General features: G+C 69.9%; 29 protein-coding genes (2 of these 29 only partly in view). 12 read left to right on the forward strand and 17 right to left on the reverse strand.

What is annotated here, in order from left to right; genetic code table 11:
- From WMF46_RS40450 to WMF46_RS40480, 7 genes are all read left to right on the forward strand, one after another.
- A protein-coding gene (locus tag WMF46_RS40450; protein ID WP_437982101.1) for an AAA family ATPase crosses the window boundary here: on the forward strand, positions 1 to 2016 show its final stretch. It extends 4275 nt beyond the left edge of the window; only the last 2016 of its 6291 coding nucleotides appear in the window; its start codon lies beyond the left edge, outside the window; the stop codon is at positions 2014 to 2016.
- A complete protein-coding gene (locus tag WMF46_RS40455; RefSeq protein WP_437982102.1) occupies positions 2013 to 2225 on the forward strand; it encodes a hypothetical protein in 213 nt (70 codons plus the stop codon). The genes WMF46_RS40450 and WMF46_RS40455 overlap by 4 nt, the downstream gene beginning before the upstream one ends.
- A gap of 587 nt (positions 2226 to 2812) precedes the next feature.
- On the forward strand, positions 2813 to 9097 hold the full coding sequence (locus WMF46_RS40460) for an AAA family ATPase (protein ID WP_437982103.1): 6285 nt from the start codon (positions 2813 to 2815) through the stop codon (positions 9095 to 9097).
- Between the two features lie 53 nt (positions 9098 to 9150).
- The gene (locus WMF46_RS40465; protein ID WP_437982104.1) at positions 9151 to 11115 is read left to right on the forward strand and encodes an ATP-binding protein; all 1965 of its coding nucleotides are present in this window, start codon (positions 9151 to 9153) and stop codon (positions 11113 to 11115) included.
- A gap of 585 nt (positions 11116 to 11700) precedes the next feature.
- On the forward strand, positions 11701 to 17988 hold the full coding sequence (locus WMF46_RS40470) for an AAA family ATPase (RefSeq protein ID WP_437982105.1): 6288 nt from the start codon (positions 11701 to 11703) through the stop codon (positions 17986 to 17988).
- Positions 17985 to 20006 (forward strand): ATP-binding protein, encoded by a 2022-nt coding sequence (locus WMF46_RS40475; RefSeq protein WP_437982106.1) that lies wholly within the window; start codon positions 17985 to 17987, stop codon positions 20004 to 20006. The genes WMF46_RS40470 and WMF46_RS40475 overlap by 4 nt, the downstream gene beginning before the upstream one ends.
- Positions 20007 to 20289: 283 nt before the next feature.
- Positions 20290 to 26580 (forward strand): AAA family ATPase, encoded by a 6291-nt coding sequence (locus tag WMF46_RS40480; RefSeq protein WP_437982107.1) that lies wholly within the window; start codon positions 20290 to 20292, stop codon positions 26578 to 26580.
- Between the two features lie 95 nt (positions 26581 to 26675).
- Here WMF46_RS40480 and WMF46_RS40485 read toward each other — a convergent pair whose 3' ends face one another.
- From WMF46_RS40485 to ppdK, 6 genes are all read right to left on the reverse strand, one after another.
- On the reverse strand, positions 26676 to 27872 hold the full coding sequence (locus tag WMF46_RS40485) for a PAS domain-containing protein (RefSeq protein WP_437982108.1): 1197 nt from the start codon (positions 27870 to 27872) through the stop codon (positions 26676 to 26678).
- A gap of 402 nt (positions 27873 to 28274) precedes the next feature.
- A complete protein-coding gene (locus WMF46_RS40490) occupies positions 28275 to 30932 on the reverse strand; it encodes a DEAD/DEAH box helicase (RefSeq protein ID WP_437982109.1) in 2658 nt (885 codons plus the stop codon).
- Positions 30933 to 31271: 339 nt separating this feature from the next.
- Positions 31272 to 31979: a hypothetical protein gene (locus tag WMF46_RS40495; RefSeq protein ID WP_437982110.1), complete on the reverse strand. Its 708-nt coding sequence runs from the start codon at positions 31977 to 31979 to the stop codon at positions 31272 to 31274.
- 286 nt (positions 31980 to 32265) lie between these two features.
- Positions 32266 to 32997, reverse strand: a complete 732-nt coding sequence (locus tag WMF46_RS40500) for a PspA/IM30 family protein (protein WP_437545761.1) — start codon at positions 32995 to 32997, stop codon at positions 32266 to 32268.
- A gap of 88 nt (positions 32998 to 33085) precedes the next feature.
- The gene (locus WMF46_RS40505) at positions 33086 to 34630 is read right to left on the reverse strand and encodes a hypothetical protein (protein ID WP_437982111.1); all 1545 of its coding nucleotides are present in this window, start codon (positions 34628 to 34630) and stop codon (positions 33086 to 33088) included.
- Between the two features lie 202 nt (positions 34631 to 34832).
- Positions 34833 to 37637 carry a pyruvate, phosphate dikinase gene (ppdK, locus tag WMF46_RS40510; protein WP_437982112.1) on the reverse strand — a complete coding sequence of 935 codons (2805 nt, stop codon included), beginning with the start codon at positions 37635 to 37637 and terminating at the stop codon, positions 34833 to 34835.
- Positions 37638 to 37827: 190 nt separating this feature from the next.
- On the opposite strand from ppdK, the gene WMF46_RS40515 reads away from it, so the two are divergent.
- From WMF46_RS40515 to WMF46_RS40525, 3 genes are all read left to right on the forward strand, one after another.
- Complete coding sequence (locus tag WMF46_RS40515) at positions 37828 to 38766, forward strand: FKBP-type peptidyl-prolyl cis-trans isomerase (RefSeq protein ID WP_437982113.1); 939 nt, start codon at positions 37828 to 37830, stop codon at positions 38764 to 38766.
- Between the two features lie 65 nt (positions 38767 to 38831).
- Entirely contained in the window at positions 38832 to 40061 is a 1230-nt protein-coding gene (locus WMF46_RS40520; protein WP_437982114.1) for an AAA family ATPase, read from the forward strand.
- A 182-nt stretch (positions 40062 to 40243) separates the two neighbouring features.
- Positions 40244 to 40918 carry a c-type cytochrome domain-containing protein gene (locus tag WMF46_RS40525; protein ID WP_437982115.1) on the forward strand — a complete coding sequence of 225 codons (675 nt, stop codon included), beginning with the start codon at positions 40244 to 40246 and terminating at the stop codon, positions 40916 to 40918.
- Positions 40919 to 40961: 43 nt separating this feature from the next.
- Here WMF46_RS40525 and WMF46_RS40530 read toward each other — a convergent pair whose 3' ends face one another.
- The 5 genes from WMF46_RS40530 to WMF46_RS40550 form a co-directional block, all read right to left on the reverse strand.
- The gene (locus WMF46_RS40530) at positions 40962 to 41609 is read right to left on the reverse strand and encodes a hypothetical protein (RefSeq protein WP_437982116.1); all 648 of its coding nucleotides are present in this window, start codon (positions 41607 to 41609) and stop codon (positions 40962 to 40964) included.
- A 142-nt stretch (positions 41610 to 41751) separates the two neighbouring features.
- A complete protein-coding gene (locus WMF46_RS40535) occupies positions 41752 to 43473 on the reverse strand; it encodes an ABC transporter substrate-binding protein (RefSeq protein WP_437982117.1) in 1722 nt (573 codons plus the stop codon).
- A 318-nt stretch (positions 43474 to 43791) separates the two neighbouring features.
- Positions 43792 to 45582, reverse strand: a complete 1791-nt coding sequence (locus WMF46_RS40540) for an acyl-CoA mutase large subunit family protein (protein WP_437982118.1) — start codon at positions 45580 to 45582, stop codon at positions 43792 to 43794.
- A gap of 81 nt (positions 45583 to 45663) precedes the next feature.
- The gene (locus WMF46_RS40545) at positions 45664 to 46203 is read right to left on the reverse strand and encodes a hypothetical protein (RefSeq protein WP_437982119.1); all 540 of its coding nucleotides are present in this window, start codon (positions 46201 to 46203) and stop codon (positions 45664 to 45666) included.
- Positions 46204 to 46285: 82 nt separating this feature from the next.
- Positions 46286 to 48352 carry an OmpA family protein gene (locus tag WMF46_RS40550; RefSeq protein ID WP_437982120.1) on the reverse strand — a complete coding sequence of 689 codons (2067 nt, stop codon included), beginning with the start codon at positions 48350 to 48352 and terminating at the stop codon, positions 46286 to 46288.
- Positions 48353 to 48784: 432 nt separating this feature from the next.
- Here WMF46_RS40550 and WMF46_RS40555 point away from each other — a divergent pair, with 432 nt between their 5' ends.
- Complete coding sequence (locus WMF46_RS40555; protein ID WP_437982121.1) at positions 48785 to 49579, forward strand: DUF4215 domain-containing protein; 795 nt, start codon at positions 48785 to 48787, stop codon at positions 49577 to 49579.
- 33 nt (positions 49580 to 49612) lie between these two features.
- On the opposite strand, the gene WMF46_RS40560 is transcribed toward WMF46_RS40555, so the two are convergent.
- The 6 genes from WMF46_RS40560 to WMF46_RS40585 all read right to left on the reverse strand — a co-directional run bounded on the left by WMF46_RS40560 (position 49613) and on the right by WMF46_RS40585 (position 56013).
- Positions 49613 to 49870 carry a BolA/IbaG family iron-sulfur metabolism protein gene (locus WMF46_RS40560; protein WP_272102490.1) on the reverse strand — a complete coding sequence of 86 codons (258 nt, stop codon included), beginning with the start codon at positions 49868 to 49870 and terminating at the stop codon, positions 49613 to 49615.
- A 114-nt stretch (positions 49871 to 49984) separates the two neighbouring features.
- Complete coding sequence (locus tag WMF46_RS40565) at positions 49985 to 51166, reverse strand: thiolase family protein (RefSeq protein ID WP_437982122.1); 1182 nt, start codon at positions 51164 to 51166, stop codon at positions 49985 to 49987.
- Between the two features lie 9 nt (positions 51167 to 51175).
- Entirely contained in the window at positions 51176 to 53557 is a 2382-nt protein-coding gene (locus tag WMF46_RS40570; RefSeq protein ID WP_437982123.1) for a 3-hydroxyacyl-CoA dehydrogenase/enoyl-CoA hydratase family protein, read from the reverse strand.
- A gap of 555 nt (positions 53558 to 54112) precedes the next feature.
- The gene (locus WMF46_RS40575; protein ID WP_437325399.1) at positions 54113 to 54388 is read right to left on the reverse strand and encodes a hypothetical protein; all 276 of its coding nucleotides are present in this window, start codon (positions 54386 to 54388) and stop codon (positions 54113 to 54115) included.
- Between the two features lie 449 nt (positions 54389 to 54837).
- A complete protein-coding gene (locus tag WMF46_RS40580; RefSeq protein ID WP_437982124.1) occupies positions 54838 to 55152 on the reverse strand; it encodes a hypothetical protein in 315 nt (104 codons plus the stop codon).
- A gap of 609 nt (positions 55153 to 55761) precedes the next feature.
- Entirely contained in the window at positions 55762 to 56013 is a 252-nt protein-coding gene (locus tag WMF46_RS40585) for a hypothetical protein (protein WP_437982125.1), read from the reverse strand.
- A gap of 684 nt (positions 56014 to 56697) precedes the next feature.
- Here WMF46_RS40585 and WMF46_RS40590 point away from each other — a divergent pair.
- Positions 56698 to 57671, forward strand: partial view of an IS4 family transposase gene (locus tag WMF46_RS40590; protein ID WP_437979672.1) — the 5' portion only. It continues 511 nt past the right edge of the window; the window shows 974 of its 1485 coding nt (coding positions 1-974); its start codon is at positions 56698 to 56700; its stop codon lies off the right edge, out of view.

Raw genomic sequence — 57671 nt, forward strand, 5'->3', positions numbered from 1 at the left:
GAAAACGACCTCATCGCAGGCGCGTTCACCCCGGAGCGGCTGTCGGTGCTGGAGCTGCTCTCGGCCCAGGCCGCCATCTCGATCGCCAATGCCACGCTCTACGCCGACCTCCTCCAGGAGAACAGCGAACGCCGGCGAGCCGAGCAGGCCGTGCGGGACAGCAAAGAGTTGCTGCAGTCGATCGTCGACAACTCGACAGCGGTCATCTACCTCAAGGATCTCGAGGGTCGTTACCTGATGATCAACCGGCGCTACGCCGAGCTGTTCCACGTCAGTGAGCAAGCGATCGTCGGCCGAACCGACTACGATGTCTTTCCCAGGGAGCGCGCCGATGCCTACCGCGCCGTCGACCAAGAGGTGCTGGCCACCGGAACGGCGCTGCAAGCCGAGGAAGAGGCTCCCCAGGACGATGGGTTGCACACCTACATCTCCCTCAAATACCCCCTGTGCAATGCGGCGGGGCAGCCCTATGCCCTCTGCGGCATTTCCACCGACATCACCGAGCGCAAGCAGGCCGAAGCGGAACGCCAGGCCCGCAAGACGGCCGAAGCCGAGAGCCGTGCGAAGACCGAGTTCCTGAGGAACATGAGCCACGAGCTGCGCACGCCGCTCAACGCCATCCTCGGCTACGCCCAGATCCTCAAGCGCCCCCCGGGGCTCGAAGACCGCCAGGCGGCGGGACTGAACACCATCCAGCAGAGCGGCCAGCACCTCTTGACCCTCATCAACGACCTTCTGGACCTGGCCAAGATCGAGGCGGGTAAGCTCGAGCTCTACCCCGAACCGATCCATCTCTCGACCTTCCTGACGGTCGTCGCCGACATCATCCGCGTCAGGGCGGAGCGGAAGAGCCTTCACTTCGTCTATGAGGTCACGCCCCACCTGCCCCAGGCGGTGCTGGCCGACGAGAAGCGCCTGCGCCAGGTGCTGCTCAACCTCCTGGGCAACGCGGTGAAATTCACCGATCGGGGGCGGGTGCGCTTCGGGGTGCAGGTGCTGGCGCAGGACGAGACCGACGGGACCGGGGCGCGCCTGCGCTTCGAGGTCGAGGATACCGGCGTCGGACTGACGCCGGAGCAGCTGGGAAAGCTCTTCCAGCCTTTCGGGCGGGTGGGGGAGGTGCGGCGCCGCGCGGGCACCGGCCTCGGGCTCATGATAAGCCGCCAGCTGGTGCACCTCATGGGCAGCGAGATCCACGTGGAGAGCCGGCCCGACGAAGGCAGCCGCTTCTGGTTCGATGCAACCTTGCCGGTGACCGAGATCGCGACGCCCCTCCGGCCTTCGGAGCGGGTCGCCGTCGGCTACGAGGGGCCGCGCCGGAAGGTGCTGGTCGCCGACGATGTGGTGGGCAATCGGGCGGTGCTTCTGGACCTGATGAGCGGCCTGGGCTTCGAGGTCTACGAGGCGGCCAATGGCCAGGAGGCCCTCGAGCAGGCGATCGCGGCGTCGCCGGATCTGGTGGTGATGGATCTGGTCATGCCGGTGATGGGCGGCCTCGACTCCATGCATTGCATTCGTCGCCATCGCCAGGCTCGTGGGCTCGCGCGGCTGCCGTTCATCGTCGTCTCCGCGATCGCCAACGAGGAAGACCAGGCGGAGAGCGTCGCCGCCGGCGCCGACGCCTTCCTCAGCAAGCCGATCGACCAGGAAAGCCTGCTGCGGGTCATCGGCGCCCAGCTCGGGCTCACCTGGGTCTATGCCAGACCGGACGAGGAGCAAGCCGGAGACAGGGGCGCCGCGGAGCTCGTGGCGCCTCCCCGGGAGGAGATGGAAGTCCTCCATGCCCTGGCCCTGGAGGGCAACATGCGTGACATCCGAGAGCGGGCCGCCTACCTGATCACCCTGGGCGAGCGCTACCGCCCCTTCGCCGACCGCCTCGATCGCCTCGCGCAGGACTACCAGTCCCAGGCGCTCCTCAACCTGGTCGAGGAGCGCCTGCTGGGGGTCGAGCCGATGCCGATGGCGATGGTGGGGCCGGAGCTGCCGCGGTGCATGGAGGGCGGTCAGCGACCATGAGCCGAGCCACGGCACCCGGTCCGCGCACCCGCGATTCGCAGCCCCAGCGCCTCGGTGGGCGCGTGGTCGGGCGGGTCTGGAGCTTCCGCGACATCACCGCGCGCGTGCACGGCGGACGAATTCGCCTGTCGAGCGAGGTCGGCCAGGGCTCGACCTTCTGCGTCGAGCTGCCGCTCTCGACCGAGAGCGCAGCGAGCCACTCCACATAGCCATCGCCACGCGCCGACCGCGAGCAGGCGCAGGGCGGCGCGAGCGAGGCGCGCGGCGGGCGCTCGCCGGAGGACGACCTGGTCGAGGGCGCGCGCACGCCCTCGGGCACCGCGGCGAGCTCGGGCAGGTGCTCCAGGCGTTCCTCACCGACGTCGCGGGCCGCTGGGGCTGTGCGCATCGATCCCCGGAACGACCCGGTTCCCGAGGTCGACCGGCGGCTCCCCTCGGGACGCCCCTGGTTGGCCCGGTTCCGCTGATTGCGCATCAGTACACCGCAGTTCAGACAACCATCGCGCTCCCCTCCTTCGTCCGTCCTGGGTCGATTCGACGGACTCGATCTCCCGCAGGCTCCCGCAGGGCGGCGCGCAGGTGGTTGTTGTTGGTGTCGTCCGCCGAGCCGCACCTGGCTCTGGGGAGCTCGTTCCGCCGCTCGTACTCGTCATCGAACGTTCGCTATGATGCTGGCGGGCTGGGGGCGTGGGCGGCGCCAACCCCCTGGCGGCACAGCTCGGTGCCAGACCTCCCCCTCCGGAGATATAACTGGTTGAATGCGCCACCTTTCACGGGCAGGCGAGCAAGGTTGTCGATGATCGTCGAAAGAGGCTACGCGCGCCTCGAGAAGCTCGAGGAACACGCTGATTTCAGCTTGTTCCGCGCGTGCCGCGAGGACGACGGTGTCCCGGTCTTGCTGAAAGTCCTGCGCGCCGAAAGGGCGACTCGCGCCGAGGTCGCGCGCTTCAAGCACCAGTGCGAGCGCATCGCGCAGCTCACCTCACCCCGCCTCGTCGCCCTGCACGCCGTCGAGGAGCTCGCCGGCGCCCTGATGGTCGTTCTCGAGGACTTCCCGGGCCCCGATCTCGCTCGGATCCTCGCCGCGCGCCCGTCGCGCACAATGCCTCTCTGCGAGGCGCTCGATCTCGCGGCCGCCCTCGCCGAAGGCCTCGCCGCCGTCCACGCCGCGGGGCTCATCCACCGCGATCTGCGCCCTCACAACGTGCTCGTCGGCGCATCCGGCGCGGTCAAGATCACGAGCTTCGGCGTCGACGCCGAGATCACCCGCGCCCACGAGCGGCTCTACGCGCCCGCGGTGCTCGCCGACGTGCTGCCCTACGTCTCCCCCGAGCAGACAGGCCGCATGAACCGCGGTGTCGACCACCGGACCGACCTCTACGCGCTCGGCGTCCTCCTTTACCAGATGCTCACGGGCCGGCGCCCCTTCGAGGCCCTGGACCCGATGGAGCTCATCCACGCGCACCTCGCCCTCGCTCCCGCGCCGCCGTCCCGCCTCGACCCGACCATCCCCGAGGCCATCTCCGGCGTCGTGCTCAAGCTGCTCGCGAAGAACGCCGAGGACCGCTACCAGAGCGCCGAGGGTTTGCTCGCCGACCTCGATCGCTGCCGCGAGGCCCTGCGCCGCACGGGCACGATCGAGCCCTTCGCCGCGGGCCAGCGCGATCGCCAGGACCTGTTCCGGATCCACCAGAAGCTCTACGGCCGCGAGCACGACATCGAGGCGCTGACCGCCGCCTTCGAGCGCGCCCTCGAGGGCAGCCGCGAGAGCGTCCTCGTCTCCGGCTACTCCGGCATCGGCAAGTCCTCGCTCGTGCAGGAGATCTTGAAGCCGCTCGCGCGGCAGAGGGGCTATTTCACGAGCGGCAAGTACGACCAGTACAACCGCGACGCGCCCTACAGCGCGGTGATCCAGGCCTTCGACGGCCTCGTGCGGCAGATCCTTACCGAGAGCGATGCGCGCATCCAGCGCTGGCGCAGCGCGCTCCTCGAGGCGCTCGGGCCGAACGCGCAGGTCGTCTGCGACGTCATCCCCTCGCTCGGCCATGTGATCGGCCCGCAGCCGCCCGTGCCGGCGCTCGGCCCGCTCGAGGCGCAGAACCGCCTGAACCGGTGCTTTTTGCTGTTCGTCTCGGTGTTCGCGCGCGGCGCGCACCCGCTCGTCCTGTTCCTCGACGATCTCCAGTGGATCGACCCCGCGAGCCTGGGGCTGCTCCGCTCTTTGCTCGCCGACGACTCGCTCGAAGCGCTCTTCTTCTGCGGCGCCTACCGCGACAACGAGGTGTCGCCCGGGCACCCGTTCGTCCGGGCCATCGAGGAGCTCGAGCACGCCGGGCTCGTCGTGCGCGACATCGTCCTCGCCCCCCTCGCGCGCCCCCACCTCCTCGAGATGCTCTCGGACTGCCTCAAGCGCGACGACTGCGGGCCGCTCGTCGGTGCGGTGCAGAAGAAGACCGGCGGCAACCCGTTCTTCGTCAAGCAGTTCGTCCGGTCCCTGTACGACCACGGCGCGCTCACGTTCGCAGCCGGGTCAGGCTGGCGCTGGGACCTCGCCAGGATCGGCGCGCTCGCGTACACGGACAACATCGTCGACCTCATGGTGCGCACCATCACGCGGCTACCAGCGACGACCCAGGCGGCCCTGAAGCTCGCCGCGGCGATCGGCAACCGGTTCGAGCTCGACGTGCTCGCCACGGTGAGCCAGTGCTCGCCGGAAGAAGCCTACAGCCGCCTCGATGCCGCCGTGAGCGAGGGGCTCTTGATCGCCGGGCGCGACGGCTACCGCTTCGCCCATGACAAGATCCAGGAGGGCGCCTACGCCATGATCCCGGCGGCGGACCGGCCCACCTTTCACCTCCTTATCGGCCGGCTGCTCGCGGGCAAGCTCGACCTGTCCGAGAGCCAGAGCCTCTTCGACGTCGTCGGCCACCTGAGCAGCGCGGGCGACCTCGTGTCGGACCCCGCGGAGCGCCTTTCCCTCGCCCGCATGAGCCTTGATGCGGCCTGCCGCGCCGAGGACGCGGCCGCCTTCGGCGCCGCCCTGCGCTACCTGGAGCTCGGCCTCCTGCGCCTCCCGGAGGACGCCTGGGCGTCGCAGTACCCGCTCCGCCTCGAGTACGCGAGGAAGACCGCCCTCATGCTCTCGCTCTCGGGCCGGCACGACGAGGCCCTCGCGATCCTCTCCGATTGCCTGGAACGCGCCGTGGGCCGGCTCGATCGCACCGAGGTGCGGCGGCTCAAGATGAACGTGCAGGTGCTCAAGAACGACCTGCCCGCCGCGCTCGCGGAGGGGCTCGCGGCCCTGCGCCCGTTCGGGATCGACCTGCCCCCCTTCCCTGACGAAGCGATGGTCGACGCCCAGATCCGCGCGACGATGGACCTCGTCCGGCAAAAGACGCTCGAAGCGCTGCCCGACCTGCCGCCGCTCGCGGATCCGGAGATCCGCGCCATGCAGGACGTGCTCCAGGAGCTCTCCTCTTCCTGCTGGTTCTTGAGCCCCAACAACCTTGGCATCACGGTCGCGAAGATCCTCGAGAACACGCTGCGCCACGGGCTGTCGAAGCACGCGATCTACGGCTGCATCAACTTCGGGGCGTTCCTCTGCCTCCGCGGCGACATCGCGCTCGGCTATCGCTTCGGCCGCGCCGCCATCGACCTTTCGGAGCGCTACCCGGACAAGAAGTCCGAGGCGATGCTCTGGAACATGTGGGGCGCCTTCGTGCAGCACTGGAGAGAGGGTTACCCCGCTTGCAAGGAGTCGCAGCTCGTCGCCATGCACGCCGGGCTCGAGACGGGCCAGTACATCTGGGCGTTTTACAGCGCGAGCACCAGCATCATGACCAGCCTCCTGCGCGGCCTCCCGCTCTCCGACCTCCTCGCCGAGGCGCAGAGCTACCAGCCGATATGCAAGCTCGACCAGTTCAACGCGATGTCCTGGATAGTCGGCGCGGTCGGACAGCTCGCACACCAGCTCTCGGTCGAGACCGCGCACCCGGCCAAGCTCAAGGGCACGTGGATCGACATCGACGCGGTGATCGAGGAGAACCGCCGGATAGACAACCTGGTCTCGGTCGCCATCGCCCAGATGTACGTCGTGATCCTCGGCGTCTTCCAGGGCGCGTTCGAGGAAGCGGCGCGCATCGCGCTCTCGCTGGACATCGAGCTCCCGAACCTGGCGGCCTGGTGCGGCGGCCCCGCGTCCCGTTTCTACGCCGGCGTCGCGCTCACGCAGGCGGCGGACGTGGTCTCCCCGGACGAGCGCGCGCTCTTCCTCGAACGCGCGGAGGTCTTTGCCGAAAAACTCTCGCGCTGGGCGGGCCTCTGCCCGGAGAACCTCGCGCACCGCAGCGCCCTGCTCCGCGCCGAGATCGAGCGCGCCCGCGGCAATGCGCACGCCGCGGCGGATCGCTACCACGAGGCGATCGCCCTCGCGCAGCGCGGCGGCTACCTCCACGACGAGGCGCTCGCCAACGAGCTCGCCGGCCTCTCCTTCCGCGCGGTCGGCAAGACCACCATCGCCCGCGCCTACCTCACCGAGGCGCACAGGGCCTACGGCCGATGGGGCGCTCCCTGTGCGATGCGCCGCCTCGAGCGCGCGTACCCCGACCTCGTCCCCAGCGAGATCCTCCGCGACGCGACGTGTCCGGAGGCCGACGCGCCCGCCAGCACCGCCCTCGACCTCGGCTCGGTGCTCAGGGCCTCGCAGGCCATCTCCGGAGAGATCGTCCTCGACCGCCTGCTCGACGCGCTCATGCGCATCCTGGTCAAGAACGCCGGCGCGCAGCGGGGCTGCCTGCTCCTCGCCCGCGGCGAGACCCTGCTCCTGGCCGCCGAGGCGAGGGCGGAGGGGCCCCGGATCGAGGTGCGTATTCCCCACGAGCCCGAAGCCTCCCCGTCGGACCTGCCGGCCCCTCTCCTCAACTACGTCCGGCGCAGCCGGGAAAAGGTGATCCTGGACGACGGGACGGCACGGAATCCCGTCGTCGCCAGCGACGACCTCTATCGTTACCCCAGATCCGCCCTCTGCCTGCCCATCCTGCGGCAGGCGGAGCTCGTGGGGCTGCTCTACATGGAAAACGACCTCATCGCAGGCGCGTTCACCCCGGAGCGGCTCTCCGTGCTGGAGCTGCTCTCCGCCCAGGCCGCCATCTCGATCGCCAATGCCACGCTCTACGCCGACCTCCTCCAGGAGAACAGCGAACGACGGCGCGCCGAGCAGGCCGTGCGCGACAGCAAAGAGCTGCTGCAGTCGATCGTCGACAACTCGACAGCCGTCATCTACCTCAAAGATCTCGAGGGCCGTTACCTGATGATCAACCAGCGCTACGCCGAGCTGCTCCACGCCAGCGAGCAGGCGATACTCGGCCGGACCGACTACGATGTCTTTCCCAGGGAGCGGGCCGATGCCTTCCGCGCCGTCGACCAGGAGGTGGTGGCCACCGTGACCGCGCTTCAAGCAGAGGAAGAGGTCCCCCAGGACGATGGACTGCACACCTACATCGCTCTCAAGTATCCCCTGTGCAACGCGGCGGGGCAGCCTTATGCCGTCTGCGGCATCTCCACCGACATCACCGAGCGCAAGCAGGCCGAGGCCGAGCGCCAGGCCCGCAAGACGGCCGAAGCCGCGAGCCGAGCGAAGACCGAGTTCCTGGCGAACATGAGCCACGAGCTGCGCACGCCGCTCAACGCCATCCTCGGCTACGCACAGATCCTCAAGCGCTCCCCGGGGCTCGACAACCGCCAGACGACGGGGCTGGAGACCATCCAGCAGAGCGGCCAGCACCTCTTGACCCTCATCAACGACCTTCTGGACCTCGCCAAGATCGAGGCCGGCAAGATCGAGCTCTACCCCGAACCGATCCACCTCTCGGCCTTCCTGACGGTCGTCGCCGACATCATCCGCGTCAGGGCGGAGCAGAAGAGCCTTTACTTCGTCTACGAGGTCACGCCCCTCCTGCCTCAGGCGGTGCTGGCCGACAAGAAGCGCCTGCGCCAGGTCCTGCTCAACCTCCTCGGCAACGCGGTGAAGTTCACCGATCGGGGGCGGGTGCGCTTCGGGGTGCAGGTGCTGGCCCAGGACGAGACCGACGAGACCGGGGCGCGCCTGCGCTTCGAGGTCGAGGATACCGGCGTCGGAATGGCGCCGGAGCAGCTGGCCAAGCTCTTCCAGCCTTTCGGGCGCGTAGGGGATGTGCGGCGCCGCCCGGGCACCGGCCTCGGGCTCATGATAAGCCGCCAGCTGGTGCACCTCATGGGCAGCGAGATCCACGTCGAGAGCCGACCCGATGAAGGCAGCCGCTTCTGGTTTGACGCGGTCCTGCCGGTGGCCGAGATCGCAGCGCCCCTCGGGCCTTCCGAGCGGCTCGCCATCGGCTACGAGGGGCAGCGCCGGAAGGTGCTGGTCGCCGACGACGTGGTGAGCAATCGGGCGGTGCTCCTGGACCTGCTGAGCAGCCGGGGCTTCGAGGTCTGCGAGGCGGCCAATGGCCAGGAGGCCATCGAGCAGGCGATGGCGACGTCGCCGGATCTGGTGGTGATGGATCTGGTCATGCCCGTGATGGGCGGCCTGGAAGCCATTCATTGCATTCGTCGCGACCGCCAGGCTCGTGGGCTCGCGCGGCTGCCGTTCATCGTCGTCTCCGCGATCGCCAACGAGGAGGACCAGGCGGAGAGCGTCGCCGCCGGCGCCGACGCCTTCCTCAGCAAGCCGATCGACCAGGAAAGCCTGCTGCGGATCATCGGCGCCCAGCTCGGGCTCACCTGGGTCTATGCCAGACCGGACGAGGAGCAGGCCGGGGACAGGGGCGCCGCGGCGCTCGTGGCGCCTCCCCGGGAGGAGATGGAAGTCCTCCATGCCCTGGTTCTGGAGGGCAACATGCGTGACATCCGAAAGCGGGCCGCCTACCTGATCACCCTGGGCGAGCGCTACCGCCCCTTCGCCGACCGCCTCGATCGCCTCGCGCAGGACTACCAGTCCCAGGCGCTCCTCACCCTGGTCGAGGAGCGCCTGCAGGGGGCCGAGCCGATGGCGATGGTGGGGCCGGAGCTGCCGCGGAGCACGGAGGGCGGGCAGCGATCATGAGCAGCGCCTCGACACCCGGTCCGCGCACCCGCGTTGTCCTGATCGTGGATGACGTGCCCGCCAATCTCGGCGTGCTGGTGGATAGCCTGGAATGCATAGGTCATCGCGTGCTCGTCGCGCAGGGCGGTGAAGAGGCCTTGAAGCGGGCCAGCCTCATGAGGCCCGACCTGATCCTGCTGGACGTGTTGATGCCTGGCATCGACGGCTTCGAGACGTGCCGGCGCCTGAAAGAGGCTGAAAGAACTCGAGACATCCCGGTGCTCTTCATGACCTGCCTGACCGACGCGGCTGACAAGCTCGTGGGGTTCAGGGCCGGGGGCGTCGATTACATCACCAGACCATTCGAGATCGGAGAGGTGATAGCACGGATCACGACGCACATGAGCCTGCGCGAGGCGCAGAAGCAGCTCGAAGAGAAGAACGCCGAGCTGCAGCGTGTCCATCAAGAGCTGGAGCAGCGGGTGCGAGAGCGCACGGCCGAGCTGGCCAGCTCGAACGCCGCTCTCCGCGAGAGCCAGCATCTGCTCCAGGCCATCGTCGACAACACGGCCTCCGTCGTCTTCGCCAAGGACATCGAGGGCCGCTACATGCTCGTCAACCGCGGGTTCGAAGAGCTCTTCCAGATGCCCCGCGAGCAGGTCATCGGCAAGACCGACCACGACGTCTTCCCACCCGAGCAGGCCGAGGCGTATCGCGCCAACGACTTGCTCGTCCTGCAGCAGAATCGGGCCATGGAGCTCGACGAGGTGGCCCCCCAGCGCGACGGCGCACGCACGTACATCTCTCTCAAGTTCCCGCTCTGCGGCCCCGCCGGCGAACCTGATGGCATTTGCGGTATCTCGACCGAGATCACGAGCCGCAAGCACGCCGAGGACGTGCTGCGCCATTCCTACTCACTCCTCGAGGCCACGCTCGAGTCGACGGCGGACGGCATCCTGGTCGTCGATGGCGCGAGGCGCGTCGTGCGCCATAACCACAGGCTCGCGCAGATGTGGAGCATCCCCGACGGCGTTCTTGCCAACGGATCGGCCGACGTGTGCCTCGCCTTCGCCTGCGGCCAGCTCCGCGAGCCCGAGCTCTTCGTGAAGAGCGTCCATGCCCTCTGTGCCGAGCCCGAGGTGAGCGCCGTCGACACGTTCGCGCTTCTGGACGGGCGGGTCTTCGAGCGCTATTCGCAGCCCCAGCGCCTCGGTGGGCGCGTGGTCGGGCGGGTCTGGAGCTTCCGCGACATCACAGCGCGCGTGCACGCCGAACAGCAGCGCGATCGGCTCCTGCTGGAGGAGCGGCGCACGCGCGCGGCGGCGGAGGAGGCCACCCGCCTGCGGGACGAGTTCCTCCTCATCGCCTCGCACGAGCTCCGCACCCCGGTCACCTCCCTTCAGCTCTCCATTCAATCGCTCGGGCAAAGGCTCTCGCGGGGCATGGACGTCGAGCGCGTGCGATCGGCGGTCGCCCTCTCCGGCCGCCAGATCAAGCGCCTCTCCAACCTCGTCGACATGCTCCTCGATGTCTCCCGCATCCAGGCGGGAAGGCTCGATCTGGACCGGGCGCCCGTCGATCTGCGCGAGCTGGTCGCCGAGATCGTCGCCCAGCTCGGCGACCAGCTCGCGCAGTCGGGCAGCACCCTCGCCGTGCGCGCTGAGCAGCCGATCACCGGCTGGTGGGACCGGTACCGCCTCGAACAGGTCGTGACCAACCTCCTGATCAACGCCATCAAGTTCGGGGAACGCGCGCCGATCGAGATCACCATCACCGCGGAGGATCGGGTCGCGCGGCTCTCGGTGGCCGACCACGGGCTCGGGATCCCGGCCGAGGTGCGGACGCAGCTCTTCGAGCGATTTCGCCGCGGCGTCTCGTCGCGGAATTATGGGGGGCTCGGGCTCGGCCTCTATATCACGCGCACCATCGTCGAGGCCCACGGCGGACGAATTCGCCTGTCGAGCGAGGTCGGCCAGGGCTCGACCTTCTGCGTCGAGCTGCCGCTCTCGACCGAGAGCGCAGCGAGCCACTCCACATAGCCGGAGCCGGTCACCCCAGCACACCGGCTTCGGGGCCACTCCCGAGCCCGGCGGCGGGCGCTCGGCGGAGGACGACCTGGTCGAGGGCGCGCGCACGCCCTCGGGCACCGCGGCGAGCTCGGGCAGGTGCTCGAGGCGTTCCTCACCGACGTCGCGGGCCGCTGGGGCTGTGCGCATCGATCCCCGGAACGAGCCGGTTCCCGAGGTCGACCGGCGGCTCGCCTCGGGACGCCCCTGGTTGGCCCGGTTCCGCTGATTGCGCATCAGTACACCGCAGTTCAGACATACATCGCGCTCCCCTCCTTCGTCCGTCCTGGGTCGATTCGACGGACTCGATCTCCCGCAGGCTCCCGCAGGGCGGCGCGCAGGTGGTTGTTGTTGGTGTCGTCCGCCGATCCGCACCTGGCTCTGGGGAGCTCGTTCCGCCGCTCGTACTCGTCATCGAACGTTCGCTAGGATGCTGGCGGGCTGGGGAGCGTGAGCAGCGCCAGCCCCCTGGCGGCACAGCTCGGTGCCAGACCTCCCCTCCGGAGATATAACTGGTTGAATGCGCCACCTTTCACGGGCAGGCGAGCAAGGCTATTGATGATCGTCGAAAGAGGGTATGCGCGCCTCGAGAAGATCGAGGAACACGCTGATTTCAGCTTGTTCCGCGCGTGCCGCGAGAGCGACGGTGTCCCGGTCTTGCTGAAAGTCCTGCGCGCGGAGAGAGCGACTCGCGCCGAGGTCGCGCGCTTCAAGCACCAGTGCGAGCGCATCGCGCAGCTCGCCTCACCCCGCCTCGTCGCCCTGCACGCCGTCGAGGAGCTCGCAGGCGCCCTGATGGTCGTTCTCGAGGACTTCCCGGGCCGCGATCTCGCGCGGATCCTCGCCGCGCGCCCTTCGCGCACAATGCCTCTCTGCGAGGCGCTCGATCTCGCGGCCGCGCTCGCCGAAGGCCTCGCCGCCGTGCACGCGGCGGGGCTCATCCACCGCGATCTGCGCCCTCACAACGTGCTCGTCGGCGCATCCGGCGCGGTCAAGATCACGAGCTTCGGCGTCGACGCCGAGATCACCCGCGCCCACGAGCGGCTCTACGCGCCCGCGGTGCTCGCCGACGTGCTGCCCTATGTCTCCCCCGAGCAGACAGGCCGCATGAACCGCGGCGTCGACCACCGCACGGACCTCTACGCGCTCGGCGTGATCCTTTACCAGATGCTCGCGGGCCAGCGCCCCTTCGAGGCCCTGGACCCGATGGAGCTCATCCACGCGCACCTCGCCCTCGCTCCCGGGCCGCCGTCCCGCGTCGACCCGACGATCCCCGAGGCCATCTCCGGCGTCGTGCTCAAGCTGCTCGCGAAGAACGCCGAGGACCGCTACCAGAGCGCCGAGGGCCTGCTCGCCGACCTCGAGCGCTGCCGCGAGGCCCTGCGCCGCACGGGCACGATCGAGCCCTTCGTCGCGGGCCAGCGCGATCGCCAGGACCTGTTCCGGATTCACCAGAAGCTCTACGGCCGCGAGCAGGACATCGAGGCGCTGACCGCCGCGTTCGAGCGCGCCCTCGAGGGCAGCCGCGAGAGCGTCCTCGTCTCCGGCTACTCGGGCATCGGTAAGTCCTCGCTCGTGCAGGAGATCTTGAAGCCTCTCGCCCGGCAGAGGGGCTATTTCACGAGCGGCAAGTACGACCAGTACAACCGCGACGCGCCCTACAGCGCGGTGATCCAGGCCTTCGACGGCCTGGTGCGACAGATCCTCACCGAGAGCGAGGCGCGCATCCAGCGCTGGCGGAGCGCGATCCTCGAGGCGCTCGGGCCGAACGCGCAGGTCGTCTGCGACGTCATCCCCTCGCTCTACCATGTGGTCGGCGCGCAGCCGCCCGTGCCGGCGCTCGGCCCGATCGAGGCGCAGAACCGCCTGAACCGGTGCTTCTTGCTGTTCGTCTCGGTGTTCGCGCGCAGCGCGCACCCGCTCGTCCTGTTCCTCGACGATCTCCAGTGGATCGACGCCGCGAGCCTCGGGCTGCTCCGCTCTCTGCTCGCCGACGACTCGCTCGAGGCGCTCTTTTTCTGCGGCGCCTACCGCGACAACGAGGTTTCGCCCGGGCACCCGTTCGTCCGGGCCATCGAGGAGCTCGAGCACGCCGGGCTCGTCGTGCGCGACATCGTCCTCGCCCCCCTCGCGCGCCCCCACCTCCTCGAGATGCTCTCGGACTGCCTCAAGCGCGACGACTGCGGGCCGCTCGTCGATGCGGTGCAGAAGAAGACCGGCGGCAACCCGTTCTTCGTCAAGCAGTTCGTCCGGTCGCTGCACGTTCACGACGTGCTCATGTTCGCTGCCGGGTCAGGCTGGCGCTGGGACCTCGCACGGATCGAGGCGCTCGCGTACACGGACAATGTCGTCGACCTCATGGTGCGCACCATCGCGCGCCTGCCGCCGGAGGCGGTGGAGGCGCTCAAGCTCGCCGCGGCGATCGGCAGCCGGTTCGAGCTCGACATGCTCGCCACGGTGAGCGAGTGCTCGCCGGAAGAGGTGTACGGCCGCCTCGATCCCGCCGTCAGCGAGGGGCTCGTGCTGGCCGGGCGCGAGGGCTACCGCTTCGCCCATGACAAGGTCCGGGAGGGCGCCTACGCCATGATCCCGGAGGCGGACCGGCCCGCCTTCCACCTCCGGATCGGCCGGCTGCTCGCTGGCAAGCTGGACCTCTCCGAGAGCCAGAGCCTCTTCGATGTCGTCGGCCACCTGAACAGCGCGGGCGACCTCGTGTCGGACCCCGCGGAGCGCCTTTCCCTCGCCCGCATGAGCCTCGAGGCCGCCCGCCGCGCCGAGGACGCGTCCGCCTTCGGCGCCGCCCTGCGCTACCTGAAGCTCGGTTTTCTGCGCCTTCCGGAGGACGCCTGGACGTCGCAGTACCCGCTCCGCCTGAAGTACGCGATGAAGACGGGCCTCTTGCTCTCGCTCTCGGGCCAGCACGACGACGCCCTCGCGATCCTCTCCGATTGCCTGGAGCGCGCCGCGAGCCGTCTCGATCGCACCGAGGTGCTGCGGCTCAAGATGAACGTGCAGGCGCTCAAGGCTGACCTGCCCGCTGCGCTCGCGGAGGGGCTCGCGGCTCTGCGCCCGTTCGGGATCGACCTGCCTCCGTTCCCCGACGAAGCCATGGTCGATGCCCAAATCCGGACGACGATGGCGCTCGTCCGGGAAAAGACGCTCGAGGCGCTACCGGACCTGCCGCCGCTCGCGGATCCTGAGATCCAGGCCATGCAGGCTGTGCTCGAGGAGCTCTGCGATTCGACTTGGTTCTTGAGCCCCAACAACCTTGGCATCACAACCGCGAAAATCCTCGAGAACACGCTACGCCACGGCCTGTCGCAGCACACGATCTACGGCTGCGTCATGTTCGGGGCATTCCTCGCCGGCCGTGGCGACATCGAACTCGGCTACCGCTTCGGCCGCTCCGCCATCAACCTTTCGGAACGCTACCCGGACAAGAAGTCCGAACCGAGGCTCCTGGCCCTCTGGGGCGCCTTCGTGCAGCACATTCGAGAGGGCTACGCCGCCTGCCATGAGTCGCTGCTCGCGGGGATGCACGTCGGGCTCGAGACGGGCCAGTACATCCGGTCGTTCTACAACGCGATCAACGCCATCATGATCAGCGTCCTGCGCGGCATCCCGCTCTCCGACCTCCTCGCCGAGGCGCAGAGCTACCAGCCGATACGCAAGCTCGACGTGAGCAACACCATCACCTGGGTTGTCGGCGCGGCCGGACAGCTCGCGCATCAGCTCTCAGTCGAGACCGCGCACCCGACCCAGCTCAAGGGCGAGTGGGTCGACATCGACGAGGTGATCGAGGAGGCCCGCCGTACGGGCAACCAGGGCTCGCTATTCCTCGCCCAATTCCACATCGTGCTCCTCGGCGTCTTCCAGGGCGCGTTCGAGGAAGCGGCGCGGACCGCCCTCTCGCTGGACCTCGAGGTCCCCACCTTGGCAGCCTGGGAAGGCAGCCCCGCGCTCTATTGCTACCTCGGCGTCGCATTCACGCAGGCGGCGGATGGGGTCTCCCCGGACGAGCGCGCGCTCTTCCTCGCCCGCGCGGAGCTCTTTGCTGAAAAACTCTCGCGCTGGGCGGATCTCTGCCCGCAGAACATGGCGCACCGCAGCGCCCTGCTCGGCGCCGAGATCGAGCGCGTCCACGGCGACGCGCGCGCGGCGTGGGAGCGCTACGACGAGGCGATCGCCCTCGCGCAGCGCGGCGGCTACCTCCACGACGAGGCGCTCGCCAACGAGCTCGCCGGCCTCTCCTTCCGCGCGCTCGGCAAGACCACCATCGCCCGCGCCTACCTCACCGAGGCGCACAGGGCCTACGGCCGATGGGGCGCGACCGAGGCGATGCGCCGCCTCGAGCGCGCGTACCCCGACCTCGTCCCCAGCGAGATCCTCCGCGGCGCGACGTGTCCAGAGGCCGACGCGCCCGCCAGCACCGCCCTCGACCTCGGCTCGGTGCTCAAGGCCTCCCAGGCCATCTCGGGAGAGATCGTCCTCGACCGCCTGCTCGACGCGCTCATGCGCATCCTGGTCAAGAACGCCGGCGCGAGGCGGGGCTGCCTGCTTCTCGCCCGCGGCGAGACCCTGTTCTTGACGGCCGAGGCGAGGGCGGAGGGCACCCAGATCGAGGTGCGTATTCCCCACGAGCCCAAAACCTCCCCTTCGGATCTTCCGGCCCCCCTCCTCAACTACGTCCGGCGCAGCCGGGAGAAGGTGATCCTGGACGACGGGGCCGCACGGAATCCCCTCATTGCCAGCGACGACCTCCACCAGCAATACCCCAGATCCGTCCTTTGCTTGCCCATCCTGCGGCAGGCGGAGCTCGTGGGGTTGCTCTACATGGAAAACGACCTCATCGCCGGCGCGTTCACCCCGGAGCGGCTCTCGGTGCTGGAGCTGCTCTCGGCCCAGGCCGCCATCTCGATCGCCAATGCCACGCTCTACGCCGACCTGCTCCAGGAGAACAGCGAACGCCGGCGGGCCGAGCAGGCCGTGCGGGACAGCAAAGAGCTCCTCCAGTCGATCGTCGACAACTCGACAGCGGTCATCTCCCTCAAAGATCTCGAGGGTCGCTACCTGATGATCAACCGGCGCTACGCCGAGCTGTTCCACGTCAGTGAGCAAGCGATACTCGGCCGGACCGACTACGATGTCTTTCCCAGGGAGCGGGCCGATGCCTACCGCGCCGTCGACCAGGAGGTGCTGGCCACCGGAACCGCGCTTCAAGCCGAGGAAGAGGCCCTCCAGGACGATGGGCTGCACACCTACATCTCTCTCAAGTACCCCCTGTGCAACGCGGCGGGGCACCCTTATGCCATCTGCGGCATTTCCACCGACATCACCGAGCGCAAGCAGGCCGAGGCCGAGCGCCAGGCCCGCAAGACGGCCGAAGCCGCGAGCCACGCGAAGACCGAGTTCCTGAGGAACATGAGCCACGAGCTGCGCACGCCGCTCAACGCCATCCTCGGCTACGCACAGATCCTCAAGCGCCCCCCGGATCTCGAAGACCGCCAGGCGGTGGGACTGAATACCATCCAGCAGAGCGGCCAGCACCTCTTGACCCTCATCAACGATCTTCTGGATCTGGCCAAGATCGAGGCCGGCAAGCTCGAGCTCTACCCCGAACCGATCCACCTCTCGGCCTTCCTGACGGTCGTCGCCGACATCATCCGCGTCAGGGCGGAGCAGAAGAGCCTTCACTTCGTCTACGAGGTCACGCCCCACCTGCCCCGGGCAGTGCTGGCCGACGAGAAGCGCCTGCGTCAGGTGCTGCTCAACCTCCTGGGCAACGCGGTGAAATTCACCGATCGGGGGCGGGTGCGCTTCGGGGTGCAGGTGCTGGCGCAGGACGAGACCGACGAGACCGGGGCGCGCCTGCGCTTCGAGGTCGAGGATACCGGCGTCGGAATGACGCCGGAGCAGCTGGCCAAGCTCTTCCAGCCTTTCGGGCGCGTGGGGGATGTGCGACGCCGTCCGGGTACCGGCCTCGGGCTCATGATCAGCCGCCAGCTGGTGCACCTCATGGACAGCGAGATCCACGTCGAGAGCCGGCCCGACGAAGGCAGCCGCTTCTGGTTTGACGCGGCCCTGCCGGTGACCGAGATCGCAACGCCCCTCCGGCCTTCCGAGCGGGTCGCCGTCGGCTACGAGGGGCCGCGCCGGAAGGTGCTTGTCGCCGATGACGTGGTGGGCAATCGGGCGGTGCTTCTGGACCTGATGAGCGGCCTGGGCTTCGAGGTCTGCGAGGCGGCCAATGGCCAGGAGGCCATCGAGCAGGCGATCGCGGCGTCGCCGGATCTGGTGGTGATGGATCTGGTCATGCCCGTGATGGGCGGCCTCGAGACCATCCATTGCATTCGCCGCAATCGCGAGGCTCGGGGGCTCCCGCGGCTGCCGTTCATCGTCGTCTCCGCAAGCGCCAACGAGGAGGACCAGGCGGAGAGCGTCGCCGCCGGCGCCGACGCCTTCCTCAGCAAGCCGATCGACCAGGAAAGCCTGCTGCGGATCATCGGCGCCCAGCTCGGGCTCACCTGGGTCTATGCCAGACCGGCCGAGGAGCAGGCCGGGGACAGGGGCGCCGCGGAGCTCGTGGCGCCTCCCCGGGAGGAGATGGAAGTCCTCCATGCCCTGGTTCTGGAGGGCAACATGCGTGACATCCGAAAGCGGGCCGCCTACCTGATCACCCTGGGCGAGCGCTACCGCCCCTTCGCCGACCGCCTCGATCGCCTCGCGCAGGACTACCAGTCCCAGGCGCTCCTCACCCTGGTCGAGGAGCGCCTGCAGGGGGCCGAGCCGATGCCGATGGTGGGGCCGGAGCTGCCGCGGTGCACGGAGGGCGGGCAGCGACCATGAGCAGCACCTCGGCACCCGGTCCGCGCACCCGCGTCATCCTCATCGTCGATGACGTGCCCGCCAATCTCGGCGTGCTGGTGGATAGCCTGGAATGCATAGGTCATCGCGTGCTCGTCGCGCAGGGCGGTGAAGAGGCCTTGAAGCGGGCCAGCCTCATGAGACCCGACCTGATCCTGCTGGACGTGTTGATGCCTGGCATCGACGGCTTCGAGACCTGCCGGCGCCTGAAAGAGGCTGAAAGAACTCGAGACATCCCGGTGCTCTTCATGACCTGCCTGACCGACGCGGCTGACAAGCTCGTGGGGTTCAGGGCCGGGGGCGTCGATTACATCACCAGACCATTCGAGATCGGAGAGGTGATAGCACGGATCACGACGCACATGAGCCTGCGCGAGGCGCAGAAGCAGCTCGAAGAGAAGAACGCCGAGCTGCAGCGTGTCCATCAAGAGCTGGAGCAGCGGGTGCGAGAGCGCACGGCCGAGCTGGCCAGCTCGAACGCCGCTCTCCGCGAGAGCCAGCATCTGCTCCAGGCCATCGTCGACAACACGGCCTCCGTCGTCTTCGCCAAGGACATCGAGGGCCGCTACATGCTCGTCAACCGCGGGTGGGAAGAGCTCTTCCAGATGCGCCGCGAGCAGGTCATCGGCAAGACCGACCACGACGTCTTCCCACCCGAGCAGGCCGAGGCGTATCGCGCCAACGACCTGCTCGTCCTGCAGCAGAATCGGGCCATGGAGCTCGACGAGGTGGCCCCCCAGCGCGACGGCGCACGCACGTACATCTCTCTCAAGTTCCCCCTTTGCGGCCCCGCCGGCGAACCTGATGGCATTTGCGGTATCGCCACCGAGATCACGGGCCGCAAGCACGCCGAGGACGTGCTGCGCCATTCCTACTCACTCCTCGAGGCCACGCTCGAGTCGACGGCGGACGGCATCCTGGTCGTCGACGGCGCGAGGCGCGTCGTGCGCCATAACCACAGGCTCGCGCAGATGTGGAGCATTCCCACCGATGTCCTCGACGGCGGATCGGCCGATGTGCTCCTCGCTTTCGTCGGCGGCCAGCTCCGCGAGCCCGAGCTGTTCCTGCGAAGCGTCCGTGACCTCTATGCCGATCCCGAGGCCAGCGCCTTCGATACGTTCCCGCTTGGGAACGAGCGGGTCTTCGAGTGTTATACGCAGCCCCAGCGCCTCGGAGCGCGCGTGGCCGGGCGGGTCTGGAGCTTCCGCGACATCACCGCGCGCGTGCACGCCGAGCAGCAGCGCGATCGGCTCCTCCTGGACGAGCGCCGCGCGCGCGCGGCGGCGGAGGAGGCCACCCGTCTGCGGGACGAGTTCCTCCTCATCGCCTCGCACGAGCTCCGCACCCCGGTCACCTCCCTGCAGCTCTCCATCCAATCGCTGGGGCAAAGGCTCTCGCGGGGCATGGACGCCGAGCGCGTGCGATCGGCGGTCGCCCTCTCCGGCCGCCAGATCAAGCGCCTCTCCAACCTCGTCGACATGCTCCTCGATGTCTCCCGCATCCAGGCGGGGAGGCTCGAGCTGGACCGGGCGCCCGTCGATCTGCGCGAGCTGGTCGCCGAGATCGTCGCCCAGCTCGGCGACCAGCTCACGCAGTCGGGCAGCACGCTCGCCGTGCGCGCCGAGCAGCCGATCACCGGCTGGTGGGACCGGTACCGCCTCGAACAGGTCGTGACCAACCTCCTGACCAACGCCATCAAGTTCGGGGAACGCGCGCCGATCGAGATCACCATCACCGCGGAAGGCGGGGTCGCGCGGCTCTCGGTGGCCGACCACGGGCTCGGGATCCCGGCCGAGGTGAGGACGCAGCTCTTCGAGCGATTTCGCCGCGGCGTCTCGTCGCGGAATTATGGCGGGCTCGGGCTCGGCCTCTATATCACGCGCACCATCGTCGAGGCGCACGGCGGACGAATTCGCCTGTCGAGCGAGGTCGGCCAGGGCTCGACCTTCTGCGTCGAGCTGCCGCTCTCGACCGAGAGCGCGGCGAGCCACTCCACATAGCCGGAGCTGGTCACCCCAGCGTACCGGCTTCGGGGCCACTCCCGAGCCCGGCGCGTCGGACTCGGAGCGGTTGGCCGGGTGCCGCGTCCCCTGCGGGGACTCCCGGTGGGTCACCCCGTTCGGCGGCTGCGCCTGAACCTGGTTCGCTAGGATGTTCGCGGGCCGGGGGCGTGGGCACGGCCAACCCCCTGGCGGCACAGCTCGGTGCCAGATGTCCCCTTCGGAGATATAACTGGTTGAATGCACCACCTTTCACGGGCAGGCGAGCGAGGTTAGGCCATCGATGTTCGTCGAAAGAGGCTACGCGCTCCGCGAGAAGATCGAGGAACACGCTGATTTCAGCTTGATCCGCGCGTGCCGCGAGGGCGACGGTGTCCCCGTCTTGCTGAAAGTCCTGCGCGCCGAAAGGGCGACTCGCGCCGAGGTCGCGCGCTTCAAGCACCAGTGCGAGCGCATCGCGCAGCTCGCCTCACCCCGCCTCGTCGCCCTGCACGCCGTCGAGGAGCTCGCCGGCGCCCTGATGGTCGTTCTCGAGGACTTCCCGGGCCCCGATCTCGCGCGGCTCCTCGCCGCGCGCCCGTCGCGCAGAATGCCTCTCTGCGAGGCGCTCGATCTCGCGGCCGCCCTCGCCGAAGGCCTCGCCGCCGTCCACGCCGCGGGGCTCATCCACCGCGATCTGCGCCCTCACAACGTGCTCGTCGGCGCATCCGGCGCGGTCAAGATCACCAGCTTCGGCGTCGACGCCGAGATCACCCGCGCCCACGAGCGGCTCTACGCGCCCGCGGTGCTCGCCGACGTGCTGCCCTACGTCTCCCCCGAGCAGACGGGCCGCATGAACCGCGGTGTCGACTACCGGACGGACTTCTACGCGCTCGGCGTGATCCTTTACCAGATGCTCACGGGCCAGCGCCCCTTCGAGGCCCTGGACCCGATGGAGCTCATCCACGCGCACCTCGCCCTCGCTCCCGCGCCGCCGTCCCGCCTCGACCCGGCCATCCCCGACGCTGTCTCCGGCGTCGTGCTCAAGCTGCTCGCGAAGAACGCCGAGGACCGCTACCAGAGCGCCGAGGGCCTGCTCGCCGACCTCGAACGCTGCCGCGAGGCCCTGCGCCGCACGGGCACGATCGAGCCCTTCGCCGCGGGCCAGCGCGATCGCCAGGACCTGTTCCGGATCCACCAGAAGCTCTACGGCCGCGAGCACGACATCGAGGCGCTGACCGCCGCCTTCGAGCGCGCCCTCGAGGGCAGCCGCGAGAGCGTCCTCGTCTCCGGCTACTCCGGCATCGGCAAGTCCTCGCTCGTTCAGGAGATCTTGAAGCCGCTCGCGCGGCAGAGGGGCTATTTCACCAGCGGCAAGTACGACCAGTACAACCGCGACGCGCCCTACAGCGCGGTGATCCAGGCCTTCGACGGCCTGGTGCGGCAGATCCTCACCGAGAGCGATACGCGCATCCAGCGCTGGCGGAGCGCGGTCCTCGAGGCGCTCGGGCCGAACGCGCAGGTCGTCTGCGACGTCATCCCCTCGCTCTACCATGTGGTCGGCCCGCAGCCGCCCGTGCCGGCGCTCGACCCGCTCGAGGCGCAGAACCGCCTGAACCGGTGCTTCTTGCTGTTCGTCTCGGTGTTCGCGCGCGGTGCGCACCCGCTCGTCCTGTTCCTCGACGATCTGCAATGGATCGACGCCGCGAGCCTCGGGCTGCTCCGCTCTCTGCTCGCCGACGACTCGCTCGAGGCGCTCTTCTTCTGCGGCGCCTACCGCGACAACGAGGTGTCGCCCGGGCACCCGTTCGTCCGGACCATCGAGGAGCTCGAGCACGCCGGGCTCGTCGTGCGCGACATCGTCCTCGCACCGCTCGCGCGCCCCCACCTGCTCCAGATGCTCTCGGACAGCCTCACGTGCGACGACTGCGGGCCGCTCGTCGATGCGGTGCAGAAGAAGACGGGCGGCAACCCCTTCTTCGTCAAGCAGTTCGTCCGGTCGCTGCACGACCACGGCGTGCTCACGTTCGCGGCCGGGTCAGGCTGGAGATGGGACCTCGCCCGGATCGACGCGCTCGCGTACACGGACAACGTCGTCGACCTCATGGCGCGCACCATCGCGCGCCTGCGGCCGGAGGCGGTCGAGGCGCTCAAGCTGGCCGCGGCGATCGGCAACCGGTTCGAGCTCGGCATGCTCGCCACGGTGAGCGAGTGCTCGCCGGAAGAGGCGTACGGCCGCCTCGATCCCGCCGTGAGCGAGGGGCTCGTGACGCCCGGGCGCGAGGGATACCACTTCACTCATGACAAGATCCAGGAGGGCGCCTACGCGATGATCCCGGTGGCGGACCGGCCCGCCTTCCACCTCCGGATCGGCCGTCTGCTCGCGGGCAAGCTGGACCTCTCCGAGAGCCAGAGCCTCTTCGACGTCGTCGGCCACCTGAACAGCGCTGGCGACCTCGTGTCGGACCCCGCGGAGCGCCTTTCCCTCGCCCGCATGAGCCTCGATGCCGCCTGCCGCGCCGAGGACTCGGCCGCCTTCGGCGCCGCCCTGCGCTACCTGGAGCTCGGCCTCCTGCGCCTTCCAGAGGACGCGTGGACGTCTCAGTACCCGCTCCGCCTCAGGTACGCGATGAAGACAGCACTCATGCTCTCGCTCTGCGGTCGGCACGACGACGCCCTCGCGCTCCTCTCCGGGTGCCTGGAGCGGGCCGCGAGCCGGCTCGATCGCACCGAGGTGCGGCGGCTCAAGATGAACGTGCAGGTGCTCAAGAACGACCTGCCCGCCGCGCTCGCAGAAGGGCTCGCGGCCCTGCGCCCGCTCGGGCTCGACCTGCCCGCGCTCCCCGATCAGGCCATGGTCGATGCCCAGATCCGGGCAACGCTGGATGTCGTCCGGGAAAAGACGCTCGAGGCGCTGCCCGACCTGCCGCCGCTCGCGGACCCGGAGATCCGCGCCATGCAGGACGTGCTCGAGGAGCTCTCCTCTCCCTGCTGGTTCTTGAGCCCCAACCACCTCGGCATCGTCGTCGCGAAGGTCCTCGAAAACGCGTTCCGCCACGGGCTGTCGAAGCACGCGCTCTTCGGCTGCCTTAACTTCGGGATGTTCCTCTGCGGCCGTGGCGACATCGCGCTCGGCTACTGCTTCGGCCGCGCCGCCGTCGACCTCTGGGAGCGCTACCCGGACAAGAAGTCCGAGGCGATGCTCCGCGACATGTGGGGCGGCTTCGTGCAGCACTGGAGAGAAGGCTATGCCGCCTGCAAAGAGTCGCTGTTCGCAGGGGTGCACGCCGGGCTGGAGACGGGCCAGTACATCTGGGCGTTCTACAGCTCGGCGAACTGCGTCACGAACAGCCTCCTCCGCGGCCTGCCGCTCGCCGACCTCCTCGCCGAGGTGCAGAGCTATCAGCCGATACGCAAGCTCGACCAGTTCAACGCCATCACCTGGATGGTCGGCGCGGTCGGACAGCTCGCGCATCAGCTCTCGAACGAGACCGCGTGCCCGGCCAAGCTCAAAGGCGCATGGGTCGACATCGACGAGGTGATCGAGGAGGCCCGCCGGATCGACAGCCAGGGCATGCTCTTCTTCGCCACCTTCTATGTCATTCTCCTCGGCGTCTTCCAGGGCGCGTTCGAGGAAGCGGCGCGCACCGCGCTCCCGCTGAACATCGAGATCCCGAACGGGGTGGCCTGGCACGGCACCTCCGCGTTCCATTTCTACGCCGGCGTCGCGTTCACGCAGGCGGCGGACGTGGTCTCCCCGGAAGAGCGCGCGCTCTTCCTCGCCCGCGCGGAGGTCTTTGCCGAAAAACTCTCGCGCTGGGCGGAGCTCTGCCCGGAGAACCTGGCGCACCGCAGCGCCCTGCTCCGCGCCGAGATGGCGCGCGTCCGCGGTGACGCGCGCGCCGCGGCAGGGGATCGTTACGACGAGGCGATCGCCCTCGCGCAGCGCGGCGGCTACCTCCACGACGAGGCGCTCGCCAACGAGCTCGCCGGCCTCTTCTTCCGCGCGCTCGGCAAGACCACCATCGCCCGCGCCTACCTCACCGAGGCGCACAGGGCCTACGGCCGGTGGGGCGCTCCCTGTGCGATGCGCCGCCTCGAGCGCGCGTACCCCGACCTCGTCCCCAGCGAGATCCTCCGCGTCGCGACGGGCCCGGAGGCCGACGCGCCCACCGGCGCCGCCCTCGACATCAGCTCGGTGCTCAAGGCTTCTCAGGCCATCTCGGGAGAGATCGTCCTCGACCGCCTGCTCGACACCCTGATGCGCATCCTGGTGAAGAACGCCGGCGCGAGGCGGGGCTGCCTGCTCCTCGCCCGCGGCGAGACCCTGTTCTTGACGGCCGAGGCGAGGGCGGAGGGGCCCCGGATCGAGGTGCGTATTCCCCACGAGCCCGAAGCCTCCCCGTCGGACCTGCCGGCGTCCCTGCTCAACTACGTCCGGCGCAGCCGGGAAAAGGTGATCCTGGACGACGGGACGGCACGGAATCCCATCGTCGCCAGCGACGACCTCCACCAGCAATACCCCAGATCCGTCCTTTGCCTGCCCATCCTGCGGCAGGCGGAGCTCGTGGGGCTGCTCTACATGGAAAACGACCTCATCGCAGGCGCGTTCACCCCGGAGCGGCTCTCCGTGCTGGAGCTGCTCTCCGCCCAGGCCGCCATCTCGATCGCCAATGCCACGCTCTACGCCGACCTCCTCCAGGAGAACAGCGAACGACGGCGCGCCGAGCAGGCCGTGCGCGACAGCAAAGAGCTCCTCCAGTCGATCGTCGACAACTCGACAGCCGTCATCTCCCTCAAGAATCTCGAGGGTCGCTACCTGATGATCAACCGGCGCTACGCCGAGCTGTTCCACGTCAGTGAGCAAGCGATCGTCGGCCGAACCGACTACGATGTCTTTCCCAGGGAGCGCGCCGATGCCTACCGCGCTGTCGACCAGGAGGTGGTGGCCACCGGAACGGCGCTGCAGGCCGAGGAAGAGGCTTCACAGGACGATGGGCTGCACACCTACATCTCGCTCAAGTATCCCCTGTGCAACGCGGCGGGGCAGCCCTATGCCATCTGCGGCATTTCCACCGACGTCACCGAGCGCAAGCAGGCCGAGGCCGAGCGCCAGGCCCGCAAGACGGCCGAAGCCGCGAGCCGAGCGAAGACCGAGTTCCTGGCGAACATGAGCCACGAGCTGCGCACGCCGCTCAACGCCATCCTCGGCTACGCACAGATCCTCAAGCGCTCCCCGGGGCTCGACGACCGCCAGACGACGGGGCTGGAGACCATCCAGCAGAGCGGACAGCACCTCTTGACCCTCATCAACGATCTTCTGGACCTCGCCAAGATCGAGGCCGGCAAGATCGAGCTCTACCCCGAACCGATCCATCTCTCGGCCTTCCTGACGGTCGTCGCCGACATCATCCGCGTCAGGGCGGAGCAGAAGAGCCTTCACTTCGTCTACGAGGTCACGCCCCTCCTGCCCCAGGCGGTGCTGGCCGACGAGAAGCGCCTGCGCCAGGTCCTGCTCAACCTCCTCGGCAACGCGGTGAAGTTCACCGATCGGGGGCGGGTGCGCTTCGGGGTGCAGGTGCTGGCCCAGGACGAGACCGACGAGACCGGGGCGCGCCTGCGCTTCGAGGTCGAGGATACCGGCGTCGGAATGACGCCGGAGCAGCTGGCCAGGCTCTTCCAGCCTTTCGGGCGCGTGGGGGATGTGCGGCGCCGCCCGGGCACCGGCCTCGGGCTCATGATCAGCCGCCAGCTGGTGCACCTCATGGGCAGCGAGATCCACGTCGAGAGCCGGCCCGACGAAGGCAGCCGCTTCTGGTTCGATGCAACCTTGCCGGTGGCCGAGATCGCAGCGTCCCTCCGGCCTTCGGAGCGGGTCGCCGTCGACTACGAGGGGCCGCGCCGGAAGGTGCTTGTCGCCGACGATATGGTGGGCAATCGGGCAGTGCTCTCGGACCTGCTGAGCAGCTTGGGCTTCGAGGTCTGCGAGGCGGCCAATGGCCAGGAGGCCATCGAGCAGGCGATGGCGGCGTCGCCGGATCTGGTGGTGATGGATCTGGTCATGCCCGTGATGGGCGGCCTGAAAGCCATTCATTGCATTCGTCGCGACCGCCAGGCTCGTGGGCTCGCGCGGCTGCCGTTCATCGTCGTCTCCGCGAGCGCCAACGAGGAAGACCAGGCGGAGAGCGTCGCCGCCGGCGCCGACGCCTTCCTCAGCAAGCCGATCGACCAGGAAAGCCTGCTGCGGATCATCGGCGCCCAGCTCGGGCTCACCTGGGTCTATGCCAGACCGGCCGAGGAGCAGGCCGGGGACAGGGGCGCCGCGGCGCTCGTGGCGCCTCCCCGGGAGGAGATGGAAGTCCTCCATGCCCTGGCCCTGGAGGGCAACATGCGCGACATCCGAAAGCGGGCCGCCTACCTGATCACCCTGGGCGAGCGCTACCGCCCCTTCGCCGACCGCCTCGATCGCCTCGCGCAGGACTACCAGTCTCAGGCGCTCCTCACCCTGGTCGAGGAGCTCCTGCTGGGGGTCGAGCCGATGGCGATGGTGGGGCTGGAGCTGCCGCCGTACACGGAGGGCGGGCAGCGACCATGAGCAGCACCTCGGCACCCGGTCCGCGCACCCGCGTTATCCTCATCGTGGATGACGTGCCCGCCCATCTCGGCGTGCACGCTGGGCCAGGTTCTTGGTCAACGCCGATGCGGTCCTATCCTCTGCGCCGACGTGCCCTTTCGATCGAGCGCATAGGCCACGCCGGCCCGGAGATCGCCGCGCGTGATCAGCGCTCCGAAATCGACCCCGAGCTGCACCAGCGTCTGGGCGATCGACGGCGCGATCCCGACCAGCACACACTCGGCGCCGAGCAGCGCCGCGGCCCGCGTCGCCTGGATCAAGCGGCTCGCCACGGACGTGTCGACCGTCATCACGCCCGTGATGTCGATGATGACGATCTCCGCCTGGTGTCGCTGGATGCCGTCGAGCAAGGTCTCCGTGAGCCGCTCCCCCCGCTCGCTGTCCATCTGCCCTATCAAGGGCACGACGAGCACGCCGTGGTGGATCGGCAGCACGGGCGTGGACAGCTGCCGGATCGTGTCGAGGAGGCTCTCCCGCGCCCTCGCCAGGTCCAGCTCGACCTCTTTTTGACGGGTCACGTCCCGCACGAGGCCCACGATGTAAAGGGGCTTGTCGTCCCTGTCGCGGACAGGCACCTTCGTCGTCTGAAAGCTCCGCGTCCGCTTGTCCTCGAGCGGCAGCTCCTCCTCGAAGAGGGCTCGCTCGTGCCCGGCGGCGATGCGCTCGTCCATCTCGGTGAGGTGCCTGGCGACCTCCGGCGGGAAGAGATCGTCGTTGCGTTTCCCGACGATGGTCTCGGTCGTCAGACCGACGCCCTCCGCGCCGGCCTTGTTGCTGAAGACATAGCGTTGCCCGTCGGCGCTCTTGACGAACAGGATATCGGGCACCACGTCGATGGCGGCCTGGCAAGCGATCCGGAGGAGGCGCAGCTCCTCCGCGTGCGCCTGTTTGAGCCCGCTCACGTCCTCGAACACGACGCCCACACACCCTTCTCCGAGTGGGAATGCCTTGACCAGCAGGACGGGCGCGCCGCCGTCGCCCGCGCCCAGGCGGACCTCTCCCAGGGAGGCGGGCGAGCCCGATCGTGCCACGCGGGCGCAGAGCTCGGAGATGCCCGCGCCTCGCAGGGCCGGGAACACCTCCTCGACGCGCGCGCCCGCTGCGCCGCGGCCGAGGGCGCGCACGGCCGCCGGGTTCGCCGCGACGAAGCGCGGCTCCGCGGTGCCCTCGGCCCCGTCGCAGCGGTAGACATGAACCGCCGTCGGCAGGCGCTCGAACAGATCCGTGAAGGCGCTCCCGTTCCCCTCGCTCATGACACCACTTCACCCTGTTTCACGCGGCATCGCAATTCCGAGTCAAGGCGGGGGGCGCGCCGCGACGCTCAGGCGATCACACGACGCCATGTTTTCCAAACTCGTCTTCGCCGCCCTCTTCCTGGCCGGCGCCTCCTCGTCGCGGCATCTTCTTCCCTGCCGCTGCAGCCGCGCGCGCCTCCTCCGCCCACCGCGAGGGCTCCTCCGGCGAGTCCCGTACGGGAAGCTCTACGTCGGAACCATGCAGTTGCCGAGTCTCTAGAGCCGTGTTCTTCGGGCCCGCTTCACAAGCCACGACCGCCGGAATCGCCGGACTGACTCGCATCCCATGATCGTGCTGGGGGCGGTACGGCGCCCGGCTCGCGCGCCGAGATCCCGGCGAGACGCGATGTCCGGATCAGGCTACCGCTCGGCCGCGCGCTCGAGCGACGCACTCCCCAGCCGCTCGACCCAGCTCGTCGCCTCGTCGACGGCCGACCTGGCGAGCGCCGCGTCGAGCGGCACGCCCGCGCGCGCGAGGGCGCCGAGGTCGTGGAGCCGCGCGAGCACGGCGTGGGCCTCGATGGGCAGCCCGCCGGCCGGCACGAGGTCGCGGTACACGCCCGCGATGAGGGCCGCGTGCGACTCGGGCGCTGGCCCCTCCAGCATGCCCGCGATGGTCCCGGCGAGCGCCTCGTAGGCTGCGCGAGCGGCGTCCGCGGCGAAGCCGGCGTCCAGCACCACCCGCGCGAGCCGAAGCCTGTCCGCTGCCGCGTTCCGGGCGGTCTCCGCCGGAGGGCGAGGGCCCGCCGACGGCCAGCGCGCCTGTCCGTCGCCCTTCTCGTGCGTCGCCTCTCCCCTCGTCCCCGGCGCGCCCTGGCCTCCCTCGCCGCTCGCCGCAGGCAGGACGTCGCCGCCCCCCTCCTCGGTCGCGTCCGCTTCCGTCGCTTCGGCTCCCTCCGCCACCGCCAGCACCTCCCGCATCTCGCGCAGCACCACCGAGAAGCTCGGCGCCGAGAGCTCCTCCACCGTGGAGTCGGCGCGGAGCGACGCCACCAGCACCTTGCGCTTGTCGCTCAGGATGCCCTCGATGCCTCGCTCGATGCCCTCCTCGGCGCACAGGTAGGTCACGCTCACGCTGCGCGCCTGGCCCAGGCGGTGCGCGCGCGCCGTGCGCTGGTCGAGGCGCGCCGGGTTCCACGGCAGATCCAGGTGCACGACGTAGCTCGCCGCCTGCAGGTTGAGCCCTACCCCGCCGGCGTCCGTGCTCAGGAGCACCCGCACCGCCGGGTCGTCCCGGAACCGGTCGAGCAGCGCCGGGCGGCGCTCTGTCGGCACGTCGCCGTGGAGCATCGCGTGCCCGACGCGCAGCCGGTCGAGCCGCTCGCTGGCCAGCTCCAGCATCCCCACCCACTCGGAGAACACGATGACCTTGTTCCGGGGCTGCGCCGTCACCTCGGCGATCAGCGCCTCCAGCTCGTCGAGCTTCGGCGATGCCTTCTTGCGGCGCCTCGGATCGCACAGCTCGAGCGCGTTGCACGCCTGCCGCGCCTTCATGAGCATCATCATGAGCCGGTCCAGCTCCTCCTTGCGCAGCGCCCGGCGCTCCGCGATCGCGATCAGCCGGGCCGCTTGCGCGCGGTAGTCCGCCTCGAGCTCGCGCTGCTCCCGCGTGAGCGGCGTGTACCGCGTCTGCTCGAGGAGCGGCGGCAGATCGAGCAGCACCTCGGCCCGCTCGCGCCGGAGCGTGACCGGCGCGACGCGCTGCCGCAGCTCCCCGAGGTTCCGGTAGCCGACGATCCTTCCCCGCTCGTCCTGGCGGTGGAAGTCGGCGTTGAACCGCCAGAGCGGCCCGAGCAGCGTGGGGTCGACGAGCTGCAGCAGCGCGTACAGGTCGTCGAGGCGGTTCTCGACCGGCGTCCCCGTGAGGACGAACAGGAAGCGCGACGGGATCGCGCGCAGCGTCGCGGCCGTCTTGGTGCGGAAGTTCTTCGCGCGCTGCGCCTCGTCGAGCACCAGCACGTCCGCCGCGAGCGCCTGGAGCCGCGAGAGCTCGCGCCAGGTGAGCTCGTAGCTCAGCACCGTGTACGCCGCCTCGAGCGCGAGCGCCCCCGTGCGCTGCGCGGGAGAGCCGCCGAGCACCGCGGCGCGCTCGCCCGTCCACCGCGCGATCTCCTGCGCCCACTGGTGCTTGAGCGACGCCGCCGTGACGATGAGGACCCGCCGCGCCTCGCCGCGGCGCCGCAAGAGCTCGCACGCGGCGATCGCCTGGAGGGTCTTGCCGAGGCCCATGTCGTCGGCGAGCAGCGCCCGCCCGTTGCGGAAGAGGTGGAGCACGCCCTCGCGCTGGTACGGGAAGAGCGGCAGCCCGAGGGCCTCCAGCGCATCGTGCTCGCGGCCCGCCCGCGCCTGGAGTGAGCGCTGGCGGCGCTTGTGCCAGATCCCCCCCGCGAGCCGCTCCGCCGCCGGCAGCGCCGCGTGGACGATCCGGGCCGCGGGCGCGTGATTCCCGAGAGCTCCCTCCGGCGCCATCCTCAGCAGGCCGCCCGCCTGGACGAGGCGCGCGCGCTCCTCGCGGAGCGACGCGGGCCACGCGCCGACCGCGAGCAGGCGCAGGCCGTCCTGCGCGTCGACCGTGAGCGTGGGCCGCGCCGGCGCGTCGATCCGGGCGAGCGCGCGGCGCCACGCCGGGCGCTCCGCGACCGCGCGGCGCACGGCCTCGAGGTGCTTGCACGTGCCGAGCTGATTGCCCAGGAAATCAGGGCAAGAGCAGGTGTCGTGGCGCGCGCCGGCGTCCACGAGATCGACGACGTACCGCCCCCCGCTCCCGCTCGCCACGGCGTAGTCGCCGTCGACTCGACCGCTGAGCGGCGTGACGGAGAAGGGCTCGCTGTGCGCTCGATAGACGCGCACCTCGCGCTCGTACCGGCGGACCGCGTCGATATCCTCGTAGTCATCGCATCGCGGGGAATCCCAGCGGGTCGGCTCGATCAAGGCAGGGCGCACGGCGCAGCTTTGCCGCAGCCGCCGGATGTTCGCAACAGCCCAGAGGAGCGAGCCGAGCGTTGCATTTGGAGTCATCCATTTATCATCAAATCGAACGCCACGCGGCGCAGCCCCCTCGCGCAGCGCGGAGGACGTGCGATCTCGAGCGTGCACGAAGCTACCGGGTCGCTCGATCCCGCTCGATGAAGCACAGAAAACTTGAGCTGCATACCGGCCAGAGAAAACCGCAGGGTATCGTCTTCGGCCGGGGATGAGGGCGCCGGCTCGTCAAGCTCCGCGCCACCCACCGCCGGATCTTCAGCGCGAACGACGACGGCTCCGGGGAGGTCACCGCCAAGCACCGCCAGGAGGCTTCCTCTCCGTCAGGTGCGGCCACCGTCGGGCGGCGGCGTGCCGCTTGATCTGCGGCGTGCTCTACTCGATGAAGAGAGTGACGGCCTCGTCGGTCACGTCCGCCACCTCGATACTTCCGGTGAAGATCTCCTCGAACGTGAAGTTGCGGAGGACGATCGAATAACTCCCCTCGTCGATCGCCGCCGCCGCGGTCGAGAACGAGTGCTCCAGGCTGTCGAGATCGATGTCCCCTTCGAACTCACCCGACGTGATCCAGTAGGGACTCCCCTCGACCAGCACGGGCACCAGGGCGCAATCGTCGTTCGTGGGCTCACCGTCGATGAAGTCGGTCTCCCCGACACCCCAGGCCCCATCCACGAACGTCGCGCAACCCGCTGTGGCGGCTTCATCGGAAGCGATCGCGAGCTCCGTCGTATCGAGGCTGCTGCCGCCCGCGCCGCCGCCGCCTTCCGCATCGCCGCCGGTGCCCGCGCCGCCGCCGCCTTCCGCATCGCCGCCCGTGCCCGCGCCGCCGCCGCCTTCGGCGCTGCCGCCCGTACCTGCGCCGCCCCCGCCATCGGCGCTGCCGCCCGTGCCCGCACCGCCGCCGCCTTCGGCGCTGCCGCCCGTGCCTGCGCCGCCTCCGCCCTCCGCCTTGCCGCCGGTGCCCGCGCCGCCGCCACCTTCGGCACGACCGCCCGCGCCCGCGCCCCCGCTGCCAAAGCTGATCTCATCATCCCCGCAGGCAACCAGCAAGCACCCAAGAAAGACGATCGAACTCCACTTCATGCGCACCTCGGCTCTCTGTGACGCGCGAAAGCGTAACATGAGCTACAGGTACGCCCCAAAGTTCGGTCCGTACGGCTGAACCCGCAATCTCGCGACGCGCCCCTGGCGGTCGCTCCGAGGTGCGGGAGGCCGCCTCCACCGCTCCGTGATGTGGAGCCTTCGTCACCTGTCGAAGAAAGGATGCTCGCCGAGGCGGAATGGCGCTCGATGCGGCGCCGGCGCCGGCGCGGCGCGTCCGGCGAGGACGGCCGCCGCTCCCCGCCCTCCCGCCGCTCTTCTCAGCCCCTCAGGACCCGATCCGGATCCGCTTCTTCAGCGCGGCGAGCTCGTCGTCGACCGCCGCCCCGCCCGGCTTGTCCGCGCTGCCGGCGCCGGCGCTGCCGCGGCCGTGCTCGAGCTGGGCGAACTTCGCCTCCAGCTCGGCCGCCGACAGCCCGCCGCCAGAGATCGCCTCCTCGATCTCGCGCGACGCCGCGACCTGCGCCACCTGCCCCTCGACCTGCTCCTCCATGCGCCGGAACTCGGAGAAGGCGCTCTGGCCGCCCCTCGCCCCGAGCCCCTCGGCGCCGCCGCCGGCGCGCTGCTGCTGGATCTGCGCCGCGAGCGTGCCCTTCCGCGCCTGGAACTCCTCCTGCTTGGCCTCCATGCGCTCGAGCTCGGTCTTCATCGAGAGCACGGCGGAGCGCTGCTCCGCGCGCATCGCCTCGGCGCGGTCGCGCTCGCCCACCACGCGCTTCTTCTGCACGAGCGCCTCGCGCGCGAGCTTCTCGTCGTTCGCCTTCAGCGCGAGCTCGGCGCGCTTCTCCCACTTCTCCGCCTCGGCGTCGAGCTCGTCGACCTTCTTGCGCAGCACCTTCTCGGCCGCCACCGCGTCGACCAGCTCCTTCCGCGCCGCGCGGACCTGGTCCTTCATCTCCTCGACGATGAGATCCAGCGACTTTTTCGGATCTTCCGCCTTGTCGAGGAGCGCGTTGACGTTGCTCGAGATGACCTTTCCCATCCGGTCGAAGATGCCCATGCCGCTAGCGTGCACCGCCCCGCCGCCCCTGTAAAGCGCCCGCGCGCGGGGCCGCGGGCGCCCCCCGCGGCCCAGGGGAGACCGGCGATCAGGGCGGCGGCGGGTACGCCGGACCGAAGCTCGACTCCACCGACGACCGCGTCGTCAGCAGCGGCGTCTTCAGCGTCTCGTCCTCGTACAGCGGCCTCACCACGCAGGTGTCTTCCCCGCACTCCCCCCCCTCGATGAACGCGACGTCGGCGACCAGCCAGTACCGGGTGCTCCCGTCGGCCGGCGCGAACGTGACGGGCGCCTCCGGGTCGTAGAACCCCGTCGGGCCGAGATCCGCCCCGAGGGAGCCATTGCAGAAGACCTTGATCCGCGGGTGAACCGCGTAGTTCCGGCCATGCGCCGAGTAGTAATGGACGCCGATCCGCGTCCACTGCCCGAACGGCGGAAAATCCACGTTGATGTTCTCGGGCGCGCAAAAATCATCGCTGTCCGGGTCCGTGACGTCGGGGTCGCACGTGATGTTGTCGATATCGAGCCGCGGGTTATAGCAACCCTGGCCGAGATCGCGCCACGCCTGCCCGGCGCCGCGAGGGGCGTAATAACACGTGTTCTTGGCCTCATCCGGGTCCGCGTACCAGCTCACCGGCTCCGGCGGCGACGCGCCGTCGCTGAACCACCGGAGCTCCGGATCCGACCCCAGCGTGTCCACGGTGCAGTTGTTATAACCGCAGTCGTCCGGCGAGCCGGCGACCGCCCACGGCCGCGTGTCGCCCGGCTTGTGCAGGTGCAGATCGAGATCCACCCCCTCGCCGCCGAGGTCGTGCTCCCACTCGAGCTCGACCCGGAGGCCGGGCGCGCCGACGTAAAGGGCATACTCGCACGAGTCGGTCGCGCCGTCGGCGAGCCGCTTCGTGTAGATGACCTTGTACTCCCCCGACTGGAGCGGCTTGTAATCATCCGCCGGGCTCGCCCCGGAGACCGCCGGACACGGGTCGATGCCCGCGGGGCAAACGACGCTCCAGGTCTCCGAGCCAGGCTCGGCGTCCACGCTGAACGTGCCTGTCCCCTCCTTCAGATCCACGTTCGCGAACGGAGGCACCCTCAGCGCGTGGCACCCCGCGGGGTTCTCGCTGAAGCACGCCTCGGTCGCGTGGCTGCCGCCGACGCAGGGCCCCCAGACGCCCACCTCGTTGCAAAGCTCGGTGCCCGGAAAACACCCCTCCGCCCCGCGGTACGACGGATCGCCCATGAAGCACGCGTGCGCCTGCCCCGCGACGCAGGAGCACGTCTCGTCGACCTGACCGTCGCAGTCGTCGTCGAGGCCGAGATGGTTGAGATCGCAGAGCTCCTCGGGGCCGCACTGGGTCCCGCACGGGTTCACGGCGGCGTCGCCGCCGCCGCCGGCGTCGTCGCCGGGGGCAGCCCCGCCAAGGCCGTTATCCGGAACGAAATCACCGCTGCCGCTGCCGCCCTCGGGCGCGCCGCCGCCGCCCGCGCCGCCTCCGCCGTCGCCGGGCGCACCGCCGCTCGCGCCGACCTCGACGTGCGGGCCCGAGGCTTGGCAGCCGACCGCGACGAACACACCCGATGTCGCGGCCCCGAGAAATGCGAGGAGCGCAGAGGAGACGCCGAGATGACGCATGAAACCTCCATGTCTCGCCAGCGCGCGGTGCAGCGGCTCGGGCAGGCAGGCGCGCCCGGCGAGACACCGGCGATGAACAGCGAGGTTCCTGGTTTAGCAGACTTGGCGCGATACCAAAGCTCGCACGAGCGTAATCAAAGCACGCTCGTGAGAACGGATGTCCCGGCGCCCTGTCCGGGCATATGTCGTCGGAGGGTGGGTGTCAGTCCGTCGCGCGCGGACCCCTCGCGGCCTCGGCCGCGAGCGCCGCCTGCGCCGCGGCGAGGCGGGCGATGGGGACGCGGAACGGGGAACAAGACACGTAATCGAGCCCCGCCCGCTCGAAGAACGCGATCGAGCTCGGATCGCCGCCGTGCTCGCCGCAGACACCGAGCTTCAGCCCGGGCCGCGTCGCGCGCCCTCGATCCCGCCCGATCTCCACGAGCTCTCCGACGCCCGGCACGTCCAGCGACTGGAACGGATCCTTCGCGAAGATGCCGGCCTCGACGTACGCGCCGAGGAACCGGCCCGCGTCGTCGCGCGAGATGCCCAGGCTCGTCTGCGTGAGATCGTTCGTACCGAAGCTGAAGAACTCGGCCTCCTCGGCCAGCTCGCCGGCCCTGAGCGCGGCGCGCGGGAGCTCGATCATCGTCCCGAACCGGACGTCGACCCGCCGCCCCTTCTCGGCGAAGACCTTCTCCGCGACCCCCTCGACGAGCGCGCGCGTGAGCGCGAGCTCGCGCCGGGTCATGCTGAGCGGGATCATGATCTCCGGCTCCACCTCGATGCCCGCCGCCGCGACCTCGCACGCCGCCTCGAGGATGGCGCGCGCCTGCATCTCGTAGATCTCCGGCGACGTGATCGCCAGCCGGCAGCCGCGGTGGCCGAGCATGGGGTTGTACTCGGCGAGCTCCTCGCTCTTGCGCTGGAGATCCTTTGCGGAGACGCCCGTCGCCCTCGAGAGCTGCTGGAGCTGCGCCTCGTCCTGCGGCAAGAACTCGTGCAGCGGCGGATCGAGCAGCCGGATCGTCACCGGCAGGCCGGCCATCTCCCGGAAGACGCCCACGAAATCGCTGCGCTGGAACGGGAGCAGCTTCTCGAGCGCGCGCCGCCGCCCGAGCTCGCCGTCCGCGAGGATCATCTCGCGCACCGCCTGGATGCGCTCCTCGTCGAAGAACATGTGCTCGGTGCGGCAGAGCCCGATGCCCTCGGCGCCGAAGTTGCGCGCCGTCCTCGCGTCGTGCGGCGTGTCGGCGTTCGACCGCACCCGGAGGCGCCGGACCGCGTCGGCCCAGACCATGAGCTCCTCGAACTCGCCGCTCAGCGCCGCCGGGATGGTCGGCACCGCCCCGAGGTAGACCGTGCCGGTGCCGCCGTCGAGCGTGATGAGATCGCCGTCCTTCACCGTGATCGTGCCGGTCGAGCGCCCGTGATCGTCGTAGATCGTCACGGCCATCCGGCCCTGGCTCACGCTGATGGCCGAGCAGCCGGCGACGCAGCTCTTGCCCATCCCCCGCGCCACGACGGCCGCGTGGCTCGTCATGCCGCCGCGGGCCGTCAGGATGCCGCGCGCCGCCTTCATGCCGTGGATGTCCTCCGGCGACGTCTCGGAGCGCACGAGGATCACCGCCCTGCCCTGGCCCGCGCGCCGCTCCGCCTCGTCCGCGCTGAACACCACCTGCCCCGTCGCCGCCCCCGGGCTCGCCGGCAGGCCGCGCGCGAGCAGCGACTTCGGCGCGCTCGGGTCGATGCTCGGGTGCAGCAGCTGATCGATCGAGCCCGGATCCACCCGCAGGATGGCCTCCCGCTGGCTGATCAGGCCCTCCTTGGCCATCTCGACCGCGATGCGCACGGCCGCGCGGCCCGTGCGCTTGGCGGTGCGGCACTGGAGCAGGAAGAGCTCCTTCTGCTGGATCGTGAACTCCAGATCCTGCACGTCGCGGAAGTGCTGCTCGAGCTTGCCCTGCACCTCGACGAGCGCCGCGTACGCCGCGGGCATCCGCGCCTCGAGCGAGCTCTCGTCGTCCACGCCGGCGCCGGCGCCGGTTCCGGTGCCAGTTCCGGTGCCAGTTCCGGTGCCAGTTCCGGTGATCGACAGCGGGTGCGGCGTGCGCACCCCCGCGACGACGTCCTCGCCCTGCGCGTTGGGGAGCCACTCGCCGTAGAAGCGCCGCTCTCCGGTCGACGGATCGCGCGTGAACGCGACCCCCGTGCCGGAGTCGTCGCCCAGGTTGCCGAACACCATCACCTGGACGGTGCAAGCTGTCCCCCAGGCCTCCGGGATGTCGTGCATCTTCCGGTACACCTGCGCCCGGTGGTTCTTCCAGCTATCGAATACGGCGCCGATCGCCCCCCAGAGCTGCGCGTACGGCTCGTCGGGGAACGGGCGGCCCGTCGCCCCGAGGACGATATCCTTCTGGCGCTGGATCAAGGCCGCGAGCGACTCCGGATCGAGCTGGGAGTCGGGCACCTTGCGCTCGAGCTCGGCGGAGTTCAGGCGCGTCGCGTCGACGCCGAGCTTCGCGGCGGCCTGCCTGCGCGCGCGGCCGAGCGCCTCCTCGAAGCGGTCGCGGGGCACGCCGAGCACGATATCGGCATACGCCAGGATGAACCGCCGATAGGCGTCGAGCGCGAATCGCTCGCTGCCCGTGCGCCGCGCGAGCCCCCGCGCGATCTCGTCGTTCAGGCCGAGGTTCAGGATGGTATCCATCATTCCCGGCATGGACGCGCGCGCGCCCGAGCGGACCGACACGAGCAGCGGCGCCTCGGGGCTGCCGAACGCGGCGCCGCGCAGCGCCTCCAGCCGGCCGATCGCCGCCTTGATCTCGTCCTCGACGCCGGCGGGGAGCGCCTTGCCCGAGGCGTAATAGGCGTTGCATACCTCGGTGGTGACCGTGAAGCCCGGCGGCACCGGGATGCCGAGGCGGGTCATCTCGGCGAGCCCCGCGCCCTTTCCGCCGAGCAGATCCTTCTGCTGTGCGTCCCCGTCCGCCTGCCCTGCGCCGAAGAAATATATCGATCTCCCCATGGCGGGCGCACGCTAGACCGTCCTCGCAGTCAGGTCGAGATCCCTCGAACGGCGGAATGGAGGTACGACGGACGGCCGACCGCCGACGGCCCCTATCGGATCCAGAGCCGTCGGAACCGCGGCGTGCACCTCACGCGTGCACCTCACAAAAATACCGGCTCTCGACGGCGGACGAGCTATGAAGCCGCGCATGAAGCGCTTCTCTCTCGTCCTCGTTGCGATGTTCGCCGTCCCCCTCACCGCGTGCGACCAGAAGCCCGCCTCACAGGCGATCGCCGACGCGCCGGTGAGCGCCTCGGTCAAGCCGGCCCCGCCGCCGGCTCCCACCCCCGAGCCCGCCGCCTCGCCGCAGCCGCCGCCCGAGCCCGCCGGCCTGCCCGCGCCGCCGGACGTCGCGGCGCCGCCCGCCGACGCGCAGAAGACGGCATCGGGCCTCGCGTCCAAGGTGCTGGCGCCGGGCAAGGACACGGCGCATCCCGGCCCGGACGACAAGGTGACGGTCCACTACACGGGGTGGACCACGGACGGGAAGATGTTCGACAGCTCCATCGTCCGCAACGAGCCGGCCACCTTCCCGGTCGGCGGCGTGATCAAGGGGTGGACGGAGGCGCTCCAGCTCATGAGCAAGGGCGAGAAGCGCCGCCTCTGGATCCCCGGGGCCCTCGCCTATGGCGACACGCCGGCCCAGCCGGGCGCCCCGGCCGGAATGCTTGTGTTCGACGTCGAGCTGCTCGACTTCGCCCCCGCGCCGAAGCCTCCGCCCGCGCCGAAGGACGTGAAGGTGGCGCCGAAGACCGCGAAGAAGACCGCCTCCGGGCTCGCCTACCAGGTCCTGCAGAAGGGCACCGGCACCGAGCACCCGAAGCCGACGAGCCGCGTCGTCGTCCACTACACGGGGTGGACCACGGACGGGAAGATGTTCGACAGCTCCATCGTCCGCGACGAGCCGGCCACCTTCCCGGTGGGCGGCGTGATCAAGGGGTGGACGGAGGGCTTACAGCTGATGGTGAAAGGCGAGAAGGCGCGATTCTGGATACCGGCCGACCTCGCTTACGGCGACAAGCCCACACGGCCCGGCGCGCCCGCCGGCATGCTGGTGTTCGACGTCGAGCTCATCGACTTTCGCTGAGCCGTCGGCCGGCGCTTTACATCCGGCCGGCTGCCTGGTCACATGATGGCTGCGAGCGGCCAGGCATGCTGACATCCATCCGACTCAGGAACTTCAAGAGCTTCGCCGATCAAACGGTGGAGCTGTCCCCCTTCACGCTGCTGCTCGGGGCCAACGGCTCCGGGAAGAGCAACTTCCTCGACGCCCTGCGCTTCCTGCAGGGCGTCGGGCTGGATCTACCCCTGTGCGACATCTTCCGCGGCCGCGTCGACGGCAGGCGCGAGGTGTGGCCGGGCCTGCGCGGCGGCACGCAAGGGGCCACGCGCAGGGGCGCCAAATCGTTCACCATCGAGAGCCGATGGGCGATCGGGAAGGAGGAGCTCACACACAAGATCACGTGTCAGGTCGAGCCTGACGTGATCGTGGAGCACGAGTCGCTCGAGGCGAGGTCGGCCGGGGGCCCGCTCTTCGACACGCCGGCGTCGGCGCTGAAGGGGCTGGAGGGGTTCGCCTCGGGCGGAGCGATGAAGGCGGCGTCGAAGAAGGGCCGCTCGATGCGGATCGCATCCATGGATCGCAACCCCGCCCGGCGCAGCCTGCTCGGCCAGATAGAGCACCACCGCGGTCGCGGCGAGGACGTGAGCCTCGCGGACGTCATCGCGCTCTGCAACGCGCTCCAGGTCGCGATGCGGAGCACGCTGTCGCTCGACATCGATCCTTCGCGGATGAGGGGTTATGTGCCGCACGAGATAGAGAACCTCGGCGCCGGCGGGCAGAACCTCTCCGCCGTGCTCCGCTGGCTCTGCCAGGAGGCCGAGCACAAGGCCGATGTGCTCGGCTGGGTGCGCTCGATCTTCGCGCCCGAGATCGAAGATATCGAGTTCGCCGAGACGGGCCTCGGCGACGTCATGATGGTGCTCGTCGAGAAGGGCGGCGCCCGCGTCCCGGCGCCGAGCCTCCCGGACGGCGCGCTGCGCGCGCTCGGCAAGATCGCCGGCGTGCTCACCGCGCCGGAGGGGTCGCTCCTCCTCGTGGAGGACCCGGACGCCGGCATGCACCCCGAGCGCGCCGCCGTGCTCGCGCAGCTCCTCGAGGGGGCGGCGCGGCCCTCCGTCTGCCAGATCGTGGCGACGACGCACTCGCCCGCGCTGCTCAGGGGGGTGTCGAAGCAGGGCCTCAGCCGCGCGATCGCGTTCCAGCGCGACCCCGAGACCTGCGCCACGACGACGCGCCGCCTCGCCGACCTCCCGCGCTTCGAGGACCTGGCCGAGCGCGATCCCGGAGAGCTGCTCTCCTCGAAGGCGCTCTCCGCGTAGACGCGAACGAACCGATCCCTGTACAGCACCATCATTTGATTGCAGTGTCGCGAGCTCGCGATAACGATAACCATTTTCACTTCGTGAAATGCGTTGTGGATGCTCACAATGCCATCTAGGGTCCTCCGCGAATCGACAGCGCGGCGCTCGCCGCGCGAACACAGCGCCAAAGAGGTCCTCACATGCTTTCCCAGAAAACTGCACTTCAACTGGTCCTCTGTCTGACCATCGGGTTCTCGGCGGCTGCCTGCTCTGACGACGGTGACGACACCAGCACCAGCTCCAGCTCCAGCTCCAGCAGCTCGACCAGCAGCAGCGCCAGCAGCAGCAGCGCGGGCCAGGGCGGCGGCACCGGCGGGACCGACGGCCAGGGCGGCGCCACCGGCGGCGGCGAAGGCGGCTCCGGCGGCCAGGGCGGCGCCACCGGCGGCGGCGAAGGCGGCTCCGGCGGCCAGGGCGGCCAGGGCGGCTCCGGCGGCGCCGGCGAAGGCGGCTCCGCCCCCCCCGGCGACCCCCTCTGCGGCGCGGGCACCGCGACCTTCGCTGATGTACGGACGATCCTGACCGCGACCTGCGCGGGGTGCCACGGCAACGCCGGCCCCGCGGCCGCCGGCCTCGATCTCCGCGCAAACGCGGCCCATGGCGAGCTCGTCAACGGCGCGAGCGCGGAGTGCACCGGCCGGATGCTCGTCGTGCCGGGCAAGCCGAGCGAGAGCTACATCATCAACAAGGTGCGCGGCACCGGCCTCTGCGGCGACGACACGCGCATGCCCCCCCCGGACAAGGGCGCTGCCCTGCCCGAGGCCAGCATCAAGAAGATCAACGACTGGATCTGCGCCGGCGCTCCCGCCCAGTGAGCCCGTCTGCCCGGCTCAGCGCCTGTCCCTGCAGCGCAGGCGCTCAGTAGACCTTGCAGCGCGCGCCGCCCGCGGCGCGCGCATACGGGATCTTCGCGCTGCGCCCCTTCACGTAGATCGCCCCGCCCGGAGCGGGCCTCGGGATCACGGCGCCCGTCGCGAGCGGCCGTCCTGCGGGCAGCTCCTCGACCTCGATGACGATATCGTTCCCCTCCTGATCGACCGCCGAGATCGAGGGTCGCCGGCTCTCCTCGTCGGGAGCGCCGCCCGGGCAGGGCACCCCGCGGGCGCTCAGCGCGATGGCCAGCGTATTGTCCGAGGTCTCCGGCGCGCCGGCCGCCCACTGGAACCTGGGATCGCGCGCTTCCCCCACCTCGACGGCCAGGCAGCTGCAGCGCTCCTTGCGCGAGTCGGCGCGCGCGAGCGAGAGATCGTGCCGCACGCCCACCCACGACGAGGGCGCCCGCTCCTCGGGCGTCGACGGGGCGCCGCCGAAATCGTCGGACGCGCCGAAAGCCCTGCGCGGCGCCTTCTTCTTCGCGCCCGCCTGATCCGCCGGCGCGGCGGGATCGACGGTGTCGCCCTCCCAGAACGCCGCGGCGCCCGCGTGCTGGTTGCCGCCGCAGGCGGCGAGGAAGACTCCGGAGAGGAGCGCAGCGAAGCGCGCAAGCTGGACGCCCGAGGGAAGCATGCAGTGCGATCTTCGCACCGGCGCCGCCGGCGGCCAAGGTTTGTGCTGAGTCGGGGGTGAAAGAGAGAAGAGAGAGAGAAACGCCGCTAGGCGGGGACACACACGCTGCGCGCCGGACGCCCGGCGCGCAGCGCAGGAGCCGTCACTTCGGCTTGATCTCGGTCAGGACGAGCAGGTAGTCCGGCGAGTTGTTCGGCGACAGCTTCGCGTACGGGTTCTCCTTGCTGGGCCACCCGACGAAGCGCTTCGTGCTGTACTCGCCCCAGGACGGGTTCTTGAACAGCGGGATGACCGGCACCTGCGTGGCGTAGATCATCTGCAGGTCCTCGACGATGCTCTTCTGCTCCGCCGGATCCGTCGCGGCCGCGAACTTCTTGAACAGCGGCTCGGCCTCCTTGGCGGCGAAGCGGTGCCAGTTGCGGTTCGAGACCTCGCCGACCGCCTTCACGAACTCGGGGGCCATGAGATCGCGGTAGTAGTTGAACGGCGTGGGCTCGGTGTTGGTCCAGCCCATCGACATGTCGAACGTGCCCTTCTGGAGCGCCTCGAAGAACGCGCTGAAGTCGTACGTCTTCAGCGTGGCCTCGATGCCGACGGCCTTCAGGCTCTGCGCGGTGATCTGGACCGCGCGCACCCAGTCGGACCAGCCGGTCACGACGTTGATGTCGAACTTCAGCGGCTTGCCGTCCTTCGCGCGGATCCCGTCGGCGCCCTTGGCGTAGCCGGCCTCGTCGAGGAGGGCGTTCGCCTTGGCGACGTCGAAGGTCGTCCAGTCGCCGGCCGCGGCGGCCTTGTCGCTGCGCCAGCGCCCGTAGGCGTCGTCGAGCCCGGTCCCGTCCGCGCCGACCGTGTAGCCGTTGACCGCGACCTTCGCGATCTGGGCGCGGTCGATGGCCATGCTGATGGCCTTGCGCAGCTTGATGTCGTTGAACGGCTTCTTCGTGGCGTTCGGGTAGATCGTCACGGTGCCGCCGACGAGCGGGAACCAGTAGTGGTTGTTCTCCGGGTCCTTGGCGACGTAGGTCTTGTCGATGTCGGGCACGAAGTTGCCGGCCCAGTCGACCTCGCCGTTGATGAGCGCCAGGTTCGCCTGGTCGTTGCCCGGGTACGCCGGGAAGCGGAGCCCCTCGACCGCCGGCTTGCCCTTCTGCCAGTAGTTCGGGTTCTTGCCGAGCTCGTAGATCTGGTTCTGGAAGGTCTTCACCTCGGTGAAGGGCCCCGTCGCGACCGGGTTCTCGTTCGTGAACGTGACCGGGTCGGCGACGTCCTTCCACTTGTGCTCCGGCACGATCGGCTGATGGCCGATGTAGGTGAGGCCGGGGACGAACGCCTCCTTGAAGACGAACTCGACCGTGCTGTCGCCCTTGGCCTCGACCGACTCGACGAGCTTCCACACGCCCGTGAGATCGAGCGCCGGGAACTTCTTGAGGAGCCCGAACGTGAACGCGACGTCCTTCGCCGAGAAGGGTTGTCCGTCAGACCACTTGACCTCGGGGCGGGTCGTGAAGGTGAGCTTCTTGTTCGCGTCGCTCCACTCGTACTTCGTGGCGAGCCACGGGACGTACTCACCCTTCATCGTGTTGTACACGATCATGGGCTCGTAGATGCCCGCGACGGTGGGGAAGCGCGTGGCCCCCTCGCCGAGAAGGGGGTTGAAGTTACGAACCCAGGACGCCTGCTGCTCCCTGGAGATGGTGACGAACTTCGCGCCGCCCTTCGCATCGCCCTTCGCAGCGGGACCTGCCGCAGCCCCGGCCGAGCCCGCGGGCGCCGCGCCGCTGGACTCGGACCCCTTGTTGTCGCAGGCCGCCGTGGCGCCGACGGATAGGACGAGCGCCGAAAGGGCAAAAATGCGGCGCGACATGGATCGACTCTTCATAAGCTTGCTCCCTACGCGGCGACCTCGGTCGCCCACGACGATCCTCTCACTCGACCGACAGCTCGCAGCGCCGCAGCGCAGCGACAACAGCAGACCGTACGGCGGCGCCACGGATGAGCCGCGACTGCGGCAACCTGACGCCGGCGCACTCTACCGGCCGAGGTAGAGAAGTGTCAACCTGACGAATCGAGGGGTTCCCCGGCCACCGCGCCGCCCGCGACCTGCTCGGATGCGCACGCCGGGGCCGCGGCGCACCGCAGCAAGCCGCGCGCGCTCGCTTTCATCCCGCGCGTTCCCGCGCGCTCAGAACTCGGCCGGATCGCTGTAGGTCCCCAGGACGTCGCGCAGCACGTCGCAGATCTCCTGCTCGGTCGCGTACGCGCTGGCCGCCGCGATGAGGGGCGGCATCAGGTTGTCACGGCCGCGCGCGGCGCTCCGCACGTCGGCCAGGGCGCGCCGCACCCGGTCCTGATCGCGCTGGGCCTTGACCCGGGCCAGGTTCTCGCACTGAACGCGCTGCACCTCCTCGTCGATCCGGAGGAGGGGGATCGTCTTCTCGCCCACCGCGGCGTAGCGGTTGACGCCCACCATGATCCGCTCGTTCGATTCCAGCTCTCGTTGAAACCTGTAGGCCGAGGCGGCGATCTCGCGCTGCGGATACCCCTTCTCGATGGCGGCCACCATCCCGCCCATCTCGTCGATCCGCTGGATGTACTCGAGGGCCTCCTTCTCCATGCGGTCCGTGAGCCACTCCACATAGTAGCTCCCGCCGAGCGGATCGATGGTGTTCGCGACCCCGCTCTCGTGGGCGATGATCTGCTGGGTCCGGAGGGCGATGGTCACGCTCTCCTCGGTCGGGAGCGCGTACGTCTCGTCGAGCGAGTTCGTGTGGAGCGACTGGGTGCCGCCGAGCACGGCGGCGAGCGCCTGGAGCGAGACGCGGACCACGTTGTTGTACGGCTGCTGCGCCGTCAGCGACACGCCGGCCGTCTGCGCGTGCGTCCGGAGCTTCATGCTCTCGGCCTTCTTCGCCCCGTACCGCACCTTGAGGAACCGCGCCCACATGCGGCGCGCGGCACGGAATTTCGCGATCTCCTCGAAGAAGTCGCTGTGGACGTCGAAGAAGAACGACAGGCGCGGCGCGAAGGAGTCGACGTCGAGGCCGCGCGCGACGCAGCTCTCGACGTAGGCGAGCCCGTCCGCGAGCGTGAACGCGAGCTCCTGCGCGGCGGTCGAGCCCGCCTCCCGGATGTGGTAGCCGCTGATCGACACCGAGTTCCAGCGCGGCACCTCGCGCGCGCAGAACTCGATCATGTCGGTCACGATGCGCATCGCCGGGCGCGGCGGGACGAGCCAGGCGTGCTGGGCGATGAACTCCTTGAGGCAGTCGTTCTGCACGGTGCCGCCGACGCGGCTCCGCGGGATCCCGCGCTTGTCGGCGAGCGCGATATAGAACGCGAGCAGCACGGCCGCGGGGCCGTTGATGGTCATCGACGTCGTCACCTGGTCGAGCGGGATGCCGTCGAAGAGCGCCTCCATGTCGCGGAGCGTGTCGACCGCGACACCGCACATCCCCACCTCGCCGAGCGACCGCGGAGAGTCGGAGTCGTAGCCCATGAGGGTCGGGAAATCGAAGGCGGTCGACAGGCCCGTCTGGCCCTCTGCGAGCAGGTATTTGAACCGCGCGTTCGTCTGCTCCGGCGTGCCGAAGCCCGCGAACATCCGCATGGTCCAGAGCCTGCCGCGGTACATCGTCGGCTGGACGCCCCGCGTGAACGGGTACTCCCCGGGCAGCCCGAGATCCGCCGCGTGGTCGACCGGCGCGTCGGCCGGGGTCGCGAGGTCGGGGACGTCGATGCCGCTCCACGTGGTGAAGCGCTCGCTCCGCGGCGGGAAGCGCGCCGACGCCTCGGCGACCGGGCCCGCGCGCCACGCGGCCACCGCGCGCCGGAGCGCCGCGAGCCCTGCCTCGTCGAGCGCGAGCCCCTCTCCGCCCCCGCCGTTCGTGGAACGGAGCGCGTCGGCGTTTTCCGGGGACCCGACCGCTCGGTCCGCCGCGGTCTCCGGAGGGGGGGTGATCTCTCGAGGCGCCATGGCCGGCATTTTAGCGCGGCGCGCGCGCGACGACGCCAGGCAATGCCGGCGAACGCGCCGAGGCGGCGGGCGTGCGCCGCATCACGGGCAGTCCGCGTGGAACACCGCGGAGGCGACCGGCGTCGCCCCGTCCTCCAGCGAGTCCTCGATCGCGCCCGTGATGCGGATCCCCTCCGCGGCGCAGAGCGCCGCCGCGGCGTCGGCCTTGAGCGTCCCGCCCTGAGCCCCGGTATCGACGGTGAACGCCACGGTGACGTCGCTGTCCGGAGCGACCTCGACCGGCAGCGCCGCCGTGGTCTCGACGGGGAGCGGCTCGACGATCGAGGTCTTCTGATCGGCGCTCGTGATCGCGAAGGTGCGCACCGCGACGCGGCTGGGCCCGCTGGCCCGCGCGCTCAGGTGCAGCTCCAGCGCGAAGCTCGCGGTAAGGCCGGTCCCGAGCGCGCTCGAGGAGACGGTCGCCTCGGGCGCCGCGATGGACGGCTCGACGAACACGGCCGCGTCGGTGTTGATGCAGCCGCTCGTCAACATGGCGAGCGCCGCTGGTGCGGCGTTCGACATCATGGCGAGCGCGGTGGCGGCGAGCGTGGTGGCGGCGGAGCGCCTGGCGCGGGCCTTCATGGGCTCACTCTCTCCCGGCCCGACCGGTCCTGTCCAGATCGGCGGCGCCGCAGCTCTGCTCAGGGCGGCGCCGCGTCTCCGCTCAGGGCGGCGGCGGGTTGACGCCCTTGGAGCGGGCCAGGGCGCAGCCGAGCTCCACGTTGGTCGGCCCCTTGTCGGTCCGCACGACCTTGAACTCGACGCGCCGGTTCTTCTCCCAGGCGGCCGCGTTGTGGGCCGGATCGATCGGGCAGTACTCGCCGTAGCCCATCGAGCGAACGCTGTTCTTGTTGACGCCGCGCTGCGCCAGCGCCGCGGCGACCGCGTCCGCGCGGGCCTGGGTCAGCTTGAGGTTGTACGCGTCGGCCGAGCGCTCGTCGGCGTGCCCCTGCACCTCGATCATCGTGAACTCCGGGTGGTGCTTCAGCGTCTCGGCCACCGCCTGCACGATGCCGAACGACTCCGGGAGGATCTCGGCGCTGCCGGTCGCGAACTGGATCTTCTCGAGGATGACGATGTTGTTCTCCTCGATCACGACGCTGCCCTTGTCCGGGCATCCGTCCTCGTCCTCGAGGCCGTTGAACGTCTCCGGATCGTTCGGGCACTTGTCGGCCACGTCCGGGATGCCGTCCCTGTCGTTGTCGGGCTCCGGGCACCCGTCCTCGTCCTCGAAGTCGTCCTTGTCCTCGGGGTCGTTCGGGCACTGGTCCGACTTGTCGGGGATGCCGTCCTTGTCGTTGTCCGGATCCGGGCAGCCGTCCTTGTCCTGGAAGCCGTCGCGGTCCTCCGGGTCGTCCGGGCACTTGTCGCGCGAGTCGAGGATGCCGTCGCCGTCGCGATCGCCGTCGCTCCCCTCCGGGCAGCCGTCGTCGTCCTCGTCGCCGTCGCGGTCCTCCGGGTTGTTCGGGCAGCGGTCGTCGACGTCGAGGATGCCGTCCTCGTCGTTGTCCGGATCCGGGCAGCCGTACTTCCCGGGCGGCGAGTCCGCCTTCGTGTCCTGGAAGCCGTCGTAGTCCTCGGGCTCGTCGGGGCAGTCGTCCTGGTCGTCCTTGATGCCGTCGCCGTCCCGATCGCCGATCGACGGCTCGAAGACGAACCCGATGGTCGCGCGCTGCGCCGCGGACTGGAACCCGGGCGTGTACCCGACGCCGGCGCCGAGCATGAGGAAGCTGTTCCGCTCGATGAAGAGCTTGATGCCCCCGATCGCCTCGGCCGACAGCTTCTGCTTGGCGCTGTCGCCGCCGCCGACCTGCTGGGTCAGGTAGGTCTCGACCACGAGGTCGAGCGGCGTGAGGACGCGGTAGCTCATGCCGGCCCCGGCGGTGATCAGGTCGGAGTACTCGAGGTCCCCGTGCTCGAGCTGGAAGGTCGCGCCGTCCTGGCGCAGGCCGAACGTGGGGTTCTTCCCGGCGTGGCCGCGGTAGCCGACGTTCGCCGCGATCCGGAACGGGTTGGTCGTGCCGAGCCGCTTCTCCAGCACGAGCTGCGGCCAGAAGAAGAACCCCGGATCCGACGCGAAGTCCTGGGTCCCGCCGACGCCGATCCCGGCCTGGGCGATCACCGCGAGCCCGATCACGTCCTGATCGGGGCGGAGAATGCGCGCCTTCACGTGGATCGCCAGGTTGCCGAGCGCCTCCGCGTCGAGCGAGTCGTCGTTGTAGTTGGCGCTGCCGCCCGGGCCGATGTCGTCGACCGGCTTGCCCCCGTTGAGCACCACCGGCACCGAGAGCCCGACGACCAGGAAGTTGGCGATGCCGTAATCGAACTGGAACGTCCCCTGGAACGCGTGATTGAGCATCATCTCCGTTCCCCGGTCGTTGTCGGTGAGCGGCAGGATGTTGTGCCCGTAATCGAGCACGAGCCCCAGGCTGATGTCGTTCGCGCCGAGGATGTCCGCCCCGTTGACGGAGAAGAGCCCCTTGGAGTCGACCGCCGGCCGGAACAGGTGCAGGTCCATGCCGTCGCCGTTGGCGCCGTCTCCCGTGCGCGTCTGGGCCGCGGCGTCGCCCGCGCTGGCGGCGGTCATCGCGGCGCCGAGGACGAAGGAGAGCAGCCCGGCGCCCAGGCGGGAGGCTCGGCCGGGGCGCGCCTGGGCCGGGAGCCGGGCGTCGTTCGCCCCAGGAGCGCCTGGGAGCGGTTCGGCGGGGAGCAACGGGGAACGAGGCGTCATGGGAGGGTCCTCGGGGTCGTGTGAGGTCGCTATCGGGCGAGCGCGTGGGGCGCCCGGCGCCACGTACCACCGCGCGAATTCCGGTGTCAAACAGACGACGCTGCGAGCTCGCGGCGCGAGCGATCGCGGCGCCTGGTTGGACCTGCCACGCGACCCGCCACGCGCCCGGCGCCGGGCGCTCCGCCTGGGAGCGGCGCGCGCCCGCCGCTCCCAGGCGGAGCGCCCGCGTTCCGCCGGAATCATGAGTTGATGCGCGCGGATGCGCGCCGGCGGGCCGCGCGGCCGAACGCCGGGACGTCCGGGTAGGGCGAAGTTGTCCGGACGATCGGAGCGGAGTATTCCGTGGAAGGTTGGGGCAACAGGTGCTCGGCGCGCGCTCGAGGGTCGAGGGGAGGCCCCCGTCGCTCGCGGACCTCGCTCCTGGAGGAACAGATGCTGTTAACGAGATGGACTGGGGCGGCCGCGGTGATCGCGGCCACGGCGCTGCTCGCGTGCGAACGGGAAGGCGCGAGCGACGGCGACGGCGGCGGCGGCGGGTCCGGATCGAGCACGAGCGGGTCGAGCGCCGTGTCGAGCACGACGACGGCGGGCTCCGGCGGGGCCACGGGCGAGGGCGGCGCAGGCGGCGGCGGCCAGGGCGGCGCAGGCGGCGGCGGCCAGGGCGGCGCAGGCGACGGCGGCCAGGGCGGCGCAGGCGACGGCGGCGCCGGGGGCGGGGTGTGCGGCGACGGCGCGGTGGGCGGCGCCGAGGCCTGCGACGACGGCGGCGCCGCGGCAGGGGACGGCTGCGACGCGGGCTGTGCCGTCGAGCCCGGCTACACCTGCGCCGGCGCGCCGAGCATCTGCTCGACGATGTGCGGCGACCGCCTGGTGCGCGGCGCCGAGGCCTGCGACGACGGCAACGTGCGGAACGAGGACGGCTGCAACGCCGTCTGCGTGATCGAGGCGGGCTACGAGTGCAACGGCGAGCCCAGCGCCTGCGGCCCGCTCTGCGGCGACGGCCTGCTCATCGGCAACGAGGGCTGCGACGACGGCAACACCACCGACGGCGACGGCTGTAGCCTCGATTGCAACGTCGATCTCGGCTACCGCTGCACCGGCGAGCCCAGCGCCTGCGCCCCCATCTGCGGCGACGGCATCGAGGCGGGCCCGGAGGAGTGCGACGACGGCAACACCACCAACGGCGACGGCTGCAGCAGCACCTGCCACGTCGAGGACGACGGCTGATCGCCGCCCGCCGAGCGGGGCGCACCCGCTCGCTCAGGGAGTTTTGGTCTTGAGACTGTCGATCGCGTGGACGGGCGCCTGGTCGCCGGCCATCAGGTGGGCGATCGCCCCGTAGACCAGCCGCTGGCTCTCCAGCATGCTCTTGCCGGCGAACACCGGCGAGGTCACGACCAGGTTGAAGTGGCCTCCGCCGCCGGTCACCTCGGCGGTGGAGCCCTCGATTTTCGCTTCGATGGCCTGCTTCAGGGCCTCGGGGATCGATCCCTGAAAGGTCGTCAGGTGGCTCGGCATGGGCGTTCTATAGGCCATCGCCCCGCCGCGGGAAAGCCGGAGCGCAGGGCTCGGGCCGCGGCGGGGCGCGCTGTCGACGGGATCGACGCGACGGGCGGGATCGGCGCGGTGGGATCAGGCGCGCGCGGTCGCGCCGGCCAGCTCGATGAGGCCGGCCGCGCCCATGCCGCCGCCGATGCACATCGTCACGACGGCGTACCGGCCGCCGCGCCGGCGCAGCTCGTAGAGGGCGGTCGCGGTGAGCTTCGCGCCGGTGCACCCGAGCGGGTGGCCGAGCGCGATCGCGCCGCCGTTCACGTTGAGCTTCTCCTCGGGGATCTCGAGCGTCCGCTGCACGTAGACGGCCTGCGAGGCGAACGCCTCGTTGACCTCGAAGAGGTCGATGTCGGCCATCTTCAGCCCCGTCCTCGCGAGCAGCTTGCGCACCGCGGGCACCGGGCCGATGCCCATGATGGCGGGGTCGACGCCGACGGTCACGAACGCCCGGAAGTACCCGAGCGGCTTCACCCCGAGCGCGTCCGCCTTCGCCTTGCTCATCACGAGCGCCGCGGCGGCGCCGTCCGACAGCGGCGAGCTGTTGCCCGGCGTGACGCTCCCCTTCGCCGAGAACGCCGGCTTCAGCCCCGCGAGCGCCTCCGCCGTCGTCTCCTTGCGGATCAGCTCATCGGCGCGGAAGTCGAAGGTCGCGCGCTTGCCGTTCTCGAAGCGCACTCCCTTCACGGTGACGATCTCGTCCTCGAAGCGCCCGGCCGCGCGCGCCGCCGCCGCCTTCTGGTGGCTCTTCAGCGCGAACGCGTCCTGGTCGGCGCGGCTCACCTGGAAGCGGTTCGCCACGTTCTCCGCGGTGATGCCCATCGGCGTGTACACCGTCGGACACCGCTCCATCGCCTCCGGCGACGCGCTCAGCTTGTTGCCGGTCATCGGCACCATCGTCATCGACTCGACGCCGCCGGCGACGGCGATGTCGAGCGATCCCATCGCGATGCTGCCCGCCGCGCTCGCGATCGCCTGGAGCCCGCTCGAGCAGAAGCGGTTGATGGTGATCGCGGACGCTTCCTGCGCCATCCCGCCGAGGAGCGAGACGACGCGCGCGATGTTGAGCCCCTGCTCACCTTCCGGCATGGCGCAGCCGAGGACGAGGTCCTCGATGTCCTCCGGCTTCACCTGGGGGACGCGCTGGAGCAGCGCGGCGACGACCTCGCCGGCGAGCTCGTCGGGGCGCTTCAGCGCGAGCGACCCTTTGTGGGCCCGGCCAACGGCCGAGCGGACGGCCTCTGCAATTACGACGTCGACCATGGCGTTCACCTAGTTCCGGAGGGGCTTGTTGTTCATCAGCATGTACTGCATTCGCTCGGCGCTCTTGGGCTCGCCGCACAGGCTGACGAACGCCTCGCGCTCGAGCTCGAGGATCTCGTCCTCGGTCACCTCGCGCGCCCCGCCGCCAGCGCCGCCGCAGAGCACCTCGGCGAGCTTGCGCGCGATCTTCGCGTCGTGCTCGCTGGCGTGGCCGCCGGCGACGAGCGTGTCGATCATCATCTGCAGCGTCGCGATCCCGCTCTCGCCCGGCAGCTTGTACGCGCGCGGCACGGGCGCGTGGTACCCGGCCTCGGCGAGCCCGATCGCGCGCGCCTTCGCCTCGTACAGCTGGCGGGCCCGGTCGAACGAGACGCCGTCCGTCTTGCGGAAGAAGCCGAGCGCCTTCGCCTCGTCCGCGCTGGTCGCGACCTTGGCGAGGGCGATGTTCTTGAAGACCTGCGTCACGATGTCGTACGTCGGCACCGTCACGCCCTCGGGGATCCCCTCGAGCGCGCGCCAGAGCATGTTGAGCGTCCCCGCGCCGCCCGGGATCAGGCCGACGCCGACCTCGACGAGCCCCGCGTACGTCTCGGCCGCGGCCTGCACCGCGTCGCAGGCGAAGCAGAGCTCGAGGCCGCCGCCGAGGGTCATCCCGTAGGGTGCGGCCACGACCGGCACGCTCGCGTACTTCAGCCGCTGGGTCGCGTCCTGGTACGCCTTCACCATCTTCCGGATCGCGTCCCAGTCCTTGTTGCCCGCGGCCATGGCCACGAGGAACAGGTTGGCGCCGACGCAGAAGTGCTCGCCCTGGTTGAAGACCACGAGCGCGCGGAAGTCCTGCTCGGCCTTCTCGGCGGCGAGCGAGAGCATCCCGATCGAGTCCGGATCGAGGCTGTTCGCCTTGGTCTTGAAGGTGACGCCGAGCACGCCGTCGCCGAGATCCCAGGCCTCTGCGCCGTCGTTGGCGAGCACGGCCTTCGCGCCCCTCGCGGCCGCGCGCGCGCCGGCCAGCGTCACGTTGCGCGGATCGACCTTCTGGGCGACGTACTCTCCCTTGAGCAGGTCGAACACCGCCCCATCGGCGCGGTAGAACGACGTCGCGCCGCTCTGCTTCATGCGGAGGATCGACTCGGGCAGCTTGATGCCGTCCTTCTGCATGCGCTCGACGGTCTCGGCGAAGCCGAGCGCGTCCCAGGTCTGGAACGGCCCGAGCTCCCAGTTGTACCCCCAGCGCATGGCGTCATCGATCGCCACGATGCTGTCGGCGATCTCGCCGACGCGCCGCGCCGTGTACGCCAGCGAGCGGGAGAGCACCTTCCAGGCGAACTGCCCGGCCTTGCCGGGGTCGTTCGCGAGCTTCTTCACGCGCGCGGCGGGGTCCTCGATCTTCTCGCACGACCTCGTGGCCTTCTTGATGGCCTCGTCGCCGCCGTGGGGGCGGTACTCGAGCTTGGCCGGGTCGAGCGTCTCCAGGCCTTCCTTGGCCTTGCGGTAGAAGCCGCCCTTGGTCTTGTCGCCGAGGAGCTTCGCCTCGATCATTTTCCGGATGTAGGCGGGCACCTTGAAGACGTCGCGGTCCTCGTCGCGCTCGAGCGCCGAGTAACAGTTGTCGGCGACGTGGGCGAAGGTGTCGAGCCCGACGATATCGCCTGTCCTGAAGCTCGCGCTCTTCGGGTGGGCCATGGCGACGCCGGTGATGGCGTCGACGTCTTCCGGCGCGAGGCCGTCCTCGATCATGAGGTGGATGGCGGTCAGCATCGCGTGGGTGCCGATGCGATTGCCGACGAAGTTCGGGGTGTCCTTGCCGAAGACGAGGCCCTTTCCGAGCACGTCCTCGCCGAGCTTCCGCACGCGGGCGACGACGGCCGGATCGGTGTCGGGCCCGACCACGAGCTCGAGGAGCTTCATGTACCGGACCGGGTTGAAGAAGTGCATGACGAGGAATCGCTTGCGGAAGTCCGCGGAGCGCCCTTGCATCATCTCCTCGATGCGCAGCCCGGACGTATTCGACGCCACGACCGCGTCAGGCCGCAAGACCTCTTCGAGCCGCGCGAAGAGGGCGCGCTTCGGCTCCATCTTCTCGATGATCGCCTCGATAACGAGGTCGCATTGGGCGAGCTCGGCGAAGTGGTCTTCGGTGTTGCCGGTGCGCACGAGGCGGGCGTTCGACGGGTGGAAGAACGCGGCGGGCCTGGCCTTGAGGGCCTTCTCGAGCCCGCCTGCGGCGAACCTGCTGCGGGCGGCCGGGGCCTTCTTTTCGGCGTCGGTGAGGTTCGGGGGCACGATATCGAGGAGCAGAACCTCGATGCCGGCGTTCGCGAAGTGGGCGGCGATGCCGCTGCCCATGACGCCCGCGCCGATGACGCCCGCGCGGCGGATTGGTTTCGTCATGCAGATCCTCCGAGAGAGATGAATGGGGCGCAAACCATTGACGGAAAGGGCCCCGAGCGCAAGCGTATCCGGGGTGGACGGCCGCGCGGGAGAGCGAGCAAGGTTACGCGTCGCCGTCGAGGGCGCGCGCTGATCGGCGAGGCACGGCGGGGCGCCGCGGGACGCCGGGCGGACAAGCGCGGGTGTGCGACACCGAGCGACAGCTGCAATGAGAGGCGGCGCACGTGGGACACCGCACGGGCCAGCGCGTGTGTGTGGAGCGAGCGGCAGCTGCGATGAGGGGCGGCGCACCGGAATGAGGGGTGGTGCATCCGGATGAGGGACGGCGCATCCGGAGCGGACGCGGCAGCGTCCTCTGGACTACCGACGACCCGTGGGTTCCAGCGATTGGCCGTCCTCGGTGTGCTTCCGTTTCCGGGGGAGCGGGGGAGATGGAGAGTTGGCTTCTCGGGCGGCCTGTCCAGGGCGCTCGCCTGCGGCGCGGGCGTGCTCAGGCGAGGCCGTCCGGGCGTGCTCAGGTGACGCCGCGCGGGCGCGTCGGCTGGTGTCGGTCGCTCAGTGCCATGCCTGAGCGGACTGAACTGGCTGTCCGGTGCGGTCGTGCTCGGCGAGGAGGCGCTTCGAGATCTCGACGCACTCGATGCAGGTGGCGAAGCGCGACTTGTGCAGGCACTGGATCCAGGTCGCCGATCCTTGCGCCAGGAACTCCTCCGGATCGAGGTGCTTGCCGCAGGCGACGCAGTGGATGTGCTTGTGCTCGTGAGGCTGCGCCGGGCGCGCGGGCGCGAGCGCCTTCCGCTCGCGCTTGGTCAGTCGCTTCTCTCGCTTCATGGTCTCCTCGATGACGGGTGGCCGCACGGCCTCGTGCGGGCGCGGGTGAAGCTACCACGCGCCGCTCGGCGAGGGTTCCGGACGGCGGCGCGGAGACGGCAGCGCGGCGGCGCGGGACGTTCCTGCGCGACGTCGCCCGCGGATGGCGGCGACGTCGTGGGGGCGTGTGGGTTGACTTCGTCCAGGGGGTGTGCGTACCGGGCGAGGCGACCGCGCCTCCCCGGGCCCGCGCTACGCTCGGACAGCGTTGCGAGAGCGGCGCTGAATGTGGGCGCGGCGTGGGCGCGGGGCCGGCGCATGCGAGGCGCCGCGCGCACCGACTCCGTGAAGAACGACGGCGAGTGAGCTCCGATGAGGTTCGCCAGCGCGACAGAGGGGCCGTTCTACATGCAGCCGCCGGGCTCAGGCGTCGATCATGCGTTGAGGCGGACGCGGTGGGCCCGCGCGCACTACCCCTCGCCGTCGTCGCAGCCACGGAGCGCCTCCTCTTCGTCCATCTCGGCGACCTCGGTCGCGTAGTACCGAAGGGAGTGATAGGTTCGCCGCAAGGCCTTCAGGAAATCGAGCCCATCCTCGAGGTTGTAGACGCGCTCGTAGCTAGGCAGCCCTTGCTCGAGGATGTCGCCCACCGCGTTCATGCAATTCGGGTGGAGCTTCACGAACTGCACGGGGGAGCCCTCCGACCCGAGGACGAAGCGAGCCAGCGGGACGACCTCCTGGTGCGCCCTGACGAGGTGGATCTCCACGAATTTGACCTTCGCCATCTTGCTCTCAATCTATCTTGATTTTTTCAGCTCTTCGTCGAAGTTCGGGCCGGCGTATTTACGCGGCAGCACGTAGGGGAGCCTGCATCGCTGAAGATGGCCGAGCGCGAGCCGATCGTCACGCGGGGGCGCGCGTCCGGCGCACAGAGGCGGACCATAAGATCTCGAGATCCTGCTGGACCTGCATCGCCAGGATCGCCGCCTCGACCTCGACAGAGCGCGCACCGCCGAGGGCGATGCGGAGACTCCGGGGAAGTAGATCGCTGCGATCGCCGGGACATGCGCATAGAGAACCGGAGGGATACCTGCGCTCCCACTCTTCGCCACTGCATTCGACAGCGATCTCGATTACGCCTCCGGAGCTCAGCGTCGCGCCGAAGGATGCGAAGACGTGCGTCCCTGCAGTGAATCCTGCGCGCACCGCCGCGACCGTCTCGCTGAGGGTGACCGTATCGCGCCATCGCCATGTGCTATCGGGATGGTCGATGGGCTCGATGTGGAAGCCGCACGTTCCCCCCGGGATGACGAGAGCAGACAGAGCCGCCGCGAGCGCGTCGCCCCGGTCCTTCTCGTCACACCATGCATGGAGCCAGGGACCTGATACGCTCATCACTGGATCACCATGACCAGGTTCCTAAAGCCTTCAAGCTTGATGCGCTTACCCGTGAGCGCATCGACTAGATAGCCCTCCTTGGCGCTCTCGTTCTCATTCTTGAGCGGCGCACCCTTCGGGATGATGAACTCGATCCGCTCGACGTCGCTGGCGAGTCCGTTTTCGCTCAGCTTCTTCATCGCATTCTCCAGCTGCGTGAGTGCGTGGTCGATGTCGACCTTCCCGGTGGCACGGTCAATATCCTTCACCTCGGTCAGGGCCAGCCGAGGAGCGCCTGCCGCCTCAGGGCGACGCCGCCGAGCAGCGCGGTCGCAGTCCTGTCGCTCCGGGCAACCCGCTGCTGCGCGTACCCCAGCATCGCATTGAGCGAGCGCAGCGCCCCCGAGCTCATTTTTGACGGGGTGGGCGCTGTCGCCGCGATTCGCACGTCGATGGCCGGGGGGGATGACCGATGACGATATCGTGGAGGGCCGCACTCTGCTCCTCGATGTCCTCGCCGCTCCCCGCAAGATCGCGCACCGCCCGATACCGACGATGCCAGGGCGCAACGCGCCGCGACGGGGGAGCTCGATCAGTGGGACGAGCCCAACTTCACCCGTTACGGCGCCGCGCTCCGCCGGCGTTTCCGCGATCTGGAGACCCACGAGACCGACATCGAGCAGCCCGGCTCACAAACCAACACCTCCGGCGCGCCTGTGAGACCTTCCGACGCGCTCCGGAGGTTTCCGACGCGTTCTGAGAGCTTCCGACGCGCCTCCGCGCCGGAAGCTTTCGTTTCGGCCCATCGCGGAGGGCAGCGGAACGCCGGAGCGGGACGTTCACGTTCACGACCGAGCCGTTGACGACCACGACCACGACCACGTTCACGACCACGACTGAGGATCCCGCACATTTTTTGATCCGTTTCGGACGCGCCAAGCGTCTGAAATGTCATGGGAAATCCCGATGTGCCGGAAACGACGCCTTCGATCGTTCGCGAGTTCGAGACGGTGCAGCTGGGCGATGCGCGCCTGCATCAGCGGGTCCGGGCTGTGGTGGCGCGGCTGAGCGTCGCGCCGGGCGAGAGCTTCCCGGACTCGCTGAAGACAGAGGCAGAGCTGGAGGGCTTCTACCGGCTCCTTGGCAACAAGCGCGTGTCGTATGGTGCGCTGGTGCAAGCCCACAGCGAGCAGACCCTCGAGCGCATGGCCGGTCACGACACGGTTCGCGCGGTGCATGACACCACCGCGGTCGCCTTCGACGGCGACGGAGCACGCAAAGGGCTCGGTCCGCTCAACGGCAAGGACACGCAGGGCTTTTTGGCGCACGCGACGCTCGCCGTGGCCACCGACGCGATCAACCAGCCGCTCGGATTGCTGGGCCTTGCCTGCTGGGCCCGCAAAGCCTCCGCCCTCTCCAAGAGCCCACGCAAGAAGAACAGGACGGGCAGCGACTATGCGCGCGTGACCGACAAGGAGTCGACGCGCTGGCTGCGGCAGGTAGAGGCGGCCGAGCAGGCCGTGGGCGACCGCACGTCGCTGCTGCACGTCATGGACCGCGAGGCCGACGCCTACCCGCTTCTGTGCGCCATGGTCGAGCAGGGCCACCGCTTCGTCGTGCGCATGGCGCGCGATCGGAACGTGTCGGAGCTGGCCGAGGACGAAGAGGAATCGCTCGACGACAGCGCTCCGCTGCGGCTGAGCGAGGCGCTGGTCGAGCTGCCGATCCGGCTCAGTCGCGAGGTTGTGCTCACCCAACGCCGCGCCGGACCGGTACCTGCGAGCAAGCGCGCGCACCCCGCGCGCTCGGAGCGGAGCGCCACGCTGGGCGTCGGCGCTCGGCGCGTGGCGCTGCGCCGTCCCTACTACCTGCCCGAGCTGGCCGAAGAGCTCGCGGTCAACGTCGTGTTGGTGCAGGAGATCGACAC

The organism is Sorangium sp. So ce117 (assembly GCF_051524395.1).
GTDB lineage: Bacteria > Myxococcota_A > Polyangia > Polyangiales > Polyangiaceae > Sorangium > Sorangium cellulosum_B.

Coding starts and splice junctions, on each gene's coding strand:
- ppdK (WP_437982112.1), bottom strand. CDS start 37,637: ATGGGGAGATCGATATATTTCTTCGGCGCAGGGCAGGCGGACGGGGAC.
- WMF46_RS40570 (WP_437982123.1), bottom strand. CDS start 53,557: ATGACGAAACCAATCCGCCGCGCGGGCGTCATCGGCGCGGGCGTCATG.
- WMF46_RS40525 (WP_437982115.1), top strand. CDS start 40,244: ATGCTTTCCCAGAAAACTGCACTTCAACTGGTCCTCTGTCTGACCATC.
- WMF46_RS40480 (WP_437982107.1), top strand. CDS start 20,290: ATGTTCGTCGAAAGAGGCTACGCGCTCCGCGAGAAGATCGAGGAACAC.
- WMF46_RS40550 (WP_437982120.1), bottom strand. CDS start 48,352: ATGACGCCTCGTTCCCCGTTGCTCCCCGCCGAACCGCTCCCAGGCGCT.
- WMF46_RS40520 (WP_437982114.1), top strand. CDS start 38,832: ATGCTGACATCCATCCGACTCAGGAACTTCAAGAGCTTCGCCGATCAA.
- WMF46_RS40530 (WP_437982116.1), bottom strand. CDS start 41,609: ATGCTTCCCTCGGGCGTCCAGCTTGCGCGCTTCGCTGCGCTCCTCTCC.
- WMF46_RS40475 (WP_437982106.1), top strand. CDS start 17,985: ATGAGCAGCACCTCGGCACCCGGTCCGCGCACCCGCGTCATCCTCATC.
- WMF46_RS40580 (WP_437982124.1), bottom strand. CDS start 55,152: ATGGCGAAGGTCAAATTCGTGGAGATCCACCTCGTCAGGGCGCACCAG.
- WMF46_RS40495 (WP_437982110.1), bottom strand. CDS start 31,979: ATGAAGTGGAGTTCGATCGTCTTTCTTGGGTGCTTGCTGGTTGCCTGC.
- WMF46_RS40485 (WP_437982108.1), bottom strand. CDS start 27,872: ATGAGCGAGGGGAACGGGAGCGCCTTCACGGATCTGTTCGAGCGCCTG.
- WMF46_RS40555 (WP_437982121.1), top strand. CDS start 48,785: ATGCTGTTAACGAGATGGACTGGGGCGGCCGCGGTGATCGCGGCCACG.
- WMF46_RS40500 (WP_437545761.1), bottom strand. CDS start 32,997: ATGGGCATCTTCGACCGGATGGGAAAGGTCATCTCGAGCAACGTCAAC.
- WMF46_RS40490 (WP_437982109.1), bottom strand. CDS start 30,932: ATGACTCCAAATGCAACGCTCGGCTCGCTCCTCTGGGCTGTTGCGAAC.
- WMF46_RS40515 (WP_437982113.1), top strand. CDS start 37,828: ATGAAGCGCTTCTCTCTCGTCCTCGTTGCGATGTTCGCCGTCCCCCTC.
- WMF46_RS40460 (WP_437982103.1), top strand. CDS start 2,813: ATGATCGTCGAAAGAGGCTACGCGCGCCTCGAGAAGCTCGAGGAACAC.
- WMF46_RS40540 (WP_437982118.1), bottom strand. CDS start 45,582: ATGGCGCCTCGAGAGATCACCCCCCCTCCGGAGACCGCGGCGGACCGA.
- WMF46_RS40545 (WP_437982119.1), bottom strand. CDS start 46,203: ATGAAGGCCCGCGCCAGGCGCTCCGCCGCCACCACGCTCGCCGCCACC.
- WMF46_RS40470 (WP_437982105.1), top strand. CDS start 11,701: ATGATCGTCGAAAGAGGGTATGCGCGCCTCGAGAAGATCGAGGAACAC.
- WMF46_RS40565 (WP_437982122.1), bottom strand. CDS start 51,166: ATGGTCGACGTCGTAATTGCAGAGGCCGTCCGCTCGGCCGTTGGCCGG.
- WMF46_RS40535 (WP_437982117.1), bottom strand. CDS start 43,473: ATGTCGCGCCGCATTTTTGCCCTTTCGGCGCTCGTCCTATCCGTCGGC.
- WMF46_RS40560 (WP_272102490.1), bottom strand. CDS start 49,870: ATGCCGAGCCACCTGACGACCTTTCAGGGATCGATCCCCGAGGCCCTG.
- WMF46_RS40455 (WP_437982102.1), top strand. CDS start 2,013: ATGAGCCGAGCCACGGCACCCGGTCCGCGCACCCGCGATTCGCAGCCC.
- WMF46_RS40505 (WP_437982111.1), bottom strand. CDS start 34,630: ATGCGTCATCTCGGCGTCTCCTCTGCGCTCCTCGCATTTCTCGGGGCC.
- WMF46_RS40575 (WP_437325399.1), bottom strand. CDS start 54,388: ATGAAGCGAGAGAAGCGACTGACCAAGCGCGAGCGGAAGGCGCTCGCG.